Below are 57,671 nucleotides of genomic sequence, written 5' to 3'. Positions count from 1 at the left end.
CGACTTATTAGTAAGGCTTTGCGAGATTTAATACCGCTACGAACTTGTGAAATTCTGTACTTAGTACAATATTTCATAAATTCGTAGCGAATTCTCTTTGCGTTCCTCTGCGCTTCCCTTTGCGCCCCTTTGCGTTTAAATTTCAACCCTCAATTCACCACGATTTTATGCAAAGCTCTACTTAGTCAAGTCATGAGTCAATGCTTAAGTTCATGATGGACAGGAGATTTATCACTGTGATTAGACTAAATTTAATTTTTTATTTATTTTTTCTGGGAATTTTCGTAGCGATCGCCCAAATGCTCACAGATCAACCTTTTTTGGTGAATAGTTTGTATTTAGCCTTTAGGATGATACATAAAAAATGATCCTTAGAATACTTTTCTCTTAAACTAAAAACTATATATTTTGCACATCTAGCACAGTAGGAAATGCCAAGGGGGAGACCAGGTAAAAGGTAAAAGGTACAAGATAAAAAGTAAAAAGTAAAATTTAATTCTTCATTTTTGCTTTCTTTCTATCCTTGTGACGTAAGCATTAGCCTGCTCTCTCTTGGTGTTTTAATTCTTCTTTTCTCCGCCGTAGTAAGTTCACAACAGCTACGACGGAGTTTTGCTTTCTTTGTTTCTTAAGACAGCTTCGCCATATCTACCCCAACTTGAGATTGTGCTAACTCAATACCTATTCATTCTGCTTTCTTTTAAAGATTTTTTTTCTTAAATTCTTAGCCTTAGTCACCCCTTCCGATCCTGCTAAATAGACACCCAGAAAAAACTGCACCCAGCTAATAGCATATATTATTCCTCCCATTGCCAAAAACTTTTTTTTGCCTGTTATGGCAGCCAAGAAAGCACATAAAGATATACCTCCCCAAGCTAGCGGGGAACTGGTGACTAGAAGAATTAGACCTATCCATCCTTTTCGTTGTCTAAGCAATTCACTGAATCTCTTAGATTTTCTACCCATGATAGTTTAACCTTTAAAGGAGTCAGGAATCAGAATCCTTAATGGCTGACTTTTTACTTCTTTCAGTCAAATATTCTTGGAACTCTTGATGAAAAAATTGATACCCACCACCGGACTTTTGTAACAAGACAATCTGACTCGCATAGTCCAGAAATTGAGCATAATTCCAGGGAATTAACTTATTTTTGTAAAGGATAAGACGCAAAGCAAAGTGCTTAATACAGGTTTTACCACTAGAAGAACAAATTGCCAAAAACCATCCTGCAATTAATCCATAACCTATTCCATACTTGATCGCTGAAACCATCGGATGTTTTTGGACGAAAAGACCAACTAAGAAAAAAATTAGCCCAATAATTATCCCAGCAATTAATCCAACAAGTTGAGTATTTCTGAGCGAGTTCCAGATGCCTTGATTCGGATCTATTTGGCTGGAGAGTTCTCCAATGGCTAAATTAGCAGTAAATCCATATACTAACCAGATAATCGCTGCAACAAGTAACGTATAAATTAATACCAAAGCGATTAGATTGATTGAGTCTAAGTGACGGATAATATTTTTCTCAATACCGCTCTTATATAAATCAATTATTCCATGAACCTCAAGCCAAGCAGATGGTAGTGCAACTACTAAGCCAATCAGAAAACAAACTGACCAATTTTGTCTCAGATTTTTAATTATTGCTCCCCAACTCCACACCAGTTTGTTAGCAGGGTTAATTTCTTTTCCTTGATTTCTCCTAAAAAGATAATCCCACACATAAAATAATGGAACACAAAATCCACCCAGTAGTCCAGTACACAGAGTATATTTCCAATTATCGACTGGTTGTAGTGGAATATGAACAAATCCAATTAAAGAACTAAATAGTCCACTAATCAGTAAGACTCCAAAATAATAATCTTGTTTTTGAGTTCGAGAGTCTAACCAGTTCGGCTGCATATTTTCAATAAAAAATATACTGTCTTTATATTTTTCTGACTGCATTTTTTGTGCTAACCAAGTTAGATTAGTCAGCGTTTTTCTTTGCAGCATCTTCAGCCTCTCATCAGTATTATTTACCTTTTTGAGGATTGAATATTTTGAAGCTTTATCTAGATATTTAATATGGCTGTTTTTGATGCTGTAAATATAGCTAATATATTGCTCAAATAACTTTTTTTTCCATAGTTTAATGCTGATATTGTCTTCTTGAAGTAATCGATTAAAAATATCCTTATTATAAACTTTTACAATGATACTGAGCCATAAGGGTAATTTAACTAGCCCTTTTATTGTATTATCCTGAGAAATTATTTCTTTCAAGCCGTCCAATCTGTTGTCTTTATTTAACTTCTTTAAATAACTCTCAATCTTTTCTTCTGTTAGGGGTTTTAATTTAACTGCTTTATCAAAGTTTAAAAGTGAGTTATTAGAATATTTTTGGTCTTGCTGACATCGGCTACAAACAACGATTTGTCGCTTTATGTCAGTGAAATTGTTCAAAAAATCAATACAACGATCTCGATCTTGGCTTGGAACTAGATCTAACCCGTCTAACAGTATAACCAGCTTATTATCATCAACCAACAACTTGCCGTCTTCTTCAGGAACCTTATAATCCATATCTAATCGCTCTATTAGCCAATCTCTTATATCTTTGCCATTTGACCAAGAAGATAGGTAAAAGATGACAGGGATTTTTTCTTCAGGTTCGTCACTGGCACGCGTAATCAAAGTGTTAGTAAGTTCCATTAAAGTTATACTTTTCCCAGATCCTGCCTCTCCCAAAATCAGCAGACAATTGTTTTCGTCAAAGAGATCAATTACTTTAGTTTTTTGTAGTTCTTTACTTGATTCCTGCGATAGGTAATTGGATGCTTCTTGACTAATTGCTTCAGGTATTTCTTCTAAACATAATTGAATAATCTCCAACTCATCGGCGAGCTTTGGCTTGACCCACTGATTCTTGACTAACTTAAGCAAATTTTGACGCAATTCACTCTCTCCCTTAGAGAGAGCAGTGGAACTTCGAGAAGGTTGATTTATAACGTTTGTTTCAATCTCTTCAAGAAATAGCGACTTATTCGATTCGCCAAGGACAAGCTCACAAAATTCCTTATCAGTAGCTACAGATGAAATAGGTGTCGCCCACAATAACTTCTCACCAAAACTCTTGTTAGTTTCAACAACGACACCAACTAGAAAATCATCAACAAATAATGCAGTTCCGCTAATTCCTTGCCACTGATTGGGAGAATCTGGAATAGGAGAGGTAACTTGTAGCCGAAGTTGTCCTTCCTTTATACCAGCAATACGGCTCAAGCGTCCTTCAAGTGGTTCAGGATTCTGACGATTTTTAATTTCTTGAGCAAGAGGGAAACCAAATCCCTCGGCTGATAGTGTATTATTTAGTATCTTACCGAAGCAAATAACAGGCTCTTGAGAAGATAGGAATTTTGGCTTATCACTAAGTTTGAGGAGAGCAAGGTCATATTTTGGATCAGGGGCATCCCAACATAAACAGCACGCTTCCTCTATCCAGTCAATTCTTCCCTGAAGATAATCTCCAATGAAACGGATATGGTAACGAGTTCCAAGAATTCCAGGCTGACCAAGCGGAGCAATATTATGGTGAGCAGTCAGAATGATATTATCTCGAATTAGGTAGCCAGTCCCACCTGATTTCTGATGTGGGTTATGTAGTTCTGCAACTCGTCGGGAATCCATGCAATCAAATAGGTAAATTCGACACTATGAAGCAAATTTTCAGCCAGGAAGTTGCTCTTGTAACTTTGAAACTCGAATTGGTTGACCACTTGCATCAACAGCTCTCAATGTAAGCTTGAGCTTATGTTTGCTAGCGTCCTTCGCTTTGGCATCCACACCTCCTCCAAATATATACCAGTTTATTTTTCCAGAAGCACCTGATTCGTCTTCTGCACTTATTTCTAATTCAAGCTCTATCAATTGAGTATCAAATTGCAGATTTTTGTTTTTGCCTTTTTCCTGAGCGAGTCTAAGTTCTTCTCGGAGGTTCTCGATCGCATCACTCAGTTTGATTAAGCCCATGAAGTTCCTCACTTTGCGTTGTATTCCAACTTTATTCTATTAGGAGTTGACTTTATCCGAATGTCACTCAATATAATGTAATAATAATTGGTTCTCACTGTTCGTTAAAAATTTGAATAATAAGGGTTACTCATGTTTTATTTATTTTTATAAAATACAGTAAATATTTTTGATTTAGATTAAATTTTATAGCAACGCCTCAAGAAAATTCAGAATATTTTGAGTGATGATTTCATTATTCATTGGAGATACAATGTCGCCAACAATAATATGATTATAAGGATCTTGGCTTTCATTAATATATATAATTTCCTTCCTATATGTTTTTTGTTGGTTAGTTGTTCCCAATCGACTGAATATATTTTCTATTTTTTTAGTATTAACTACCTGATCTAATGGTGAAAAAATTATTAGGACTGGCTGTTTGATATTTTCAACTTTTGCTTCTCTAGCGATCTTTGCTGTTCCCATCATAGGCAAAAGAGCTTCAACAGGATAACTCGTTGTCCAGTATTTTCCCTGTTCTGGATTTAGAGGTTCCCAACTTCGATTAGAACCTATAAATACTTGTGCTAGAGTTTTGCCCCAAGGCCATAATAGAACATTACTAATGGGTTGTTTAGGACTAAAATTTGGAGATATGGACACTAATCCTACAACATCATCATTCATGTTTTGAACTTCAGATGCTAACCAGAAAGTAAGTGCTGACCCTGTAGAGGAACTTATAATTACTACTTTTTCTCCTATTTTTTTGCCTATTTCAACAGCTTCAACAGTATCATTGATCCAATCATTTACTGATGCTTCCGCTAATGCTTTACTGCCACGACCATGACCTGTTAATCGGGTCTCAAAAAGGTTGGCTTTTAAAGTTTTAGCAATATTTTCACATAAAGGATACATATCCTTTCTCGTTGATGAGAACGCGTGTATATAAACAATTGCTATTTTTGTTTTTTGCTTTTTTAAGGGATTTGCCCAAAGAATAACTTTTTCCGTTCCAGGAATAATGTCGTTAAATTTTTGCTCTGATTCTTTTAAAAAATTGTCTAGTTCTTTAGGTTCTTTAGGTAATTCAACTGATTTTATGGTTGTGTCAATCGGAACTCTAGCTCCAAGAGAAAATACCAGACCCATACAAGAGATTGAGAAAACTGTAATTATCGGCCACTTTTCCATAGGTTATTGATACACCTAATAATCCATTTATACAGTGGATAAGTCTTAAAAGGTAGCCCTTTTAAAGAAACATTTATACTATTAAATAAATAGGCGTTTTAACCAAATTTCTATTTCAACTAATCTTATTAAGCCTTGTTTATTGATTTAGTCAACACAGTTATTTATCTATCACTATTCCCAGGTAAAGTAAACTTATTTACAAAATCTTCAATATGTAACTTTCTGTAAAAGCTAATACATTTTAAAATATTGATAACCAAAAATTTATTATTTGTACAAATGTATTCTATTCACTTATTGAAAAGGACATATCTTGTTAAATTTCGTTTTTTATTCACAAGAATGCAATTCCTTCTTATGCAAGAAATAATTTTGTGATATAGGCTTATCCTGAAATATACATAAGTTAATTTTATGTAAAAGCTGAGGACATCTCTGCTCAACCAACAATCAAGTTCATGAAACCTTTATATTTCACATTCCGCACCCTCAACTGTCACACATCAACAAAAAGCCGAACAGTATGGTAAAAATAATAAATGACTTAAGTAAGTCGGCGTTAAAAAATCCACTTATGTAACGAAGTGTAAAAGCATCTGAGAGCTTATAAATTATTTCTTCCAGGGTTTTTATAAAACTCAACATACCTTGATTTTATCGTGCCGACTTACTTAATAAGTGAAGAGAAAGGAGAAAAAGTCAGTCCAAGTCATGTGGTCAAAGCCATGATTTTGAACGGATTAGGATTTGTATCTAAACCTTTATATATATCAATACAGTTCAGTTAAGCATTTCTTCCCTCTCTTTCTCTCTTCTCTCTGTGCCCTCTGCGCCTCTGCGGTTCGTTAAAGAAAAAGAGTTTTAGCCTTAAGTGAACCGTATTGTTATATATATCTGACTTTTCCCATTAAGTCTCTCTAGCAAGCTGCCAAACTTCACAGAGATCGTGCAATTTTAACCAGCCCCGCCACAGTACTTGGATACCAATAGGGGTTTTATATCGATGTTCTAAGTAACCCCCTAAACGAGTGATCGCTTCCACAGCCCAACTATAGCAGTCGCTAAAGCCGTTAGAGGGTGTTTGCGGGAAACGCGCCTTCAACAGCGTACTTTGTGATTTTATTGCTGTCCTAAACTCCCTGTCCGTTGCTATAACTGTTAATATCTTGGGTAATTTGGGTGATTTAGCTTTCAAAATGCGAACCTGAAGAGGATTGAGAATTTCAATAGCGTCGGCGTTTGGCTCACAAGTCGCAAAATTTTTTTCCACCAGTCCAACATTATTTGTCACCTTTAGCACCCAATTTCAATTACTGTACCCTATGTGCTGTGCTTTATTCAAAATCCTTTGTGAGCAAGCCTTTTGAGACTTAACGGGAAAAGTCAGCTTAATAGGAGCAGGAGTAAAGCCAGAGTATCTGAACGATGATAAACTGGGTAGAGTTGTTAATGATTTGTCAAGATATTTTTGAAAATATTTTAGATGAAGAATTCAGGTGGCTATTCTTGTGCCCCGGCTTTTTGCAAACTCAGCACCACATTCTTATAACCATTAAATTCTGCAATCATCAAAGCAGTATAACCACCCCGGTTTTTCAAATTCACATCTGCCCCAGCTTGGAGTAATAATTGCACAATTTCACCATCGCCTGCTGAGGCAGCCCACATCAATGATGTTGCCCTGGCTGAGTCTTGAAAATTCACATCTGCCCCCTTTGCCAGCAGCAAATGTATAATTTCTGTGTGCTTGCGTTCGGTTGCCTTGATCAAAGCAGTTTTGCCATCATCCCCCGGAGTGTTGGCATCAGCGCCATACTCTAGCAACACCTTCATTGTTTGGGTGTGTCCTTGTGATGCAGCCAACGTCAAAGGTACTTCACCAAGGTTTTTCCCATTAATATCTCCCCCAGAACACAGCAGTGCCTCGACAATTTGGCTGTGTCCCTGGAATGCTGCTACAAGCAGTGGCGTATCACCCAGGTGGTTCCTGATATGGACATTTGCACCTCTGTTAAGTAGTAATTGCACGACATCAATGTAGCCTTCCACAACGGCAAGGTGTAAGGCAGTTTCACCATCTTGATCTTGGAGATTAATCTCGGCACCTCGATCAAGTAAAGCTGCTGCGATCGCACTGTGTCCAGTTGCCACTGCTGCTGATAGGGCAGTTCCACCATCGGCGTTTTTCAAATTCACATCAGCCCCTGCTGCTAGCAGTGCTTCCACAACTTCTAGATATCTCAAGTCTGCCGCTAGCATTAAGAGTGTCTCACCCTCCTGATCTCGGATATTAACATCGAGACCAGTTTGGAGAATTGCTTGTAGAACTTCTATTTTTCCCTGCTTAACGGCGAGTTTCAAGGCAGTATCACGATCTTTATCTGCGATATTAACTTGGGCACCAGCAGCCAATAAGACTCGCACTACATCGATATGACCTTTGACTACTGCTGCCATTAAAGCTGTGCTGCCATCTTCATTAGTGGCATTGACATCAGCACCTTTGGATAGTAGAAGCTGCACAATGTCAAGCTGTTTGGCACTAGCAGCCAACATCAAAGCCGTCAAACCATAGAGTTTTCTGGGCAAGTTGATATTTGCCCCAGCATCCAGCAGCGATCGCACAATTTCGGTGTAGCCTAAATTAGCAGCAAACATTAACGCCGTGGTGCCTTGGCGATCGCACGCGTCCACCAAGGCACCAGCAGCCAGTAGCGCACACAGCCCCTTGATATCGCCACTTTTAGCAGCTTTTAGCAGCAAAGTATCGTTGTTTTCAGTCATGAATGAGATCCCACACAGGGGTTTTGTTCGTCTACCCTCAAAATTTAGTCTGAGATTGTTTATCCACTTTGGCAAGAGGGCGAAGGAAAATAGCAGGGGGAGATGGGAGAGTCTCTTTTAATTTGTGCAACATTAAGCACAGAAAATCGAGTTATGCTAATTTTTATGAAGATTTAATAATTAGGGGAGAACACCATGAGTCCGGAACTTTCTACGTCGGTAAAATATTGGCTGAACTTTTTTCACCCGGTGCTTATGTGGGTGCTATTAGTATTTTCAATTTATGCTGCCTATTTGGGACTACAAGTACAGCGTACCAGAAATGCTCAGGGGGAAGAAAAGAAAGAACTGATTAAAGGTAGATATAACCTCAGACACTACCAAATCGGGTCTATACTCCTAGCTTTGATGGTCACAGGTGCGATTGGAGGGATGGCCGTCACTTACATCAATAATGGTAAGTTGTTTGTACAACCTCACCTGTTAGCAGGACTAGGTATGACAAGTCTAATAGCATTTTCTGCTGCTTTGTCGCCTTATATGCAGAAAGGGGCAAATTGGGCGCGTGCTACTCACATTTTGATCAATTTCACGCTTTTGGGACTTTTTGCTTGGCAGGCTGTTACTGGGGTGCAAATTGTCCAAAGAATTCTCACTAAAGCATAGTCATTTGTCATTTGTCATTAGTCCTTTGTCATTGGTGGATGAGAAATGACAAAGGACTGTTGACTCAGCGCTTTTGCTTGGAATTCCCAGGAAACGGTATTTCTAAAGATTTATGAAAATTTTCCTGAACTTTACGAGTTAAGCGGCGGGAGACTTGACGGACGATTTGATTAAGTAAGCGATCGCCTGTAGATTGAATTATAGACTTAGGTAATCGCTGAATAAATCGGGGAAAGTGAAGATAAACTATCAAATCCAACTCCCATTCCACTCTTGTAACCTCGCCAATACTACTGCAAGCATCGTTTCCGATTAACTGTAGAGATGCGTGATAATCTACGTCATAACCAGGCGGTTGGTAGTCAGGAATGGGGATTGTACGGATGCGGTAAATACCCTCCTCTGGAGGCAACAATTCTAAACCAATCTTCGGTTCTACTTCATAACCAAAAGAACCAAAACGACCAATTATTAAAGCATAGCCATTTTCCCCAAGTGATTGTACCTTCATGGGTTCAGCGCAGCGTGAAAACCATGATGCGTGACCATTGAGATACTCAGCAACCTGATCTACTGGGGCAGCCATTTCCATACAATCTTGATAACGGCCGGAAAATTTGGTCAGCCTCGCTACATTTGTTTCTGTTAACGTGTCCTTGGCTTCTTCTTCGCTAGACGCTACAGGTAAAACTGCTTCTGTTATTTCCCAGGATTTATATTCGCCTTTTTTTGAAAGCATAAATGCATTACTGTATACATTGGCGTTCGTCTATATTAATGATTCCCCACGCGCCTGGGTGATTTCGCATTTAGATCCCATTTTGACCGAAACCTCATTAATCTACCATTACCTCCATAGAATTACTAAAATAAGGAACAGAACAAGCACACAATAGTTTCCCAGGATAGCATTTCTCATGAAAGCATTTGTAGCAGGGGCAACGGGTGAAACAGGTCGCCGGATTGTGCAAGAATTGATAGTGCGGAATATTCCCGTCATCGCTCTGGTGCGGGATATAGATAAAGCTAGGGGTATTCTGTCTCCTGAAGCTGAATTAGTAGTAGGCGACGTTTTACAACCAGAAAGTTTGACTGCTGCCTTGGGAGATAGCACAGTTGTGTTAGTTGCAACTGGGGCAAAACCTAGCTTTGACCCTACTGGCCCCTATAAAGTAGATTTTGAAGGAACTAAAAATTTAGTAGATGCTGCTAAGGCAAAGGGAATTGAGCATTTTGTCTTAGTTTCTTCTTTGTGTACCTCGCAATTATTCCATCCACTGAACTTGTTTTGGTTGATTTTGGTGTGGAAAAAGCAAGCTGAAGAGTATATCCAGAAAAGTGGTCTTACCTATACGATCGTGCGGCCTGGTGGGTTGAAGAATGAAGATAATCCCGACGCGATCGTCATGCAAAGTGCTGATACACTGTTTGACGGTAGTATACCCAGGCAAAAAGTGGCGCAAGTTGCTGTTGAGGCCCTGTTTGAAGCAGATGCACGCAATAAAATTGTCGAAATCGTTGCCAAACCTGAAGCAGCCTCAAAAAGCTTTAAGGAGCTATTTCAACAGTGCTGATCAGCTAAAAACACATCTAATTTGCATAACCAAATTGAATCAAACTCTTGTGGGGTGGACATCTTGTCATTGGTGTCAAGTTAAGAAAAATAGAAACTTGTCAAAGGCAAGAACTCATGATCTCTCTCGCAGCCAGATTGTGTTATCCATGCCAGCGAAAGTATTTTTGAGTATCTCAAACGAGAAATTGGCCTTTGAGGTTGCCAAGCTAAATATCGGAGTGACTTTTGGCAAACAAGGCATCTATCTGCAAGACTTTACGATTCTTCATCCAGGAAAACTCTCTTAGATATAGCTTACGTAACAGCAATCTGATAATGTTTATAATAAGTAGAATAATTGCTTGTTCTCTTTTTCTTGAACCCACTGATTTGGGGTCTTTTTTGGGAAAGGAAAATAAAAAATGTCTCATTTATTGTGGAAAACTCTGGCACTAAGTCCAGTAGTTTTGGGAGTGACGGTGTTAGTTTCCGCTAGAGCTATGGCTGCTGAAGTAGCAAGCTCTTTTGAAGATACAAAGGCAAAAGCTGCTCAGACAGAAGCACCAATAGCTTCTACTGCTTCAATATTGATCCAAACAGAGCAACCAAAAGTTAATCAGCAGTTAGTTGCTCAAAAAACTGATGGAAATCAGGTTTTAGAACAAGTTGATCGCTACAGCAGCGAAGGCAAGAACCAGAATTCACTGTCTCAAGTCACATCGGTTTCTCAGTTTTCTGATGTACAGCCGACTGACTGGGCATTCCAAGCTTTACAATCCCTAGTTGAACGCTACGGTTGTATCGCAGGATACCCCAATAGCACTTATCGTGGCAACCGGGCACTGACTCGTTATGAGTTTGCCGCAGGTTTGAATGCTTGTTTAGATCGGGTTAATGAACTGATTGCGACAGCAACTGCTGACTTGGTATCAAAACAGGATTTAGCGACTCTCCAGCGTTTGCAAGAGGAATTTTCGGCAGAACTAGCAACTCTGCGTGGTCGAGTAGATTCTCTAGAAGCACGGACTGCGGAACTAGAAGCAAATCAGTTTTCTACTACCACAAAATTGGTGGGTGAAGCTATTTTTGCCGTTACTGATGTGTTTGGCGGTAATACTGGCGATGCTAACAATACTGTCTTCCAAGATCGGGTACGTTTAGATTTGCAAACCAGCTTCACAGGTAAAGACGTTTTACACACCCGTCTTGCAGCCGGTAATGCTACAGCTTTTAGTCAAGTGGGGAATAATGGTGTTCCTATTACTGGTACTGCTGAAGGTAAACAGACATTTGAACTCGGCAGCACTGATAACAACCGTGTCAATATAGACTGGCTGGCGTATTACGTACCCATAGGCCCAGCCCAAGTTTATTTGGCGGCCACCGGAGGTATTCATAGCGATTATGTTGCCACTAACAACCCTTACTTTGAGGACTATGATGGCGGTAATGGTGCTTTGTCTACCTTTGCTTCTGAAAGTCCGATCTATCGCATTGGTGGTGGTGCAGGTCTAGCACTGACTTTACCCTTTAGTAGCGGTGGCAGCTTTTTCAAACCAAGTTCATTGACTGTAGGCTACTTAGCGTCAAATGCTAATAATCCTGGCCCAAATCAAGGTTTGTTAGAGGGGAACTATGCAGCTCTTGGACAGTTGAACTTTAGTGTTGGCGATCGCTTGGCGATCGCTGCTACCTACGTTCACGGTTATCATGGTGCTGGAAGTATCGGCTTATTTGATGCAGGCGGTGGTTTGACTGCTGGTGCTAGCCGCGTCGTAGGTACTGATCAAGCTAACAGGCTCACTAACAGCCTCAATGATCCAAATGATCTAAACGCATCTTCCAGTAATTCCTATGGGATATCGGCAGCCTTCAGACCGAGCGACAAACTGTCAGTTAGTGGCTTCATTTCTTACCACGATATCTCAGGATTTGGTGCTGGTGATGATTATGAAGCTTGGAGCTACGGTCTTGGGGTAGCCTTGCCTGACTTCGGCAAAAGAGGTAATGTATTGGGTATTTTTGCTGGTGCAGAACCCTATTCCTTTAACCGACCAGGTTTTGCTGGTAATGATATACCTTATCACTTTGAAGGCTTTTACAAGTATCGCGTGTCAGATAACATCTCAATCACCCCTGGTGTGATTTGGTTGACCTCTCCTGGTCAAAACAGCGATAACGATGATGCAATTATCGGTACGCTGAGAACAACTTTCACCTTCTAACAACACGAGCGCCCTTGACTCAGGGCTATTTCATTCTCATCTAGTCCGCCTCAGAATTAATTCTGAGTCTAATAGCGAAAGTCGTCTAAAGACGACTGAGAAAAGGTTATAGTCCGTTTTAACGGACTTTAGCTATAAGAGAGGAACTTCAGTTCCGGGTGGTTTATGTCTAGAATGAAATAGCCCTGGCCCTTGACTACGGGCGCTCGTGTCGCTCACCCCACAAGAAGTAGTTGAGTATTTTTTAAATTGCAAGTCCCTAACTAAGTACAATATTTCATAAATTTGTAGCGAATTCTCTTTGCGTTCCTTTGCGCTTCCCTTTGCGTCCCTTTGCGTTTAAATTTCAACCCTCAATTCGCCACGATTTTATGGAAAGCTGTACTAAGTTAACTTTTTAATATTTTGGTAGATATACAGCGAAGATATTGTATTCAAATCTACTACTTGATCAACATCTTCATCATCATTAGTATTTTGAAACAAGACTGTAAATGCACCAGCGCCTAACTTATCTTGAGGAAACATCCGATAACAAGGCATTGTAGTTAAAGGCGACTGATATTTAGATAAATTACTAATTTCTATTGCCTGAAAGTGGGGAAAGCGTTCCAAAAACCATTCACAAACTTGCTCATTTTCTTCAGGTGAATATGTGCAAGTCATATAAGCAAGATAGCCTCGTGGTGAAACAAGTTTAGCAGAGTTAGCTATGATGCGCTTTTGCCGATTTGCACTCTTATTAATAGCAGTTGGATGAAAACATCCAGGCGCTTTTTCACCTTTAGCAAGTAAAGATTGTCCAGTACAAGGAGCATCTACTATGACTAGATTGCTAGAGCAGGGAAACATTTGGGCAAATATACTCGAATCTCTATTAACCACTGCACTAGGGCTAATCTGGCAACGTTTCAAATTAGAAATTAGCATTCCTAGACGTTTGCCAATTACTTCATTACTGATGAGTAAGTCAGGTTGTAAACCTTTCCAAGCAAAGATACTTTTACCTCCAGGTGCAGCACACATATCAAAAACTAAACGCACTGATTGAGGAATAGCTAATAAAATAGTAGCTGCAAACACTGAAGAAAAATCTAAACAATAAAAATATCCTTTTTCATGCAAGGGATGCTGACCAGGTTTTTCTCCCAGAGATAAGCGGTCTATAAATTGTGGTTGCCAATAGGTTGGTGTTTCCACAGAGAAAGGCGAAATATCGGGCTTTTCTTGACACCAAATAATACTGGGTGAAAAAGCCTGAGGATTCATTAAAGCCTCAATAAATTTTTTTTGCTCATCTAGATTAGTAAACAAACGCCGCGAAACTTTAAGTAATAAATTAGAAGGTTTTTCCATGTAGATTACGAATTAGCTTGTATCAGAATCAAGATAAAACTGTTACACAAGAACAATGTAATTAAGGCTTTTGGCTTCATACTCAAAATATAATGACCGCCATTGGGATCGCAATGGCCAAGCTACCCCACTGCACCGGAGAAGGTCATGATCTTAGATAGTTTTCCACAAAAATTACGAAAAGAAGCACAACTATGGAGGGATGAAGGATTAATTAGTTCTTCGCTGTATGAGCAAATAGCGGAACGTTATCAATTTAAAAACCTGGAAGCTGCTGCACGCGATCGCAATAAAGCCATCGCGATCGCTGTCGGGAGCATACTTTTATGCTTAGGCATAATTACCTTTGTAGCAGGAAACTGGCAGGGAGGGTCACGAGAAGTCAAATTTATTCTGATGATGAGTTTGTTTTTCGCGATCGCGATCGCTGGATTTTACACCTGGAGACCACCTGAAGGAAAGAAACCAGAACGAAGTAAACGCTTACTGGGAGAAGGGTTGCTAATTTTAAGTGCCTTGATTTTCGGTGCAAATTTACTGCTGATGGCCCAGATGTTCAATATTGTTGGTTCAACTTCCCAACTGTTTCTCGCCTGGGGGTTGGGTGTTGTGGTGATGGCCTTCAGCTTGTCCTTAAATTCTTTAGGAATTCTGTCAATTATCCTCGTGGAAATCGGTTACTGGACTGGACTAGAAGACTTGTGGTACTCTTCAGGTGAGTTAACTTGGTCGCGTCTAGTGGTGCAGCATATGCCTTTGCTGGCATGGCTGGTGTTTGTACCCTTAGCCTACTTCTGTCGTTCGCGTTGGATTTTTGGTCTAGCAGCCTTTGTTTTTGCTAGCTCCTTACAAGCTAACCTTAATCCTCTACCACTGCTAAATTATGCTGATATAGCCCCTTGGGTGGCATCTTTTGCTTTTGTACTCCCACCTGCATTATTCTGGAGTTATGATGACTTGCTGTTCCCAACCATAAATTACAGGTTGTTTCAATCTCTGGCCCGTAATTTAGCGTTGGTAAGCTTCGGCGCTGTTTTTTATGTTCTGTCTTTTCGTTGGGTCTGGGAATCTCCAAATTATAATTATAATCAGCCAACGAATTTAACAAACTTATTCGAGTCTCTGCCAATCATCGATTTGGGGATTCTCAGTGGCTTGGCAGTATTGCAATGGTTGTTTCTGCTGCGCCAAAGAAATAACCCTCCCCGCCGCGAAGTTATTTTCAGAACTGCTGTCACTAGTACATTTCTTGTCTTTATTACCCTAGTACCTTTTTGGCATCAAACTATCAGCCGGATTGATGAACTTGGCATTTTTATTTTCAATGTACTTCTAGCAACATTAGCCTGGGGACTAATTCAAGAAGGATTGAAATTAAGCAACAGAAGTTCCTTTTGGGGCGGTATGCTGTTAATTACACTGCAAATTATCAGTCGCGTGCAAGAGTATGACACCGACTTACTTTTCAGGTCACTGGTCTTTGTCTTGTGCGGTTCTGCCTTAATTAGCGCCGGACTCTGGTTTGAACGCCGCTTACCTGGTGGCTCTAGCTCTACGAGTAAAAAGTAGGGCAAAAAATTAAAGAATTCAGGAGTCAGAATTCAGAAGTCAGAAGTCAGAAGTCAGAAGTCAGAAGTCAGAAGTCAGAAGTCAGGAAAGGTTCACTTAAATTTTAGATTTTTTCTTCAATCCGAAATTCCAAATCTAAAATTGAATGATTCCTAACTCCTAACTCCTAACTCCTAACTCCTAACTCCCAACTCCTAACTCCTAACTCCTAACTGAAAATCTCTGTCCATCAAAGTTTTTAAAGTTTCTCTGCGTCAGTCCTAATCTCGTTACTTTTTATCTCCTCAAGACCTCTGCTTTTTAGGACTACGCTCATGACTAATACCTCTTCTGAATCTAAAAATAAAGTTTTGTCTCCCGAAGCCGAATTTTCCAGCAAGGTGACTTTTCGGGATTACTTGATTGCTACTGAACAAAAATCGAATAAGCCCTTACCTTTTTGGCGGTTAATAGCTCCCCTGGCGCTGCAAACAGGACTAATTATGGCAGTTCCAGCCCAAGCGCTTTATACAGATGTGACAGGCAAGACGGTGATTTTGCAAACCGTACCTGTAGACCCTAGCAATGTCCTAGAAGGTAACACCTTAGCATTAGATTACAACATATCCCGTACCTCAACTTTAAGTAGGCTGTCTGGTTGGCAAACATTAGTTAGCAAAGGTCGTGGAAGTGGCAGAAGATTGCCTGAAGGAACCAATATCTACGTGACTTTACAAGAGCAACTATCCTCTGGTCGCGGTGTTCCTAGAGCTTGGAGACCGTTACGAGTAAGTAGCGATCGCCCCACAACTCTTAGAGCCAACCAAGTAGCCTTAAAAGGTGTTTATCAAGATGGCTCTGTTAATTACGGCTTAGAAACATATTACATCAGAGAAAACCAACGGCAGCAGATTACCAACGACTTACAAGCCCAACGCGCCCGCAGAGGACAAGTACCACCCATTGTGGTGAAGGCGAAAGTAGATCCACAGGGTAAAGCAGTACCAGTTAGTATGTGGGTGCGCGATCGCAACTATCGCTTTTAAGCTGCTAGGCAAATAAACATTCCATGTTTATACGCAAAGTTGATCTCCAAAATTCTGAGCGCCGCAAGTCCGCGCTCAGAATTTTCTGTTTGGAATTAGATCCCGCTAGAAAATTATCGAGCAATGTAATATACTTGTAGTAACAGCGTCGCGCAATCAATTACCTAGATTGTCACCCCATCTCCCTGAGTAGAAGGTGAGTCATGTTTACTCATGTATTTTTATATAATACATAATGGATAATCTTTCGGCGGGAAGGGAGTAATTGTGAATGTTATTAAGTGTGTGAAAACCCAGGATTTACAAGGCTAAAGTCAGTTTTAGTTGACCTCATAACCTTAGTTTGAAGTAACAAAATGGCAACGTTACATACTCCACACTTCCAATTAAATTCTATAATACCCACCTCATATACCCATAGCCTGGTCTTCATCGACACGGCAGTTGAAGACTATCAAAGTTTAGTCAACGGTGTTATCCCCCACACAGAAGTATTCGTTATTGACCCGACACACAACGGTGTTGAGCAAATTACGGAGATTTTGGCAACTCGCGCTAACCAAAACCTCAGCAGCATTCATCTTGTTTGTCATGGTGCCCCTGGTAGCTTGCAACTGGGTAACACTCACTTAGGACTCGATACCCTCGAATACCATAGCCAGCAACTCCAACAATGGCAGAAGATATTTTCGCCCTCACCCAAAAGTGATAACTCCTGCAACTTACTCATCTATGGTTGCAATGTAGCTTCTGGTGATGTGGGGGCAGAATTTCTTGCCAAACTGCACCAACTGACGGGAGCGAATATTGCTGCTTCTAGTCAGTTGATCGGCAGTGCAGCATTAGGCGGTAACTGGGAGTTGTCAGGTAGCACCACTGATATGGAAGTAAACCTTGCATTTACAGAAACGGCGCGGAAAGCTTACGCAGGAGTACTAGGAACATTTACGGTAAATAATACCGGGGATGCAGATGATGGCGATCGCAACAACGGCATCACTACACTGCGGGAAGCAATTAACTTAGCCAATGCTACTGCTGGAAATGATACTATTACCTTCGGCGGAGTGTTCACTAAGGGCGCCCCAGATACCATTACCCTCACCTCTGGGCAACTGAGAATTACTGACGATGTTACCATTTTGGGGACTGGGACATCTAATCTTACCGTGCGTGGGAAGAATGTCCCTACAATATTCGAGATATCAGGACTAGCGACAGATGTCACCATTGATGGCTTGGCGATCGCTAGGGGCGATATTAAGGTCAATACATATTCCATCCTCAGTCTCACTAACAGCAACGTGTCTGGCAATAGAAAGAAAAGGGGTATCTCTAACAACGGTATCCTCAGTCTTACTAACACCAGCGTCTTTGGCAATACTGGAGGCGGTATATATAACGGTAATGGTGGTATCCTCAGACTAACGGAAAGTAGTGTTTATGGCAATACAGGCGGAAGCGGCATTTTTAATGATTCTGATTCTATTTCTCTCGGCCTAATTAACAGCAGTGTTTCTGGCAATACGACCAACTTGAGTGGGGGTGGCATCTATAATAATGCACAGAATTTCAGACTAATTAATAGCACTGTCTCTGGCAATAGGGCAAAGTTGAGTGGAGGTGGCATTTTTAACGGAACGCCGGAATTTGGTGATTATGGCGGATCAGCTACTCTAATTAACAGCACCATCTCTGGCAATACGACAAACTTGAGTGGCGGTGGTATATACAATGACACAGGCAACTCTGATCGAGGGGGCAACTACGCAGACAATCAACTTACTCTAATCAGCACCACAATTAATAACAACACTGCTGACTCCGATGGTGATGGTAATGGCAATGGTGGGGGTCTTTTTAATAACTATAATGAGGTTGATAGTAATGTCAAAGTTAGTAACACTATCATCGCAGCCAACTTCGACAACTCCACCTCCGGTGATCTATACCCTGATGTGGTTGGTAGCCTGATTGACTCCGGCAATAACCTGATTGGCAATAATACTGACACCGCCAACTTTACCACCAGCAGCCTCGTCGGCACAAGTGCTAACCCCATTGACCCCAAACTCGGACTGCTGCAAAATAACGGTGGTGCAACCTTAACTCATGCCTTACTTCCAGGTAGTCCCGCCATTAACGCTGGCAAGAATTCCTTAGTTCCTACGGGTTTCACCACCGACCAACGCGGTGCTGGATTTAACCGGATATTTGACGGTGTTGTTGATATTGGTGCTTATGAAGTTCAACCCCCCCCAACTAAACCAGCTAATACTGACACAGTGGTGACTAATACCAACGATTCTGGGGCAGGGTCATTGCGACAAGCTATCCTCAATGCCAATGCTACTGTTGGAGCAGATACGATTACCTTTGCGGGTGTGTTCACCGATTCCACCCCAGATATCATCACCCTCACCTCTGGAAAATTGACGATTACCAATGATCTGAAGATTTTGGGGACTGGGGTATCTAAGCTCACCATTAGCGGTAATGTCTCAGGCGTGTTTGAGATATCGCGCACAGGCACAGATGCAACTATTGATGGCTTAAAGATTGCTAATAGTTATGGGCCCTTGGGCAGTATTTTGATTGATACCAATGCCAGCCTTAGCCTGACAAACAGCACTGTCTCTAATAATTACGGCGCTGTAGGCGGCATCTTCAACAGAGGTACTCTCAGCCTGACTAATACTACGATCTCTGGTAATATAGGCTCATTATTAGGCGGGGGTATCCTTAACAAAGGCAACCTTAGCCTAACTAATAGCACTGTCTCTAATAATGGTGTATACCTCGGTTACAACCCTGCCTACGGCGGGGGCATATTCAACACAGGCAACCTCAGTATAACGGGAAGCACCGTCTCTAATAATAGTGCGATCAGCGAGGTTGATCATCGCTACGGTACTAATTTTTACCCATCTTACGGTGGGGGCATCTATAACTCTGGCACCGTTAAGCTGACCAATAGCACTGTCTCTGGTAGTAGAGCGCAAAGCGGTGGCGGTATTTTTAACTCTGGCACGGTTAACCTGACCAATAGCACGATCTCTGGCAATACTGCGTATATTGACGGCGGTGGCATTTCTAACTCCGGAACTCTCACCCTCAGCAACAGCACCATTACCAATAACAGCGCCGAAGGCTATTCCAACAGTAGTGATTATCTTCAGGGTGGTGGTGTTTTTAACAACTTAAAGGGGACTGCCATAGTTGGCAACACTATCATTGCAGGTAACACTGTAAGCAGGTTCAACAATACGTACAACAATGATGAATCCCCTATCTTTACCTTTGATGTTTTTGGCAATTTCACTGATGCCGGCAACAACCTGATTGGCGACAACACAGGTAGCACTAGTTTTACTACCAGCACCCTCGTTGGCACTAGCGCCAATCCCATTGACCCCAAACTCAGTCCCCTACAAAATAACGGTGGTGGAACCTTTACTCATGCATTAATTGGGGATAGTCCTGCCATCAATGCAGGTAGTAATACTCTGATTCCAGCAGGGATCACCACTGACCAACGCGGCGCTGGATTTGACAGAATATCTCAGGGTAAAGTTGATATTGGTGCATTAGAGTTCAACGGGCTGAATGGAACCAATGGCGCTGATAATCTAGTGGGCAAAAACTATTCTGACATAATTAACGCTAAAGGCGGGAACGATACCATCACCGGGAATCAAGACAACGATATCCTCACTGGTGGCGGTGGCAACGATAAATTTGTTTACAATTTAGGTGACGGTGTTGATACTATTACTGATTTTGGTGGACTAGGCAAAGGCTCAAATCCCTCGGCAGCAATCATTGCCGAATTGGATACTCTGAAATTCCAAGGTACTGGATTGACAGCCCAAAATTTGTTACTCACCCAGAATGGTAACAATCTGGAAATCACTTTTGAAGGGGTAGCTGATAACAAAATTATTCTGCAAAACTTTTCCCTGCAAAACCTAGATAACCTCTCCACCATCGGCAATATCCTATTTGATGGGCAAAACACCATTAGTAAAAGCTTTGATGTCTTCGATGCCAACTCTACCCAAAGCACCATCTCTAACAAAAACATAGTTACCTTTCTCAATGACCTCAACAACAATGTCAATGGCTTTGACAGCTCGGCCGATGTTATTAATGGTCAGGCGGGTGCTGACGGCATCGACGGCAAAAGTGGCAACGATCTTTTAAGGGGTGGTGCAGGTAATGATACCTTGACTGGCGGTGCTGGTGATGACATCCTTGTTGGTGGTGCAGATTCCGATACCTTGACTGGCGGTAGTGGTCGTGACCAGTTTATCTACCAAACCTTGAGTTATTATGTGGATGATACCATCACTGACTTTAATCAGAACGAGGATAAGTTAGTCCTTACTGAGGCGTTTAAGAATCTCCGCTACACAGGCAGCAATCCCGTCGGTGATGGCTACCTACAGTTTGTGCAATCGGGTACTTCTACACAAGTTAATTACTCTAACTATGGTATTGGTTCTTACTTTTACACCTTGGTGACTTTGAATAATTTCACGGCGACAAATCTGGTAGTTGGTAGTAACGTCCTCGTCTAGCGCGAGGAGTTAAACTGAGCGCTAACGGTGAAGTCCAGCAGTCGCACAGAATTAAAATAATTCGTTGCCTGAAACCCTTGTAGAGACGTAGCAGTGCTACGTCTCTACATTCCTTTTCACTCCTATATCTATTTGACCGTACATCATTTACCACTCAATCAATACAAGTTTACGAACCTGAGAATTGTTCCCTTGAGTGCGACGTGATAAGATAGCAGTTAGCAAAAACTTCCAAGACTGAGGAGAAAGTATAGACGGATCTATCATTGAAAAAAAACTCTTGATATTTCCCTGCTTGAGCGCTACTAAAATCCAATGGAGTTTCAGGTAATTTTTTATATCTTCAAAGACGGGAATCTTTGAGCGGTGTTGTTCATCCACCAAGACGTAAATCTTCTCCTTCATCAAAATATTTGTCGCCAACCGCCGAGACAAAGAAAACTTTTGATTATACGCACCAGTCCAGATAGTCCGGTAAGCAAGACACTGATTTAAGAAAATAGCATCGCCAAACTGAGCAATCCGAATCCAGGAATCGATGTCATCGCAGTTAGCATCAAGTGTGGAGTCCCAACCACCAGTTTGGAGGAAAGCATCACGCCGACAAGCTACTTGTACAGGCGTGCCAAAGGGTACAAGCTCTAAAAGCATACCGTAGTGAATATCAGCTTTTGGGATATAAAAAGCTAAACCGGGGCCAACTTGGGGAGTGCGAGAGAGTTCAACTTCATTGCCATCGACCTGAGCCGCTACACAAGAGCAGATTACAGCATCAGGACGAAGTGCGATCGCCTTTGCCATCTCTTCTACACAGTTGGGCGCTAAATAGTCATCATCATCTAAAAACTTAATCCAGTCGCCGCTAGCTTTGGCAACTCCAGCATTTACCGTTGCTGCATGACCAAGGTTCACTTCGTTACGATGGTAAACAACCTTGTCCCCTAAGCTTTTGAGATAAGTTTGGGTGTCATCAGATGAACAATCGTCAGCAACAACCACCTCGCACTCGATTGTTTGGTTACGAGCCGAATCAATTGCTCTTTGCAGCAAATTCAAGCGATTATAGGTACTGATGACGACGCTAAATTTCATAAATTTCTCCCAGTGGTACAGCATTCTGCAATATAGCTTTGATCTCTAGGCTGTTGTATCAGTAAAATTATCAATCTCCAAATAGGTAGACTGAAATAGGATTATCGATTTATGATTGATGATTGTGAGTTTTTTTTAAGCAGACAAAAAGACTATGAACGCTCAAGAGATTATCCGCTCCATTGAAGCGGAACACATAAAATCGAATTTGCCCGACATTTATGTGGGCGACACCGTAAAAGTGGGAGTAAAAATCAAGGAAGGCGAAAAATACCGCGTACAACCCTACGAGGGAGTAGTGATTGCCATGCGCAATGGTGGTATCAACGAAACTATTACAGTCCGTAAGGTTTTCCAAGGTGTGGGCGTTGAGCGAGTATTTCTGTTGCATTCTCCCCGGATTGACAGCATCAAAGTATTACGTCGTGGTAAGGTACGCCGTGCTAAACTGTACTATCTCCGCGATCGCGTAGGTAAGGCAACCCGGATCAAGCAACGGTTTGACCGCCCTTTGTGATTCATCCTTCAATCATTTATACAAGATATGCCGAAAACCCTTGAGGAACAGCAACGTAGTTGCGTATTCCGTACTTCAGGCTGGGTGATGAAGGCTAATTGAGTCCTAAAGGACTCAACCATGTTAGGATGGTTTAATCAGTACAAGATTTAAAAACCTACCCCCGGACTGGGGGAAAGTCTACGCCTGAAAAACCTTGAGGAGATATCACTACGCCCTACCGGGCAAACGTGGTGAGCCTGGGAACCTGTTTATACAGGATATTAAGACTGTGAGGTCTTAAGAATCTCCTCATCCTAGTGGTCGGAGAGTGTCAAGGGAGAAATCTCTTTTCTTCAAGCGGCATCTGCCGCTGACTTGTTTCCCAGACAAAATTGAGGTATGATATAGATCGCATATTGCGTTAAACTGAAATTTAGTTCAGCGCAATCACTGAATCAAAAACAGCTTGTGCGCTCTTAGTTCAGTTGGTAGAACGCAGGTCTCCAAAACCTGATGTCGGGGGTTCAAGTCCTCCAGGGCGCGCTCAAGAGCAAAAAACAAAGCCCGAAATAATTACGCAGCTGCTAACATAGCAGTTAGCGCTAATATTTCGGGTAAATTTATTGAGTTTGCAGTTGTTTTGCTTCCAGTAAGTGAAATAGAGTCGAAACGGCAAATCTGGACGAACAAATTTTAGATTTGAAATTTTAGGTTTTGGATTGACAAAAAATCTAAAAATGGACAACCCAAAATCCAAAGTTGAATGCCTTTGCCTTAAAGCATGGGGTGAATCTAAAATCCTAAATCCAAAATTGAGTGACAAAGGGGGATAAACGGTCGTGGCCAAAAAAAGTGAAGCAGAATTGCCAGAAACCACAAATGGGTTTAGCTTTGGCAACTTCATCCAGGGAATTAAAGAAGAACTTGAAAAAGTAGTTTGGCCCAGTCGCCAACAAATAGTGAGCGAATCCGCTGCTGTGTTGTTAATGGTGGCGCTCTCCGCATCTTTGATATACTTGGTCGATGGATTGTTTGCTTGGGCAGCTAAACAGGTGTTCTGATGACTTTCGCAACAGACGAACCGCGCAACTCAATCTTGCAGTCGGAGGAAACAGCAGAAACAGCAGAAACAGCGTCAAAAGAAGCACGCTGGTATGCAGTGCAAGTAGCCTCAGGCTGTGAAAAGCGGGTAAAAACTAACTTAGAGCAACGCATTCAAACTTTTGATGTCGCTGACAAAATTGTGCAGGTAGAAATTCCGCAAACGCCATCGGTGAAAATCCGCAAAGATGGTAGTCGCCAGCATACAGAAGAAAAAGTTTTCCCTGGCTATGTGCTGGTGCGGATGATGATGGACGATGATACCTGGCAGGTGGTACGCAACACCTCTCATGTAATCAACTTTGTCGGTTCAGAACAAAAACGTGGTAGCAGTAAGGGTCGAGGTCATGTCAACCCCATACCACTAAGTTCTTCAGAAGTTGAACGTATATTCAAACAAACCAGCGAACAAGAAGCTGTTGTCAAAATTGACATGGCTACTGGTGATAAGATAATGGTGCTTTCTGGCCCATTTAAAGACTTTGAAGGTGAGGTGATTGAAGTCTCCCCAGAACGGAGTAAACTTAAAGCCTTGCTCTCGATTTTCGGCAGGGATACACCAGTAGAATTGGAATTTAATCAGGTAGAGAAACAGAGCTAAATACAAATGGCGAAGAAAGTAGTGGCGGTCATTAAACTGGCCTTGAATGCTGGAAAAGCCAACCCAGCACCGCCAGTTGGGCCCGCCTTGGGTCAACATGGTGTCAACATCATGATGTTTTGTAAAGAGTACAACGCCAAAACAGCAGACCAAGCTGGAATGGTGATACCTGTAGAAATTTCGGTTTTTGAAGACCGGAGTTTTACATTTGTACTCAAGACGCCACCCGCATCAGTGCTGATTCGGAAGGCGGCGAAAGTTGAAAAAGGCTCCAATGAACCCAACAAAAAGAAGGTTGGGTCAATTACTAAAGCACAATTGCAAGAAATAGCCCAAACGAAACTCCCCGACCTTAATGCCAACGACATCGACGCGGCAATGAAGATTGTGGCAGGAACAGCTAAAAATATGGGCATAACAGTCACAGACTAAAAAAGTTATGAGTTATGAGTTATGAGTTATGAGTTTTTAATTAGTAACTCGTCATTCCCCACTCCTAACTTCCTACTCCAAAATCTAAAATCCAAAATTGTATCGGGGGAGAGGCGAAGCTTCGGAATTACCCCAGGAGAATAAAATGCCAAAAATATCGCGTCGTTTGCAGGGACTGCAAGCAAAAGTAGAAGATAAGGACTATCATCCCCTAGAGGCTTTAGCCCTTCTCAAAGACACAGCAACAGCTAAATTTACCGAAGCGGCGGAAGCGCATATCCGGTTGGGAATTGACCCCAAGTATACAGACCAACAGTTGCGGACAACGGTAGCACTGCCCAAAGGTACAGGACAAATCGTCCGGGTGGCGGTGATAGCCAGAGGCGAAAAGGTAAACGAAGCCAGCAACGCTGGTGCTGATATAGTAGGTTCAGAAGAACTGATTGACGAAATCCAGAAAGGTAGAATGGATTTTGACAAGCTGATTGCCACACCAGATGTGATGCCACAAGTGGCAAAGCTGGGTAAGTTGCTTGGGCCGCGTGGTTTAATGCCATCGCCCAAGGGTGGAACTGTAACATTTGATTTAGGAAGTGCGATCGCAGAATTCAAAGCTGGTAAATTAGAATTCCGAGCTGACCGAACTGGTATTGTCCATGTTATGTTTGGTAAGGCAACCTTCTCGCCTGAAGATTTGTTAGTCAACCTGAAGGCATTGCAGGAGACGATTGACCGTAATCGTCCTTCGGGAGCTAAAGGTCGTTATTGGCGCACATTTTATGTGTCAGCCACAATGGGGCCATCGATTAAAATTGATATCAGCGCTCTACGAGATTTAAAACTGAGCGAAGCAAGTTAATAAGAGTTATGAGTTATAAGTTAGGAGTTAAGAATAAAACTTCTAACTCCTAACTACTCACTCCTAACTTTAAATTAAAAGAGTTATGAGTTATAAGTTAGGAGTTAAGAATAAAACTTCTAACTCCTAACTACTCACTCCTAACTTTAAATTAAATAGGCAAAGCCGGAGACAGCAGGTGCTAATAGCTCAAATACCCTGCCGAGGTTAAAACTCTAATTGTCAGAATTACCGCCTACAAAGGTGTGATAACTATGGCATCGGGAGTTTTAATACTCAACCCCGGCTAAATTAGCTGGGGTTTGTTGTTTGGGTTCAGGTTTAGAAAAAACGCACAAGTAGGGCACTTCACCGATTATTTTAAGGAGGTGAGATTGGAATGGGTAGAACACTAGAAAATAAAAAAGAGATAGTAGCTGACCTCAAAGAAACTTTGAGTGAGTCAACTCTGGCACTGGTAATTGACTATCAGGGGCTAACAGTTTCGGAAATCACAGACTTACGGCGGCGGCTGCGTCCCAGTGGCACTGTTTGTAAGGTGACAAAGAACACCCTAATGGGCATTGCCATTAAAGATGATGCAAAATGGGAGCCTTTGTCGGAATTGCTCAATGGTTCTTCCGCTTTTTTGCTGGTAAAAGAAGATTTTTCATCGGCAATTAAGGCGTACCAAGAATTCCAAAAAGTTACCAAGAAGACAGAACTTCGTGGTGGTGTACTGGAAGGTCGTCTACTTAAAGAACCGGATGTCAAGGTACTGGGAGATTTGCCATCTAAGGAACAACTCATCGCCCAAATTGCTGGAGCTATCAACGCCTTAGCTACCAAGATTGCTGTGGGTATCAACGAAGTTCCTGGTTCACTGGCTCGTGCTTTGCAGGCTGTGGCCGACCAAGAGCAAAGTGGTGGTAGCACCAAAACCTCTGCTGTCGAAGATAGCAGCAGCGAAAGCACTGCTGAAGCTGATAGCAGCACAGAAACTGCTGCTGAATAGACTTGGTGTTCATCAGTCAAAAGTCAAAAGCTAATGACTAATGACTAATGACAAATAAATAATCAAAATTACAGGAGTTATATCAATGTCTGCTGCAACCGATCAAATTTTAGAACAACTAAAAACCCTTTCTTTGCTGGAAGCTTCTGAGTTAGTCAAGCAAATTGAAGAAGCTTTTGGCGTAAGTGCTGCTGCACCCGTTGGTGGTATGATGATGATGGCTGGTGCGGCGGCGGCTCCGGCTGAAGAAGCCGTTGAGCAAACTGAGTTTGAAGTGATTCTCGAATCAGTTCCAGCTGATAAGAAGATTGCCGTGCTGAAGATTGTCCGGGAATTGACCGGTTTGGGTCTGAAAGAAGCTAAAGACTTGGTAGAAGCTGCGCCCAAGGCAGTTAAAGAAGGTATTGCTAAGGATGCTGCTGAAGATGCTAAGAAGCGCATCGAAGAAGCTGGTGGTAAGGTGATTATTAAGTAGTCACAATTACATTAGTACTTTTTTATTACAGCTATTTTCAGGTAAATAGACCACCCGGTACGGGCACAGCAATGCTCATACGTGTCAACTTAAGCCTTGGCGAATGGAATTCGCGGCTATACAGGCAAAGCGGACTAAGGTCAAATCAGGGTTTTGAAACCCACGGGGGTCGGTTTTGTTTGTGTAGACGCGGTTTATAACCCAATACAGTTCAGATAAGACTAAAACCCTTGTCCAGTGGACAGTGTAGAGACGTTGCAATGCAACGTCTCTACGGGCCTATGGTTCTCCAGAAAATCCTTAACCCAAGCGTATTGGTTTAGGTTTTTAATATTTGTAGGTTGGGTTGAGCTTTTGCGTTACCCAACAAACCCCGCTCTTCCGTTCGGTTTTGTTCCTCAAACGCCACGTGCTACCCTGCGGGAACGCTAAAAGCGAACAAGTCTCTTAACCGCAAGGGCGCAGTGGCTCCCCAACCTACACATTTTTTATTTTTTTGCCAAAACCTGCGCAGTATTAGCCTCTCACCTACCCTTTTAATTTTTAATTTTGCCTTGCGGTACTAGCCACCACTCTACAACGGCGAAAGTTCCTTACTCAACATTGGCTATTGCACTGTTTTTGACATCATAATTATTTTGGAGTTATAACAAAACCCACACTGATCATAGAACGCTGAGGCTGGACTATCCCGTGCTGTCAATAGATAAATCTTATTGACATTTTGACTCACTAAATTTTGGGAAAGTACATCCATAATTTTCGTGCCAATTCCGCTTCGTTGCCTAGTGGAATCAATACACATTTCCTTCAGGTAAAAGCTTTTACCTTGAAACCATATTTCAATATAACCAATAGCAAAACCGACAATTCTATCCTCTAAGATTGCAACAATACTATGTGAGTAAGGCATATTATAAAAATCTTTCAATCTGTTCAAAGCTGATTCAATCTCCCAGTTTTCATTCCAAGGAGGATTACGAAAAACTGAAACAAACAAGTCCGCGCATTCTTTCAGGTGTTGATGTTCAATAGGTTGTTGTCACAACTTTCCAAAGCTACCCTCTGAGATACCCTATTTTTGTAGTGTACCCTAAAGACAGCAACCGCCTGCCTGGTGGTTCTACAAATGCATACATGATTGTTGACATGAGTACAAATGGTATTTATTTAAACAACAACTCTCTCACTCCAGGTATGCAATATCGCCTCATGAACGCTGATTCAGTGAGATTCGGTCAAGATAACCTAGTCAACTTCACGGTATATGTCGTATAGCAAAAAGCTGATTTTGTATGAATATTCTCTGCGTACCTCTGCGCTCCTTTGCGTTTAAATTCTAAAATTCGTTTATTCACAAAGGACAAATGAGCAATCTATTTCGGGAATTCCTGCAAAAAGTAGGCAGTGGAAACCACACAGCCGAGAATTTAACTCGTATTGAAGCAGCCACCGCGACCAAAATGATGCTCCTAGCTGAAGCGACACCAGCCCAAATCGGAGCGTTTTTGATTGCTCATCGAATCAAGCGGCCCACGGGTGAAGAGTTAGCCGGAATGTTAGATGCATATCATGAACTGGGGCCAAAACTGCAACCAATAGCCTCTGAGCGACCAGCGATCGCTCTTGGCATCCCCTATGATGGCAGAAGCCGCACAGCACCAATTAGTCCCGTAACCGCTTTACTACTCGCCGCAGTGGGACAACCAGTGATCATGCACGGAGGCGATCGCCTACCAACAAAGTACGGCTTACCCCTGATAGATATTTGGCAAGGTTTAGGAGTCCATTGGACTAACCTACCACTAGCAAAAACCCAGCAGGTATTTGAGCAAACGGGAATCGGCTTTATTTATCTACCTCAGCATTTTCCCTTAACTAAAAGTATTTGGGAATACCGCGATCAACTCGGCAAACGTCCGCCCTTAGCGACAATGGAGCTAATTTGGTGTCCTTATGCTGGGGATGCTCATGTAATTGCTGGGTTTGTCCATCCGCCGACAGAAGGAATGTTTCAGATAGCTTTAGGGCTGCGAGGAGTCACAAAATTTACATTAGTGAAAGGATTGGAAGGTAGTTGTGACTTACCGCGCGATCGCACTGCAATCATCAGCTTATCTTCATCTGTAGCATCCCAAGAGGTAGAACGATTACACCTCGTACCGCGTGATTACGGCTTTACTACCAAGAACGTACCCCTTGGAACTACTGAAGAACTGGTGACGAATATTCAAGAGGTTTTGGCAGGTAAACCAAGTGAATTGATGCAAACAGCCTTGTGGAATGGCGGATTTTATCTATGGCGGAGTGGTATTTGTCCAGATATGTTAGAGGGTTTAGCTAAGGCAGAAGAATTATTAACCAATGGTGTGGTAAAAGCTAAACTCCAAGAACTCAGCCAGTTAGCGTGTTGATCCATAGGACTTACGCATTCTTCTCTACCAGACGCTTTTTGGTAATTTTTGCATAAGTCCTGATCTAAATAAACGAACCACAGAGTCGCAGAGAACACAGAGACAACAGAAATAGAGAGGTTTTTCGTCAGTTTTGGGATATTTTTTCTTTGAAGGTCTGTAATTCGTAATTAATTACGAATTATTTCGTCCCCGACTTCTCTAAAATAGATTTTTCTTGCAACCAATCCTGACCTACTTGGATACTGATATCTGAGCCAAGATTGCCAGTACTTTCCACGCGGACTTCGCCAAATCCCAAAGTGTTGCGAATTGATTCGGCACTGTCACCATCTCCTTGTTGGGCGACAATGTGAGTTACCTCTAGAGGTTCACCCCATGCTTTGGCCACATAGATGTTGCGATATCCAGATTTTTCCAAAGCTCTAATTAATGGTCGGAGGTTAGAGCGATCGCCACCTGTACTATCTTGAATTGCTACACGCAAAGAGCTTGGGTCAGTTGTAGTTGCAAGCTGTTCCTGTTCTGACTCCAAACCAAAGTGTTGGCTCATTAGTTTCGCAATACCATCTTTATTAGGCAACCAATAGCTAGCATCATACTCACTCTTCTCGCTAAAGCGACCTGGCAGCATTAACATTTGCATATTAGAGCGATTTGTCCGCACTCCAAAACCCATCAACGCCACTAACTCTTCAACAGTCAAGTTAGTATCAATGTGGTCTTTCACTACATCCAGAACTTTAGGCAATTGAGCAACAGTAGCTGGATTGAGTGTTTGATCCATCAAAGCACGCATAACCATTTGCTGGCGCTGAATTCGACCAATATCACCCAGTTCATCATGGCGAAACCGCAGCAATTGCAGTGTTTGATCGCCGTTGAGATGCTGCTTACCCGCCTTTAAATTGATGTACAAATGCTGAGAATCATCTTGGTATTTCATATCTTTGGGGACGTAAACTGTTACCCCACCTAAAGCATCAATCAGCTTACCAACTCCCAAAACATTAATTCGGACATAGCGATCAATTCCCGCCCCACCTAAGAGATTACTAACGGTTTTGGCAGTTAAAGCTGGCCCACCCTCCATATTGGCAGAATTAATTTTTTTCACTCCATACCCTTCTATTTGTGTGCGGGTATCTCTGGGAATGGAGAGCATATTTATTTTTTTCGTCTCTGGATCAAATTTGACCAAGAGCATCACATCGGAAAGACCATCAAAGGAGTTTACTTGAGGTAGGTATCTCAGATTTTTAGTTTCTTCAGGAGGGTTTTGGATATCTGGCGGAAGTACGCTCATCCCCATCACCAAGAGATTCACCGGGCGAGTTAATTCTGAAAATCGCAGCACACCTCCAGAAATGCGATCGCTATCAAAGACCGCCTCTTCTTGTGGACTTAACTGGGCTTGTTGCAAAGGCGTACTGGTCAAAGACACCGCCAAAAGCGCTCCCGCAGTTGCTGACACCATCGCAATACCGCTCATACCTACCCAAAACCACAGCCAACGTCCTGATTTCGAGTTCTGGGAAATTTTTGTATTGAGCTTTGAGGCTTTTCCCGACTGGTTTTCTTCCGCCGAACTTCTTTGAATGGTCACAGACTTCCTCACACTTACTCACTAATCAAATTCGGTAAATTTGCAGACTAAAAACATCCAAACAAATCAACCCATAATAGCTAACTCTTAATTATCAGTGCTAACATTTTTAATGTAGTGTCAACCACAACACTTATAGCAGCATTTTTTCTTCTTTTGGGCCAATCTAGAGATGTTTTACTGAAGTATGGCAATAATAAACTGGATTTGACTAGATATATAGATAAATAAACCGTAATTTTCTCCAAAATAAGTAAAAATACGGGGAAATTCTCCCCCGAAAAAACTAAGATAAATACTTACCAAGCACTCGTTCTGCTAAATTACTAAACCCTGGTAAACGCCCAGATTTGCCCTGCATTAGGCGCAAAATCAACCAGACACTCACTAAAAAGTAACCCGATGTGAGAAAGCTATTCAGGATAAATAGACGTAGTGGAAAAAAATCTGAAGTTGCTGCTCCGGTAGCGAATAAAAGATATCCCAACAGCCAAGTAAGTGCCAAAGTAATAGACAGACGACTAACAGCAAGTTGTTCCCGACTACCCTGGCCCCCATAGAGAGTCCACAAGGACGGAAAAAAACCGATAATCGGAACTAAATATAAAAGCAACTGTGTTTTGGGCATTGGGCATTGAACATCGGGCATTAGAAAAACACTTTCTTTATCCCCTTGTTCTCCCCCATCTCCCTCATCTCCCTCATCTCCCCCATCTCCCTCATCTCCCCACTCCCCACTCCCCACTCCCCACTCCCCATTCTCAATCGATTCCAAATTCTCCATAGGGGCTAGTCTAACTCCTGAACTAGAAGGATGAATAAGACTCATATAGTTAGAGATAATAAACTGTAAAGAAAGATTTAACTTAGTTCTATTCCGCAATCAGCTCAAAATGCAGACACGCAAGCTACTCGACTGGTGGCAAACATTCACTCCAATAGTGCGAATCGGGGCGATCGCTCTATTCGTGCCGTTGCTAGTTCTAAATGGTTGGGCACTTTCGGTATTTTTTAATTATTTCCATTCTCTCATAGTCATTTTAGTCGGAGCCTCAGTGCTAGCATTTCTGCTCAACTACCCCGTGAGTTGGATGGAGCATCATGGTGCTAAACGCGAGCAAGTCGCTATCTTAGTATTTCTCTTAGCTTTATCGATTTTATTGGCGTTGGGTGTTACACTTTTTCCCCTGGCCCTTACCCAAGCTCAACAACTGGTGGCTCGTTTGCCGGAGTTAATCGACTCTGGACGCTCTCAGTTAATGATATTAAACGAAAAAGCTGAGATTTTTGGCTTACCGATTAACCTCGATGCTCTGGTAGTGCAAATCAACGATCGCGTTAAAGGACAATTGCAAGCGATCGCTGGACAAGTTTTAAATCTGGCTGTACTCACAGTCACTAGTCTGCTAGATATTTTGTTGACGATGGTTTTGACTTTCTATCTTTTACAGCATGGGGGTGAACTCTGGGAAAGTTTAGTGGAATGGCTACCTGATAAATTTCGCGATCCTTTCTCCAAAACAGTCCGCCTCAGCTTCCAAAATTTCTTTATCACCCAGTTGATTTTATCTACCTGTATGGCCTCAGCCCTGATTCCTACCTTTTTGTGGCTGAAAGTACCATTTGGGCTGCTATTCGGCTTAACTATTGGCCTCATGGCTCTCGTCCCCTTTGGCGGTTCTGTGGGCATCACCCTAACTACACTATTGGTAGCGTTGCAGGATTTCTCAATGGGTGTGAGAGTCTTGATCGCAGCAGTAATTGTCCAGCAAATTCTCGAAAACTTAATTGCACCGCGAATTTTAGGCAGCTTTACGGGTTTAAATCCAGTTTGGATTTTAATTTCGGTGTTGACGGGGGCAAGAATTGGCGGGCTGTTAGGTGTAATTGTGGCAGTACCTACTGCTGTTGTGATTAAGACGGCTTTAAGCGCCTTGCGTCCAGGGAGCCTAAGCAGCGAGACAAACGACAGCACAACTGAGGAGACAACTGCACCCGTTGCAGTAAACGAGTCCCCAAAATCTGATGCCAACAACACATTGAGTATTTCAGAAGCAACATTACCCTAGTACCGCTTTGCGTAATTCGTAATGTCATTTGTCATTTGTAAGGGTTTTAAGCTTATTTACGTTTCGTAACATATTTGAGCTTTTTCGCACCAACGTACTTACTAGAGTTCAAAATTCAAAATCAAAAAATTTGGAGTTTTTTACTGTGGGTCAATGATGGAACCCATAAACAAAACGTTTCCCGTCTGATTATCCCTAATAGCAAAGAAGAAAGGACGGTCAACAATCATTCGGAATGGTTCTGGTTCCTGTCTCAAAGATGTTGTTACTATTCCCACTGAAGTAGCCGCAGCCGCTTCAGTGCCTTCTTCGTTCACTTCGACAAAAGTTTTATGCTTAACTTCGCTAATGGCAAAATTTTTACCCATGCGTGAAAAATTGGCTTTGTTGCTGAAAGCCTCCTCCATCCCTAAAGTTTTTAAGGCGTCGTTGAGTGTAATGTCATACTCTGTTTTAAAGCGGGGTAAACGAATAAACCCTTTTTGTTTGTTGAACTGAGTCATCCATTTTTCCCAGTTCTTAATACTCAAATTTTGATAGAAGGCATTGAGGTTAGAGTTCTGTTTGGGCAGGAATATATAAAAACTGAATTTACCATCTTTGCCGTAAGGTAAACTAACTGCCTGAAATTGGTTACTTTCATAGTATCTATAGTCACCATTTTGTGACATCATCGGGTGCTGTTTTTGCCTGCCAGATGTGATGTAAAAGGGGTATGGAGCGGTTTGATTTTTGTCAAATTCGTTACTCCATTTTCCCTTAAAATATATGGCATTAATCAGAAACAACACTTGATTTGGTTCAATTTTTTCAACTATTTTATTGATTTTGCCGCTAGTATTTTCTTTGACCCAGTTATTGATAATACTAGGTGCGGCGGCATCTTGAAAGTTTAAGTTGCTAACCTTGGCTTTATAGAAATACTGTATTCTCTGGAGGAAGTCTGGCTCAAAGCTAACATCTCGATTTGCCCAAAGTGAGTTAGCAATATTCAGTTGCACTTTCCGATCAGAATTATCTAAAAGCTGCTTTAATGTCGCCGCGTAAGAAGAGTTGATTTCTGGTAGATTTATCCCCTGTAATTCTAGGGTTTTTGCCATTGCTTGTTGAGTCGAGCCGCTAGCGCCGTTGTAGGTCATAGCTAGAGCGATCGCCACACTCGAAGGTGAGATAAAAATATTATTCTCACCCCGATCATTTTTCAGAACTTCTGAAAAGAGTTTGAAGCCAAACTTATTGCTAGACTCAACGATTTTTGCATCAATCTTGAGTGTTTTTTTTTGCAATGGAGTTTCTGGCTGAGGTAAACTAGATTGGGCAAGGGCGCTTTTATTACTATCGACTTGAGAACACCCTAATACACTGAATAGAACAACACTTGCAGCTGCCAGAGCATAACGTCTGCCTAGACTCACACCATAACGTCTTTGCAGGAAATTTTCTTTCGCATCACTCAATTTATGTCGATTCATTATACCACCTCACTTGGCAAAGATTCCCGATCTGTGCTTAGGGTTGACCCAGATACTGTGTCAATGATTAACTATTGCATTTGCTCCAATAGAAAAATGGACTGTTACAGTTTTTGTAACAGCAAATTAGTCGCTCAGAGGAATTAAACACAACTTGTGAGACTTGCTAATTCCTAATTAAGGGGGCAATACAGAAGATTTCTGGAAAATTTTGGTTTTTAAGAATTTTCTGATTTATGTATGAGGGTATTGTAGACTACGTAATCACAAAATAACCACTTCTGTTGGATTTTTATAGATAAAATATCGCGATCGCTCGTACCCCTGCGGGAAGCCGCTACGCCTCTATCTATGTATGGAATACACTCTGTTTTGGAAGAGAGGCTTTGAATCCTACTGGCCCAGGAGTTACGCAAAATCATGAAAAAACGAACCGCAAACGCGAGTGCGTCTCCCCCTGGGAGAAGGACGCAAAGGACGAAATATGCGTTACCCAGAACCCTTGTAGAGACGTAGCAGTGCTACGTCTCTACATTATTTTTGACTCCTATGTCTAATATAGAAGTTTTCTGGAGATACACATCTGTGCTACCCTCTTTCAATTGATAGGTACACTCCACCAAGCTAAACTATAAGGCTGAGTCGCTTCATTGAGTTTTTGACGAAACTGGACGCGAATTTTGTAATTGCCACTGGCAGCAACAGGGCAGAAAATATGTTCTACACTGTCGATTTGGCTGATTGAGGAGCAAACAGCGCTAGCATCTGAACTTTGAGCATCAGCTTTTACCAAGTAGAGGTCGAGATTATTTAAGCCGCGATCGCGAAAATTTTCGCCCACGTCATATTGCTGGTTTTTATTTTTATCGTTGAGTTCCACCAATCGATTCCAACTCAGGGTGAGAGCAACAAAACTTCCCTGCTTTAACGGTTTTGCTAAAATATAGTCAACAGATGCTCCAACATCAACTGTGCCATAATCCCAACCAATAGCCGGTACCGCAGCTGATGGCTGCCATTGACCAGCAATAAATTGCTGATAAGAGCGAAATGCGTTCAAATGTCCCGCTCCCATTTGAGCATCCAAGGGAATCTTTGGATCTTTATAAGCATCAGAATCTAACCAGTTTTGATTTTGTTTATCAATTAGCGTCCGGGTCATTCCCAACCGTAAGCCATCGCCGCTATCTAGGATTTTGTCTGCTGAATTCAGCAATACAGCTTTCATTACTTGATGACGCCGAGCATCGATACTCCAGTGGGGTTGTTTTGTTCGCATTTGTCGGTCAGCAAGTTCTTGCAACACAGCAACAGTAGCTGTAACTTGAGGCGCTGCAAAACTCGTACCTGTAACCTTGTTCAATTTGCCATCTGGATTGAGCAAAGTAATGTTATTCCCAGGAGCAACTAAACTGATAGCGCGACGCCCATCCAGATCAAATTCCCTTCCAGCTAGTCTTCCACTCACACCTTGGTTAACACCCGCCAGATTAGCCACGTCTACTTTGTTAAAAACTCCCCCTCGGCGGGATGAAAAAGCGACGTTAACTCCGTTAAAATTATCTGTAGGAATGGGAATACCGCCCTTACCCTGGTTGCCTGCGATCGCATACAAAACATCATGAACGCGACTAGACCAGTCAACACATAAAGTTAGTAAAGCGTTGCCGTCTAAAATAGCCTCCGGTCTAGGATCGCGGCTCAATGGTTCACCAAAGCTAAAGTTAATGGCACGGACATCGCCACCATTTTGTAGTGCTATGTGTTGTGCCGATAAGCACTCTTCTGGCTGACCCATGTTTTTAGTGGAACCCACCGCCGATGAATACAGTCGCGCTCCGGGAGCAACCCCTGGCAAAGCTTTATCTTGACTCACCATTACACCAGCCACATTGTAGGCGTGAGGGTCAACACCGCTATTAGACTTAGCTGGGCCATTCCGTAAGAACACTGCTGCCAAAGATATGGCACGATTTTTAGACACCGCCTTATCCCACCCAAACATTCCCGGTCGGCCAATTTCCACCTGACCAATAGCAATCTTACGACCGATTAAATTATAAGGAGGTTGGTGTAGCTTCAGAGCATCAATGCCGTTAGTTCCCAGTCCAGATTCTAAAGCTGAAGCAATTACCGGCGCACTTAGACAAGAAGCACTTAATCCCCAAATTATCCAAGTTAGTTTTTTAGTCATTTGTCATTTGTCATTTGTCATTCAATTTTAGATTTGGAATTTGGGATTTGGGATTGAAGCAAAAATCTCAAATCTGTGTTTGGGCAAAATCTAAAATCCAAAAATTATGAGTCTTGCTCAATGTTTTGTTACAATACTTACAGACGAGGACGCTTAAAAACCCACTAGCCATGACCCAAAACCTATCTCAAAAGCCCATTGTCATTTCTCCATCTATCCTATCAGCCGATTTTAGTCGTCTAGGTGACGAAATTCGCGCCGTGGACGCAGCTGGAGCGGATTGGATTCATGTTGATGTCATGGACGGTCGTTTTGTACCTAATATTACGATAGGCCCTCTGATTGTGGAGGCGATTCGTCCAGTTACAACCAAGCCACTGGATGTCCACTTGATGATTGTGGAGCCAGAAAAGTATGTAGAAGGATTTGCGAAGGCGGGTGCAGATATTATCTCCGTACACTGCGAACATAATGCTTCCCCACACCTGCACCGCACCTTGGGACAAATTAAAGAGCTTGGTAAGAAAGCTGGTGTTGTACTTAATCCTGGTAGCCCTCTAGAGCTAATTGAACACGTTCTAGACTTGTGCGATTTAGTACTAATCATGAGCGTCAACCCTGGTTTTGGTGGTCAAAGCTTTATCCCCGGTGTATTACCAAAAATCCGCAAGTTGCGTCAAATGTGTGATGAACGCGGTCTTGACCCTTGGATTGAGGTGGATGGGGGACTGAAGGCAAATAATACCTGGCAAGTTTTGGAAGCTGGAGCTAATGCGATCGTCGCCGGTTCAGCTGTATTTAATGCTAAGGATTATGGTGAGGCTATTACAGCAATTCGCAACAGCAAGCGCCCTACCCCAGAATTAGCCAAGGTTTAATTTTTGGATTAAATATTCTCTATAAAAACAAGGTGGGCAAATTGCCCACCTTGTTTTTATTTACACATAAAAAAACTGGAAGCTGTTTAAGTTTTGAACTTCCAGTGGTTGCTATATAAATCGAAAGTTTAGCAACTAGAAATAATCCAGGTTGGGAGGACTAGGATTACAATAGTCGCAAGAGAAGCGTATGAGCTATTAGTTCTACCAGCCACGACAACGATTTCACCGTAACTTTTCTATTTCTGTTCCTGGGATTGATGTTAAGCGTTTGCAATATTTAACTAAAGCAACACCAACCACAAAACAGGAAGTTTTATAAGCATTACTCGCACCGTCTGCAGTCGGTGAAAGCTGTGTAAAATTTGGATTGGGGGAATCCACCTCCCCAAATTATCTTTCCTCAGCTCAGACTTCCTCAAAAATAGAACCACCAATTAGAAACGGTTAAATTATCTGTCTTGGTGTAGATGTTATTTCCTCCATGAAATGTCGATTACTTTTGTAATCAGTTTGATTGATTTCATAGTCAGAACTAATGATTGATTTTATGTTTTAAGATTAACTTGCTTGCCAATCACCTCTATTTTAGTTGAAGTTGTAGTTGTTATTATTTTACCAATCTCGTAAGTATATCTTTGCCATTTTGGCAGATTTTTGTAAAAAATTATCCAATCAATGACTGCTATAGAAAACCTGCCATGCTATAAATTTTAAATTAGCATAGCAGGCTCTCAGACACTCAATGGAGTTTAGGGCGGAATCTATTGATTCAAAATACTTTTTAATTGAATCCACAGGATTTGAAGGAAACGTCTTGAGCTTTTTCTGGTTTTAATGGTGATTTGCTTGATTGATGTTCGTTAATTTGCTGTGTCAATCTCTGGTCTAAACTACCACTACGGATTTCTGTTTTTTGCTTTCCGACTACTTCCAGATAAGCTAGGTCTTGAATTTTGCTCAAGCAGCTTGATGACACATTACTATCAGACCTAGAATCATTAGTATGTTTCAGCATTTTTAGATTTTCACTTTGCTGTTGTTTTGTCCTGTTCGCTTGGGAGTTTTCTTTCAGTAATCTATTGTAGGTGCGGTATGGAATGTAATGAAGAGGATTATAACCAGCAAATCGTAGCATTAAAACACAGGCCCAGGAATACTTTCCAGCAAGAATAGCTTCAACTACTTTGTCAAATTGTTGAGCCTTGACTGTCTTATCTAAGTTATTACTAATGCCGGCAATGTCTTGATTCATCATAGTGTTTAGTTATCTGGGATGAAGTAAACTAGTTTAGTTTCTGCGATTGTTGATGTTTCAATTGAGGTGTTTTTGTGTTCTTATAGTATTTCCTAGTCTGTTGAGGTACTGAGGTAAGAGCAATTCATGAATTCCTCCGACAACGGTCTTTGGGACTTTCAAGAAATAAATTATCCAAATAAACGAACCACAGAGGCGCAGAGAACACGGAGAGAGAAGAAATAGAGATAATTTTTGCGTCTGTTGTGGGATGTTTTTTTATTTGGAAGTCCCTTAGCTCACTCAACTGGCAATCCCCATAAACTTTCTCAACTCATAATTCAATAAAGTTTCTTTGTTCACACGCCTGTATTTCTTCTTACTGGCTAATTAAGCATTCTCCGGCAAATTTCTAGATTTTTCAGATTCATATATAAAATTTTTTATCTTTTAGCGTTAACAATGCCATTGGTACTTATACTATTTTTTGTCGTTAATCTCATTTACTGAGTTAGCAGATTTATCAGTAAAACTTACGGAATATATTTCGATATTTGCTTGCGTAATGTGCAAGTTTTACTTTTGTCCCCCTTTGCTATTTTATGAGGGGTAAGACCCCTCACCCAATCTCAATTTAAAACCTTTATTATTGTCGAGGCACTAAAAAATATTACCATTAACTATGATGTAAAACAACTTATAAAAATAGAGAATAAAAAACGTTCACAGCCATAGTATTGAAGATATTTTTTGAATATGTTCAATTATAAAATGATAGTTGTTAGCCTTGTATTTCTTGATTTGCAAGAGCTACGGCTTTAGCGTCTTTAAATAACATCACTGTAAACTGATCATCAATATTTAATGTTTATCAGCTATTAATCGTAGATAGCACAGTTTTTAAATCAAATTACTGGTTGGCAATAACATTATAGGTAGTTTTAATGTTCATCAAGTTAATGAAGTAAAACAACCCATGAAGGAATGATTTTAATAAAATATATCTAGCAGGTTAAATTTAGACAAAATTCTCAAAATCAGTAATATAGATAAAGCGAATTAACACCAAATATTACTAAGTTGATTCAGCAGTAATTTCTCTCTCTATTAATATCTAGCAGATTGATAAATTTGAGATTAAAAATACAGTGGCAGTTAGGCTAAATCGTAGTAAAAATCACCAATTGCCATGAGTTAGTGATGAGCGTTTTTCTCAACAACAATACCTCGGTGTAGAACAAGCTAGCTTCAAACTCTAGATGCGAAAGCTACGCCTTGCCTATGGCTGGATCAGAAATTAATATGCGATCGCCTTTAACTCTCCAGACAACTACATAATAATGAATTTATCTCTTAACATTACTGAAATTTTCCTTCGTTTCCGGAAACACTCGCAAAATAAAATCACATCATGTCCACATAATTAGTTATGCTAACCACAGTCATTGCACTCCACCCCCGACCTCTCCCCGATGTTCGCTCCTCTTCTCCCAGATCTGGGAGAAGGGGTTGGGGGATGAGGGCAATTTCCAGTCATCTCTATTAGTAACTGGCCAAATAAAATTGATGATTGATCATCTAGAGACTGATCCAGAGCTATTAATTCTACTGCTAGCTGTGTAAAGCCTCTTCTGATATCTGATTGTTTTGCTTCAATCACCAATAGAGAGTTAGATTTATGTAAGTAATAATCCAAAGTACCTTTGAGCTTTTCATCCACATAAAGTGGATACTCACTATATAGTTGAGCTTTTGTCTGATCGCAGATTTCAGCAAGGATAGGAGCAATCATAAATTCTCTGATTGATATCTCAGCCGTTGGGTTAAAAAGCTTTATATTGCGCTGTAAGTCCTGTTTGTAAAAATTCTAAATAGCTAATATCAGCAAAATATCTTGGGAATTGTAGCTCTGTGCGATCGTAGCCATACTCAAACTCAGCGACTATATCTATTGTTGGGTTAGCTAACAAAAAATATTCACTAAAAGTATAACTTTGCTCAGGGGTTATAATTTTATATTTGCTCATGATTTTTATCGTGAATGCTCTACATTAAAGATATTACGAATTACGAATTACGTTAGCGTAGCGGGGCGTAGCCCATTACGAATTGGTATTATTATCTCAACAATTTGCTAAACTCCAACTTTGGGGATAGCAAATAAAAACAATTTGCTCAGGGAATTTGGAGGGGGTCGTAGAGTGGCTGATGATGAACGCATAGTCAATGGGCAACAGATACATCCAAAAGACTTTTCATGGAGATTATGGCCTGTTGTGCCACTTTACCCATATGGCAAACGGCGAACAATCCGTAAAGAAGTGCTTAAGGACACAATCTGGAATTTTGACCAGGTTCAGGGCATTTTCTACGTTGTTGTACCAATTCGCATGACTGTGGTTAAGCTCGAAGCTGGGGGTCTTCTCGTTTATGCACCTGTTGCACCAACCCCAGAGTGCATCCGGCTTGTGAATGAGCTGGTAGCAGAACATGGCAATGTTTTGTACATCATCCTACCAACTATCTCTGGTATAGAACACAAAGTCTTCGTCGGCCCCTTCGCCAGATGCTTTGAGACTGCACAGGTGTTTGTGGCTCCCCATCAGTGGAGTTTTCCACTAAATCTCCCCCTTAGCTGGCTTGGTTTACCCCTAAAACGAACTCAAGTACTCCCGGAAGATAGTAGCAAAACCCCCTTTGCTGATGAGTTTGATTATGCGATGCTAGGCCCCATCGACCTTGGCCCTGGTCGGTTTGCGGAAGTTGCTTTTTTTCACAAGCGATCGCATACTCTTTTAGTAACAGATTCTGTGCTTTCTATCCCAGAAGATCCACCTGCGATCGTTCTATTAGATTCATATCCTTTGCTATTCCATGCCAAAGATCATGCTTATGATATTGTTGCAGACATTCAGGTAAGTCGCCGTCAGGGTTGGCAGCGCATCTCGTTGTTTGCTTTGTACTTTCAACCCAATGCACTAGATATACGTCAATGGAGTCAGGTGTTGCAAGATGCCCTGAAAGCACCAGAACGCTCAAAGAAAGCTTATTTTGGATTGTATCCCTTTAAATGGCATCGAGATTGGCAGCGATCGTTTGATGCTTTGCGGGGGAATGGACGTTTATTTGTCGCACCAATTTTACAGACGCTGATTCTCAACCGCGCACCGAAAGAAACTATTGACTGGGCTGATCAAGTTGCTAGTTGGGACTTTGAGTGGATTATTCCTTGCCACTTTGATTCACCAATTAAAGCCCAAGGGCATCAATTTCGCCAAGCTTTCTCTTTTTTGGAAAAGCAGCCTGCTGTCAGTGGGGGTTTGTTCAGCAGTAGTAGCTATCCTTTACCAGAAGAGGATTTTAAAGCACTTAGAGCAATTGATGCAGGTTTAAATAAGTTTGGCATTGTGCCATCAGCAAAGGAAAAAGTGTAGGAGAAACAATATAGCGCAATAAGTAAGTCGGCAAGAATAAACCAAACTATATTACGAAACGCAAATACACCTTAAACCCGTTATAAATCAATACGCTTGGGTTAAGGATAATTGTAGGTTGGGTTGAACTTTAGCGTTACCCAACAAACCCCGCTCTTCGGTTGGGTTTCGTTCCTCAACCCAACCTACGCAATACAAGGTTTTTGACGCTAACCCAAGCGTATTGCGTTATAAATGACCAATGACAAATGACAAATGACCAATGACCAATGACAAATGACAGCCTTAGCCAGTTAGCTTTATTTGCGTCGCTCTACTTACAGTTACGAATTATTTTTTAAACCGTTCTTGGGCGGCTTGAAATGCTTCTTGCATCACCAACTGAATTTTTTGGGGATCGGGTTTCTTACCTCCCATTAAATCACCAAAGTAAACGCAGGCTGCTTCCCCTAGTGCCCAGGTATAGGCGGCTGCCCAAGAGGCTGCGATCGCACTACCCAAACCTGGTATAAATTTAATTAACTCCCGTGCAATGGCCTGTGCTAAAAAACCACCGGCGATCGCACTCACAACGCCTCCCGCCTGAGATGGAGTAACTGTCTGTCCATATAATTTACCCAACAAACCCACCATTGATACTTGCAAGGCAGTGAGTACGGGCATTGTCGCAAATGGCAGAGGTACAGCAGCCAGAGTGGCAGACATAATTGCAAATGGCAAAATATAACGGCGTGCAGCATCTCGGTAAAGGTTACCAAGTTGCTTCCCAGGTTCTTCTTGATCTAATAGCTGATAAATCGCCTGGGCTTCTGCTTGTGGGAGTAGTTCTGCTAAGGAATCTCGCAGTGCTTCTAAGCCATAAAATACCGGATTATAGCCATCTTCTTCTAGGGTAAAATCAATGAGTACAGAGCCATCGCTTATTCCTGCGAAGGCTTGCTGCATTGCGGCAAATGCGCGGTTGACTTCCTGATAATCTGGTGGATAGGCAGGATGATCGGTGGTATCGGCAGGATAAACTTCATGCAAGCAGGTAACTACCAACAGACAGGGAATGTCTGGATACTGCTGGCGCAGCTGTTGAGCAATTTGTCGTAGCGTGTCAGTTGCAAAATCATTGATTTTGACGGTGATAAGGAGGATTGTAGCGGATCGAGTCTCCTTGTTTAAATCACCAACTAATTCCTGAATGATTAATTGAGTATCTTGTTTAACATCACCAAGTCCGACACTATCCGTAAAAACCAGTAACGGCAGGTCATTGGAAGGATAGGCATAGCGCTGGGTGTGTTGCGTGTGCGGACGAAATCCCTGACCGACAATTTCGGCAGAAACTCCCGTCAATCCCCGGACAATGGAACTTTTTCCGGCTTGGGGTTTACCAATTAGCAGCGCTTCTGTGGTTGGCAATTCGGCTCGGATTTTCTCTAAAATCTCTGCAACCTGAGTTTCGCTCACACTAAACCATTCAACAACTGTTTGTGCCACTTGTTCTACGGGTAAGAGTTGCGTTAGACCTGTTGCTGCTTTGTTCCAGACACCAGCAATGTGGTTTCTCCAGGAATTATCGACCGATTTGGTAGTCGCTCCATCGGTCGGTTCACTCAATTGGTGAGAATCATCTTGCTCAGTCATTTCCATGAAAACGGTAGATAGAATTCAAAGTAGATCCTGTCTATATTTATCGTACTGGCAAACTTGGTTCAGTTTAGCTCAATTTACTCATCCTAAAGTTCAGTTTCTTCACCCGATGGTTTATCTTTAACACGCTCTTTCCAGTATCCTGGTTCGCGGCTACAGTGCATCACCGCCAAAATTAAAACGTAATCTTCCTCAATGGTGTATAAAATTCCATAGGGAAATTTGCGCGTTAGACATCGACGAATGTCTTCCTCAACAACAGCCCAGCGAGTCGGTGAGTGGATGATTTGGAAAATTACATCCTCAACTGCATTAATAAATGCTTGTGCTAATTCAACTCGACGCTCTGCATGAATTAATGCAAGACTTGGTGGCGATAATTACTAGCTTTGCAGCACGATTATATGGTCAGCGCCGGGCAAAACGCAAAACCGAAAAAATTGTGGAAGCATTAAATTCTCCAACAGATTAATTACGTTTTGTAGTCAAACATATCTGACTGGCTCTGTAGTGATAAACTAATTTTAATGCCAAAGTTGATCAATATGCGTCAAGTTGAAAAGCACGTAATCAAGGATGGACATGAGTGGTTTGATTATTGCGTTCGTATTACTACGGTTTCCCGACAGCTTTATAACACTGCTCAATTCACACAACGTCAAGGTTTTTTCTATGGGTGGGGAACACAAACATTAATCTGCTTAGACGCTTTATTTAAACAAAACGAGAACTACAAAGCGATGCCAGCCAAGGTAGCCCAACTCGTATTAAAGCAAAATGCAGATGCGTGGATTGCTTATTACAAAGCATTGGCAGCCTATAAGCTTGATTCAACTAAGTTCACAGGTATTCCAAAGCCACCTAATTATCTTGAAGATAAAAACTTAGTTAAGTTCAATAATCAAGCGATTGGTAAAAGAGAATTTAGTAAAGGTTCAGTTGTTCCATCAATGTCACCAATCAGGATTCCGGTAAAGCCTGGACTAAAGTTTGAGGACTTGTGTGAAGTACGAATTATCCCAAAAACTGGATGCTTTGTTGTTGAAGTAGTCTATGAAATTCTCGAATCGTCACAATTCTTTTGTAGCTTGAATCCTCATCTCAATGCAGCAATTGATATTGGTTTAGACAATCTAGCGACCATTGTTTTTAACGACCCAACAATACAACCAATTATTGTAAATGGTAAACCATTGAAATCAGCAAACCAATTTTACAATAAGCAGGTTGCCAAGTTTCGAGGAATTCTTGCCAAGGGTAAAGGCAAATCAAAGCGAATTGCAAACATCGTTCGTAATCGCAATCAATTTGTAGATTCATATTTACATCAAGCCACAAAAAGGATTGTGGATGAGTTCAAGTCTTTTGGCGTAACCCACGTATCTATAGGGAAAAATGAACAATGGAAAACCCGGATTAATTTAGGTAAGCGCACAAACCAAAACTTTACTCAAATACCACACGCCAAATTTATCGAGATGCTGACTCTGAAATTAGAAAGAGTCGGTATCACCGTCAAGGTTGCAGAAGAAAGCTACACCAGCAAGAGTTCTGCCATTGATTGGGACATCATCCCAACTTATCAACCTAACAAGAAGATAAAACATATATTCTCAGGAAGACGTGTCAAACGTGCGTGGTATGTCAGTCAAGACGGTTTGAAGATTCATGCCGACGTGAACGCATCTTTCAACATCGGCAGAAAAAGTAATCCTGAAGGTTTCGACTCTATCAAGTCTATTCTAAGGGATAGGGGATGTTTGGTAGTACATCCAAGGCGGATAACTCCACTATTTAAGCGTGTCCATGCTGAAAGTAGGGTTGCTTAAACCTAAATTGCAAACGTCTGACTATATTTGACTATGTGATTTGGAACTATTTCATTACTCCAAAAGTTGTCTTATCCTAGCTAAGGCTTCCTCTCCAGGAATGGGTTTAATTGCACCACTACGAACTTCATCTCTACGCTTCTTGGCTTCATTTGTCCACAGTGTTTGAAGTGTTTCGTCTACATCAAATTCAAGACTTTCAACCAGCTTTTCTGCCAACAATGCTCTCGCTGCACTGGGCAAAGCTAAGGCTTCTTTCATGACTTGCTCTACAGATACCATAATTCCTGAAAGCATAGGGACTATCCAGAGTCTAGCAGGAAAGCAGTAGACATGGCACAACACTAAGTAAGTTGGCGCGAAAAAATCAAAGTATGTTACGAAACGTAAATAGCCTTAAAATGTTTACTAGTGACCAATACTTCGACTTCGCTCAGTACAAGTGACAAAGGACAAATGACAGCCTTAGCCAGTTAGCTTTAATTGCGCCGACCTACTTAAAGTGATGCACAGCCGTCGGAGGCTTACCTGTATCATGTTGGTTGAATCAAATCAGCGATCGCCTTGACCAATGCATCTGGATCTACTGGTTTGGAGATATGCATTTGAAATCCTGCTGCTAGTGCTTGCTGCTGATTTATTTCCCCTGCATAGGCTGTCAGAGCGATCGCTCTGACGCGTCCTCCTTGTTGGGGCGATCGCGCCCTGACTTCACGCATCAGCATATAACCGTCTGTCTTTGGCATTCCAATATCGCTAATTAAAACATCTGGTATGGACTCAGACAGCGCTTGTAATGCTTCCTCTGCTGATGCTACGGCGGTTACTTTCACACCGTAATCTTGCAAAATAAAGGTAACTAAGTCGCGGATATCTAGTTCATCGTCCACCACCAAAATTTGAGTGTTTGGAGGGAGTGGGGAATCAGGCGCACAAGCTGAACACTCATTCTCCTCACGCCGAACCTGTTCACTTCTGACCAAAAGCGGTAGTTCAACAGTGAAGGTTGCACCCAATCCTTCTCCAGGACTTTCGGCTTGAACATCTCCCCCATGCATCTCTACAACCTTACGCACGATCGCTAATCCTAAACCTAATCCACCAAATGTGCGTGTAGTTGTGCCATCAGCTTGGCGAAAGTAATCGAACACGTAAGGCAAAAAGTCTGGTGGAATTCCTTTACCTGTATCGCTGACCTGAATTTGAGCCAATTTACCAGCTTCCATGAGGCGAATTTCTACCCGTCCTCCTATTGGTGTAAATTTTACTGCATTGGAGAGCAAATTCCACACAACTTGTTGAAGCCGATTTGGGTCGCCCATCACTTGTCCCAAATTGGGATCAAATATGGTCTGAATTTGAATTGACTTGGCTTGTGCTGCTAGTTGTACTGTCTCTAGTGCTGCTTCAACTACCATTACTAAGCTGACTGGACAGATATTCAAGTTTAATTTTCCCTGGAGGATGCGAGACACATCCAACAAATCTTCAATTAGCTGGGTTTGTAATTGGGCGTTGCGTTCAATGGTTTCCAAGGCGCGGCTAGTGGTTTTTTGATCAAAATTACGAGTCCGCAAGATTTTCGACCATCCCAGGATGGAGTTGAGTGGGGTTCGCAGTTCATGGGAGAGAACCGCCAGAAACTCATCTTTGATTTTGTTGGCGATTTCTGCTTGTTGGCGTGCTGTTCGTTCGCATTTGAGGAGGCGATCGCATTCTTTTTCAGCTGATTTGCGATCGGTAATATCTAGTAAAAAAGCAACACCATTATCCTGGGAGTCATTCAGCAAGGCTATCCCCAAAACAATTGGTACTCGCTTCCCGTTGCGGTGGAGGTACTCTTTCTCATAAATTTTGGAAACTCCAGTAGTTTGCACTTCCAAAAGGGCGCGATCGTCTAAATGCTTATACTCCACAGGAGTAAGTTCTCTCCAATTAATTCTACCTAAAGTGGCAAACTCATCACGAGTGTAGCCAGCTAGTTGAAGAAAGGCATCATTAGCATCAATAATGAAGCCATCCATAGTCCAAAAAGCGACACCGATTAAGTTCGATTCAAACAAACGCCGAAATCGCGCTTCACTTTCACGTAAAGTCTTTTCTGCCCGTTTGTGTTCGGTAATATCGCGACAAACAGTAATTACACCTTCAATAGTTTGGTTGGAATTACGTAATGGTGTGAGGATGTATTCATAATAATGCAATCCATCGGCGGTAAGATATTTACACTCATCCTTAATTGGCTGCCCAGTTTTCATTACAGCTTGTCGTTGATTGTCTACCTGTTCTACAAGGTCTGTGGGGAAATCCAGTTCTTGCAAAGTTTTTCCGATAATATTCTGGGGCTTTAAACCTAGTACAGTAGCTCCATCACGACTTACATACTGATAGCGACCTTTCTGATTAAAGATATAAATGTGATCGACTGATGCAGTCAGGATGGCATTTAAAACATTTGCCTGTTCTTGGACTTGGCTCGTTAGTTCGCGAGTACTTTCTTCTGCCTGCTTGCACAAAGTAGTTTCCATACAAACTCCGATCATTCGCACTGCTTGTCCCTGAGCATCATAGATAAATTTTCCCTTGGCAGAAATCCAATGTACACTTTGATCTGAGCGAATTATGCGAAATTCATCGTTGTAGTCAGTCTTTTGTCCTAGAGCCTGGGCGATAAGTTGCATTACAGATTGCTTATCTTCAGGATGAACGCACTTCTGAAACGCCTCATAAGGCCCGTCAAAACTACCTGGAACCACACCAAAAAGTAGTTCATAATTTTCAGACCAGATGACTTTATTGGTAGCAATATTCCAATCCCATAAGCCCATCTGGGAAACATCTAGAGCTAGCCTGAGTCTTTCTTCACTCTCCCTCAGCGAGAGTTCTACCTGCTGCCTTTGTGCAATTTCTTGTTGAAGTTGGCGTAAAATTACTGCCACATCGATGGGCAAATTCAAGGCTGTGGATGTCCCCTCTTCAAGATGACATTCCGTATCATCCTCAACAACTTGAGTCTGGGGATTTTGTCCTGCTATTGCAAGTTTTATTTCTAATTCTGTTAATTGCTCCTCAAGAGCTGCTTGCTTTTGTTGATAACATATTTCTGATTGCTCTAACTCAGCTACACGCTGCCGGAGAACTTCTAATTCATCAGTGAGTTGAAAGTTAACTTTATCAACATTTTGCATTTTGCACACCGCTCACAACTCAACAATATCCATTTGAAGAGTAGGCATCCGTTATTTTTATAATTATCGATTTTTCGGCTAACAAATGCAATCCATCAAAAGGCACATAAACAATTCAAAATTCACAATTTAAACTATTACCATAGCAATCATCCTGACTATTAACTGAATATTTGATTAAGCAAAGACAATTTAGACATTTCAGCCAAAAGGCATATATAAGACAATACAGTTCAGTTAAGGCTAAAAACTAAATCTGGTGTAGGTTGGGTTGAGGAACGAAACCCAACATTATCGAGACTTTGTTGGGTAACGCTTACGCTCAACCCAACCTACTATTCTCTTAACCCAAGCGTATTGATATAGGACTTACGCAAAAACCCTCTCAAACTCTCATTCCTCCGTGAACTCTGCGTTCTCTGTGGTTCGTTTTCCGTTCCCTTTGCGTAAGTCCTATGATATATAAGACTTTTCTCGTTAAGTCTTAAAAGGCTTACTCACAAAGGATTTGGATCAAGTACAGCAGATAGGGTACAGTAATTAAAATTGGGTGCTAAAGGTAACAAATTATGTTGGACTGGTGGGAAAAAAAATTTTGCGACTTGCGAGGAACGGCGATCGCCGATTGAATGAGCGTGCAATGTCGATTGGTTTTGCTTTAAGTCAAGGATTTGGCAAAGGACTGTCAGAAATGTTTAATGGGGAAAGGATACTCAAAAGGGCTTATGAGTTTTTGCCAACTCAAAAGTGGAATTTTCCAAGCTAATCGAACCACACTGTCAAATGACGGCGGAAGAGGATATCTTGAACATCGACATAAAACTCCTATTGGTATCCAAGTACTGTGGCGAGGTTGGTTAAAACTGAACTGTATTGCTATTTATCTCTTAAATCGGATGAAACCTGCACCAATCAATAATCCTACAACCTGCCCCCAGAAGACAACGCCCGATTGATTTACGCCAAGGGGGGGAATATTTAAACTGCCAATACCATAAAATAATTGTTGCCCAAACCACCAAAATATATAGAAAAAAGCTGGGATTTGCATGGGAATATACAAAATTATTAGCGGCAAAATTGTGTAAATTTTAGCTTTAGGAAACTTGATAACATATGCTCCTAAAATAGCTGCGATCGCACCATTTGCCCCAATTAATGGTATTGTCAAACTCGGTTCAACCAGAATTTGTGCTAACCCGGTTATCACACCAGCAGCCAGATAAAAAGCGAGATAGCGTCCGTGTCCTAGAATATTCTCTACAGTCTTGCCAAAAACCCACAAAAATAGTAAGTTTCCCAATATTTGACTAAAACTGCCGTGCAGAAATATCCCAAAAAATAGTGTAAATATGCGCCAGATTACAATTATCCAAGCAGCAGAGTTGTTGAAGAAGAGAGCATCGGTAATTGCCGCACTAATCTGCGCTGGAATCACACCCCAGGTATTGACAAAATAGCCCAATCCACCACCAAATTCTAGTTGAAGCTCCCAGAAAAAGACAGCTAGGTTAATAGCAATCAGCCAGTAATTAATAATCGGCTTACTTCGACAACGAATATTATCACTAATAGGAATCATATTGAATAGGGCATTGGGCACTTGTACCGAGCGATCGCGTAGCGTATCGTAGAGAAGTCGTTGGCGCAGCCTCTCCAAGAGTTGTATTGGGCATCCCTTCTGGTGCGTCCCGCTCTTAAGGGCAGAGCAAGTGAGCATTGGGCATTGGAGTATTAGTTATTCTTTCTCCCTCATCCCCCTCATCCCCCTCATCCCCCTCATCTCCCCACTCCTTAACCTGTGGCAAGATTGAAATCAGATCGCATCGCACTTAACTAGGCAAACGAGATGCTGGGAAACACACTTGTAGGAAGATACCAAATTATTAGTAACTTGGGAGGTGGGGGTTTTGGTGAAACCTTTGTGGCTTGTGATACTCAATTACCCGGTTCACCTCCATGTGTCGTTAAAAAACTTAAACCCCAGGCAAGTGATCCAGTAACTTTGGAGACAGCTAGGCGTTTATTTGATACAGAAGCACAAGTTCTATATAAATTAGGAACTCACGATCGCATTCCCCAACTTTTAGCTTATTTTGAGGATAATGCCGAATTTTATCTCGTACAGGAATTGATCGAAGGTCATGACCTGAGTGAAGAATTAACACCAGGCAAAACCCTCAGTCAAGACCAAGTAATTTCACTTTTACAAGAACTTTTGACCATCTTAGAATTTGTCCATCAACAGAATGTAATTCACCGTGACGTTAATCCCCGCAATATCCTCAGACGCCAAGATGATGGCAAATTAATTTTAATTGATTTCGGTGCAGTTAAACAAATTGCTACTCAAGTCATTAATCCTGAAAGTCAAACTATAGCTACCGTTGCTATAGGTACGCCTGGATATATTCCTGGAGAGCAAGCTCATGGTACACCAAAATTAAGCAGTGATATCTATGCTGCGGGAATAATTGCTATTCAAGCTCTCACTGGATTATCACCAGAGGAAATTGTCAAAGATGCTGATACTAATGAAATTATCTGGCAGAATCAAGCCACGGTAACGCGAGAATTCGCTCAATTTTTAGATAAAATGGTGTGCTACGACTTTCGGCAACGCTATTCTTCGGCAAAGGTAGCATTACAAGCGCTCAAAGAGTTAACACAACCACCTGCCCAAACAATAGCATTAACTCCTATTTATCCACCAAAAAATATACATAACCCTCAAGTAAAAAAAGGTATACTGGGTAAAATTTTACTAGCGATATTTTTAATTGGTGTTAGCGGTGTAGCATCAATATTTATTTGGAATCACATTAATTCCAATAACGCCATAGAATTATCCAAACAAGGAAATACCCTTTTTGATTTGCAACGTTATCAAGATGCGCTAGCAGTATATGAAAAAGCCGTTGATGTTAGACCCGATTATGCTCAAGGCTGGAATGGTCAAGGCAAAACATTATACAAATTAAAAAAATACAAAAAATCTTTAGCTGCCTATGACAAAGCAATTCAAATTCAGCCAGGTTATTTTGAAGCTTGGAGCGGACGAGGCTTGGTATTGGCAAGTTTACAGCGATATCAAGAAGCGATCGCCTCTTTTGACAAAGCCTTACAATTAAATAATGAAAACTCAGAAGTCTGGAATGCTAAGGGTGAAGCTTTCAGTAATTTAAACCAATATGACCAAGCAATTAAATCTTATGAAAAAGCGATTGAATTCAAACCAGATAATTACAAATCTTGGTACAAAAAAGGATTAGCTTTACAGAATTCTAACCAATATGAAAAAGCGATCGCAGCCTACGAAAAAGCTGTTGAATTCAAACCAGACTACGAGCAAGCTTGGTATAATTGGGGGAATGCACTAGTCAATTTGCAACGCTACCAAGATGCATTTACAGCTTATGACCAAGCCGTAAAATCCCAGCCAAATTATTATCAAGCTTGGTTATCAAGAGGTAATGTACTGCTCAATCTGAAACGTTATCCCGAAGCAATTGAATCTTTTAATCAAGTAATTAAATTAAATCCCAGAAACCATCAAGCATGGTACAATTTGGGTTGGTCGCTGCATCAAAATCAACGCTATGAAGAAGCAATAAAATCTTATAATAAAGCAGCATCCATTAAGCAAAATGACTATCAAGTATGGTATAATCTCGGCAATTCCCAATATATATTGCAAAAATACGAAGAAGCGATCGCGTCTTATAATAAGGCAGTTCGTTATAAACCAGACCATTCCGAAAGCTGGTATAGCAGAGGCAATGCCCTATTAAATTTGAAACGCTATCAGGATGCGATCGCTTCTTACGATCAAGCAATAAAATACAAGCCTAATTACCAACAAGCAATAGATGCTCGCAACCAAGCCCAAATTCAACTGCAAGGTGAGAAACCAAGACCTGTAATCGTGCCAATTATCCCAATTCCTAATTCCACAAATCCACCGCAGACAACACTTTAAGCCAATAGGGTTCAGTTAAGGATAATCGTAGGTTGGGTTGAGGAACGAAACCCAACATTTTCGGTAGTTTGTTAGAGGTAGTTTGAAGAGAGGCTTTGAATCTTACTCCCCAACGCTAGTAGGGAAGGGGCTGGGGGTTAGGTCTCTATTGCACCCAAGTGAGAAGCGCTATATAACCCAATACGGTTCACAAAAGGGCTGAAACTGTTTTTTTTTACGAACCACAAAGGCGCAGAGAACACAGAGAGAAGAGAGAAAGAGAAGGAGGAAATGCTTAACCCAAGTGTGTTGCTATATAACCTGTTTTCAGTCGTCTAAAGACGACTTTCGCTATTAGACTCAGAATGAATTCTGAGGCGGGCTAGATGAGAATGAAATAGCCCTCTGCCTTCAACCCAACCTAATTACGAATTACTAAAACTACCGAATATTCACTTCTTGCAGGTAATTTACTTCCTGAAGATATTCAACCCTAGTAGCTGACTTTTTAGGAACAAATGAATTTGTTCTTTTTGCAGAAGCTACCTTTTGATGTTTACTCAGCACGCGTTGTTTTTGAGTATACTCATTCAATTTGACTTGAGCTTGAGCATAAACTAAAGTATCGTTGGGAATATTTCTCAAAAATTTGACGGCTCGATTAAAATTACCAACAGATGCTTGTTTATAGGCTTTCTGTAAAAAATAAGCTGCTCTGATCTGCCGCTTTCGATTGTACTCAGCCAACTTGTCTTGAACTAAAGCACCAACATGACTTTCTTTAGGAATTTGACGCAGATATTGTAATGCAGCAGAAAAATCTCTAATCTCGGCACTTGCGTAAGCTTTTGCTAATAAATCTTGCGTCTGTGCTTCAATGTTGACAGATGCTTGCGGAACTAATTTATCTGTTTTACGTTGCCAATATAAAATATTTGGAATTTTAGCAGCAGCATCAATAACATCTGACCATCTGCTTTCATTCAAAGCTGTTTCAGCTATTTGGTATTGCTGTGCAGCTACTTGCCATTGCTCTTGCCATTCTTCGATTGTCGCTTGTGCTTCTGGATAAACACTGCTGTGGGAAGGGATTGATTTAACGAGTGCGATCGCCTCTTGTAAGTCCCCTCCTTGATATTCTTTTGTCGCTTGATATAAAGTATCTGTTTCTGAGTATGCAGGTGAATTATTAACTAAAGAGTAGACACCAAATCCCATCACTAAAGAATTAGCCACCAGTCCTACTTTCATTCCTGTTAATAACGGAGATGATTTTTCGGATGTCGGATTTGGAAAATAATTATCTTCAACCGTCGCTTCTAAGGAAAATTCAGAATCTTCTTCTAATATTTGTGATGGCTGAGTTTCCCATACCATTTGTTTAAGTACCCGCAGCACCTCACCCGCAGACTGAAAGCGGTCTTGGTAATTGTAGCGGATCATTTGGCTGAGAACAGCAGCGAGATAATCGTTAACTGGCGTGTTTGGAGAACGCCAAAAAATTTCATTAGTATAAGGATCAGCTTTTAATTGTAGTGGCTCTAATCCAGTTAAAGCCTGGATGGCAATCATACCCAAAGCATAAATATCACTGTTGGGCTGTGTTTCACCAATAAATTGCTCTGGCGGTATGTACCCCAATGAAGTGACAGGAATTCTATAAATAGGCAATTGCACACCTATGCCAAAATCGATCGACTCGATTGAGCCAAAGTCAATCAAAACTAATTTGCGTAGGGCTTCGCCCTTGCCGTAGGCATCGCTACTACGTCTAATTAAGTTTTCCGGTTTGATATCGCAATGGATCACTCCTTGAGAATGAACAAATTCTAGAATACCTAAGACATCTATCAGAAATTCTACAACTTTCCTTTCAGTCCACAGACACCCCGACCCTTGATCAATCGGTAATTCCGCCGCCACCGGATGTCCTTCAATACACTCTTGCACTAAATAAAATTGCTCGTTTTCTTCAAAGCAGGCGATGAATTCAGGAATTTGGTCATGACTTCCTAGAAGCTTGAGAGTTTGAGTTTCACTCAGAAACAGTAACCTCAGCATCTCCAAGTAGCCGGATTCGCAACTGCTAACCTTGATCTGCTTAACAACGCATTTGCGATTCTGTGGATCATCTACGTCTACAGCAATGTATGTTTGTCCAAACACCCCTGCATCCAGGCTTTGGATAATTTGATAACGCCCTTGTAGTAATTTACCGATTATGTGGTAGGTCATGACCTGGTTACTCAGTAAGTCCTTTTATTTAGTTTTTCTGACATTTCCTCCTGTTTCCGGAATCATTGAAGAATACATTTCCCGAATTTAACTACTTAAATCCAAACTGGATTCATTGCAGTAGTTTTACTTAAAAAAATCGGATAATTTTTTGTAAAAATTTATTAATCGTATCAAGTATTAATATTACGATTTCTTTATATAAAGAATAAAAAATTTGAACCTGAAAAGCTATTTTGTCTAGATGTAATTTGAAAGCCAAAAATTAAGAAATAATAAAGTTTATGTAAATTTTCTCTGAAGCTTATGTGTTATTACTTATGATTGTGTTCATTGCATTATAATACTGCTCAACAGCAGCATTGTTTTATTAATTCGTAGGGAATTCTCTGCGCCCCTTTGCGTTTACCTTTGCGAACCTACCCTGCGGGAAGGCGAACGCGAGTGCGTCTCCAAGAGTTGCGCCTATGCGTTTAAATTTCAACCCTCAATTGGCCACGATTTTATGCAAAGCTATACTTAGTTACTCTTAATTTTGGAGCAACTGCGTCCTTTGCAAAACAGTGATTGCATAGGAGAAGTTTTTGCGAATTTCACCTAAATAGGTTCGATTTTAGAGGGATGTCTCATGAAAAACTGTTACAAATTGGCAATTACGGCTGCTATTGTTGGATTCGGATTAGGAACGCTGAACGTAGCGCAAGCAGCAACTGTCAGTTTGAGTAGTTCAAATCAAGGTTGGTGGGCTGCTGAAGACGGACTTAATGGGCCTAATACTAACGATAATACTAACTATCTAACTGGAAATATACGCGGAACAGATTTGCGTAACTTTTTTACATTCGATCTTGGTGCTATCACAAAAGTTTCCTCAGCAATCCTGCAACTTCAAAGATTTGAGGGTTCAGAAAATGGAACAAAAACCCTAGATTTTTTTGATGTTTCAACACCTGCTGATGTACTAAGTCAGAAAGTTAATAGCCCCAATAACATTATATATAGTGATTTGGGAAGTGGTAAAAATTATGGAACTTTTGAAGTTAGTAGTTCTGGCAGATCAGACGAAATTCTGAGTTTTGCTCTCAACTCTCAGGCAATTACAGATATTAACACCAGAAGCGGGCAATTTTTCTCAATTGGAGGTGCGCTTCTGGGTGATCTTCAAGAAGATTATCTCTTCGCCAGTAGTGATGATGGTAGGTTGGCTAAACTTCTGATTGATAATACCAATTCTCAAACCACAAGCAAAGTCGAGAGTGCTGATTTCAACCAGACTGATACCGTTTCAGCCACTGTTCCAGAACCTCATACCATTGGCGGGATAGCGGTTGCTGGTGTTGCAGGTTGGTGGTTAAAGCGTAAATACAAAGCGTCCCCATCGAGTTTACCCTAGGCGACAGAGAACCAGTAGCCAGTTAAGTTTTTCCCACTTTCCAATGTTTGTTGTTAAACTTGTACTGAGTATTTTTTAACTCTTAATTAAAAAGCAATTACTTAATTGCTGTCAGATACAAAAATCTCTGAGAATACAGTGATAATTCAATTGCTAATTTTTCGCCTACCCCCTTTACCTAAGTAGGTCGGCGCAATTAAAGCTAACTGGCTAAGGCTGTCATTTGTCATTTGTCCTTCGTCATTTACAAGGGTTTAAGCCTATTTACGTTTCGTAACATATTTAGGTTTTTTCGCGCCAACTTACTTACATTGTCTTGATAGTATCTTTAGATTATCGCTTAATTGTAAATGTGAGATAATACACTATATCGTTGTTGATCATATAATGCTCAGTATTACAGAGGAAAAGTCATCAAATTTACCCGCCTAACACTTTTGAGTCAAAAATAATACGGTAAAATAACTGAATATTGCTCAACAACTTTTAAAATCAAAAGCAGGATTTTTTAATGATCAGCTTAAGTAGTTCGGAAAACAGTACAGTTAGCAGCATAGCAGCCACTAAGAGGCTGGCAAGGGCGATGATGGTTTCTGGTGGAGAGTTTTCACTGTTATTAGCGTGTTGCAACTCTCTTCAAAAGCAAGAACAAGTGCTGAATTTGTTAACAGAATTTTCATCAGCAGATATCCATGAAATTTTGCTCTCACCTGCGGCTGACAAACTGTACACAGCTATTACAACTGAAATTGGTGTTACTCAACCCGAAGCTTTGATGGTAAGGGGTTTAGAATCTGTAGTGGAAATTAACCAACTAATCATCAGTACCAACATCATGCGAGATGAGTTTCGCAAACAGTTTCGGTTTCCCTTGGTGTTGTGGGTCAATGATGAAATTCTGTGCAAGCTAGTCTGGCTAGCCCCCGATTTCAAAGACTGGGCAGCCAGTACTATTAGATTTGATGTACCTAACAATCAGTTAAGTAGAGCGACGCAAATAAAGCTAACTGGCTAAAGCTGTCATTTGTCATTTGTCCTTCGTCATTTATAAGGGTTTAAGGTGTATTTACGTTTCGTAATATAGCTTGGTTTATTCTTGCCGACTTA

At 41.3% G+C, this 57,671-nt stretch carries 47 protein-coding genes, 1 tRNA gene, 2 pseudogenes and 1 other annotated feature; of the genes and pseudogenes, 27 read left to right on the top strand and 23 right to left on the bottom strand.

Features of this window, described 5'->3' with window-relative positions; translation table 11 throughout:
- Positions 1-681 precede the first annotated feature (681 nt).
- The 4 genes from LC605_RS05535 to LC605_RS05520 all read right to left on the bottom strand — a co-directional run bounded on the left by LC605_RS05535 (position 682) and on the right by LC605_RS05520 (position 5,200).
- A complete protein-coding gene (locus tag LC605_RS05535) occupies positions 682-966 on the bottom strand; it encodes a hypothetical protein (protein WP_229546560.1) in 285 nt (94 codons plus the stop codon).
- Positions 967-988: 22 nt separating this feature from the next.
- Positions 989-3,676, bottom strand: a complete 2,688-nt coding sequence (locus tag LC605_RS05530) for an NACHT domain-containing NTPase (RefSeq protein ID WP_229546559.1) — start codon at positions 3,674-3,676, stop codon at positions 989-991.
- Positions 3,677-3,715: 39 nt separating this feature from the next.
- Positions 3,716-4,018 (bottom strand): trypco2 family protein, encoded by a 303-nt coding sequence (locus LC605_RS05525; RefSeq protein WP_229546558.1) that lies wholly within the window; start codon positions 4,016-4,018, stop codon positions 3,716-3,718.
- Positions 4,019-4,204: 186 nt separating this feature from the next.
- A complete protein-coding gene (locus tag LC605_RS05520) occupies positions 4,205-5,200 on the bottom strand; it encodes a carboxylesterase (protein WP_229546557.1) in 996 nt (331 codons plus the stop codon).
- Positions 5,201-5,877: 677 nt separating this feature from the next.
- Between LC605_RS05520 and LC605_RS05515 the strand changes: the two are divergent.
- Positions 5,878-5,973, top strand: a pseudogene (locus LC605_RS05515) (DUF4277 domain-containing protein); the annotation flags it as partial.
- 137 nt (positions 5,974-6,110) lie between these two features.
- On the opposite strand, the pseudogene LC605_RS05510 reads toward LC605_RS05515, so the two are convergent.
- Together LC605_RS05510 and LC605_RS05505 are read right to left on the bottom strand one after the other, a co-directional pair.
- A pseudogene (locus LC605_RS05510) lies at positions 6,111-6,416 on the bottom strand (hypothetical protein); the annotation flags it as partial.
- 287 nt (positions 6,417-6,703) lie between these two features.
- A complete protein-coding gene (locus LC605_RS05505; RefSeq protein ID WP_229546556.1) occupies positions 6,704-7,987 on the bottom strand; it encodes an ankyrin repeat domain-containing protein in 1,284 nt (427 codons plus the stop codon).
- 195 nt (positions 7,988-8,182) lie between these two features.
- On the opposite strand from LC605_RS05505, the gene LC605_RS05500 reads away from it, so the two are divergent.
- Entirely contained in the window at positions 8,183-8,653 is a 471-nt protein-coding gene (locus tag LC605_RS05500; protein ID WP_229546555.1) for a DUF4079 domain-containing protein, read from the top strand.
- Positions 8,654-8,717: 64 nt separating this feature from the next.
- On the opposite strand, the gene LC605_RS05495 is transcribed toward LC605_RS05500, so the two are convergent.
- Complete coding sequence (locus LC605_RS05495; RefSeq protein ID WP_229546554.1) at positions 8,718-9,392, bottom strand: DUF1997 domain-containing protein; 675 nt, start codon at positions 9,390-9,392, stop codon at positions 8,718-8,720.
- Between the two features lie 178 nt (positions 9,393-9,570).
- Here LC605_RS05495 and LC605_RS05490 point away from each other — a divergent pair, with 178 nt between their 5' ends.
- The 3 genes from LC605_RS05490 to LC605_RS05485 all read left to right on the top strand — a co-directional run bounded on the left by LC605_RS05490 (position 9,571) and on the right by LC605_RS05485 (position 12,433).
- Positions 9,571-10,227: an NAD(P)H-binding protein gene (locus LC605_RS05490; protein ID WP_229546553.1), complete on the top strand. Its 657-nt coding sequence runs from the start codon at positions 9,571-9,573 to the stop codon at positions 10,225-10,227.
- Between the two features lie 166 nt (positions 10,228-10,393).
- On the top strand, positions 10,394-10,516 hold the full coding sequence (locus LC605_RS32810; RefSeq protein WP_267868423.1) for a hypothetical protein: 123 nt from the start codon (positions 10,394-10,396) through the stop codon (positions 10,514-10,516).
- 114 nt (positions 10,517-10,630) lie between these two features.
- Complete coding sequence (locus tag LC605_RS05485; protein ID WP_229546552.1) at positions 10,631-12,433, top strand: iron uptake porin; 1,803 nt, start codon at positions 10,631-10,633, stop codon at positions 12,431-12,433.
- A 384-nt stretch (positions 12,434-12,817) separates the two neighbouring features.
- On the opposite strand, the gene LC605_RS05480 is transcribed toward LC605_RS05485, so the two are convergent.
- The gene (locus tag LC605_RS05480) at positions 12,818-13,789 is read right to left on the bottom strand and encodes an RsmB/NOP family class I SAM-dependent RNA methyltransferase (RefSeq protein WP_229546551.1); all 972 of its coding nucleotides are present in this window, start codon (positions 13,787-13,789) and stop codon (positions 12,818-12,820) included.
- A 147-nt stretch (positions 13,790-13,936) separates the two neighbouring features.
- Between LC605_RS05480 and LC605_RS05475 the strand changes: the two genes are divergently transcribed.
- The 3 genes from LC605_RS05475 to LC605_RS05465 all read left to right on the top strand — a co-directional run bounded on the left by LC605_RS05475 (position 13,937) and on the right by LC605_RS05465 (position 20,963).
- A complete protein-coding gene (locus tag LC605_RS05475; protein ID WP_229546550.1) occupies positions 13,937-15,358 on the top strand; it encodes a DUF2157 domain-containing protein in 1,422 nt (473 codons plus the stop codon).
- A gap of 314 nt (positions 15,359-15,672) precedes the next feature.
- Positions 15,673-16,383, top strand: coding sequence for a GDYXXLXY domain-containing protein (locus LC605_RS05470; RefSeq protein ID WP_229546549.1), 711 nt, complete (start codon positions 15,673-15,675; stop codon positions 16,381-16,383).
- 356 nt (positions 16,384-16,739) lie between these two features.
- Positions 16,740-20,963 carry a DUF4347 domain-containing protein gene (locus LC605_RS05465; protein ID WP_229546548.1) on the top strand — a complete coding sequence of 1,408 codons (4,224 nt, stop codon included), beginning with the start codon at positions 16,740-16,742 and terminating at the stop codon, positions 20,961-20,963.
- Between the two features lie 147 nt (positions 20,964-21,110).
- On the opposite strand, the gene LC605_RS05460 is transcribed toward LC605_RS05465, so the two are convergent.
- Entirely contained in the window at positions 21,111-22,055 is a 945-nt protein-coding gene (locus tag LC605_RS05460) for a glycosyltransferase family 2 protein (protein WP_229546547.1), read from the bottom strand.
- A gap of 154 nt (positions 22,056-22,209) precedes the next feature.
- Between LC605_RS05460 and rplS the strand changes: the two genes are divergently transcribed.
- From rplS to rplL, 8 genes are all read left to right on the top strand, one after another.
- The gene (rplS, locus tag LC605_RS05455; protein ID WP_229546546.1) at positions 22,210-22,572 is read left to right on the top strand and encodes a 50S ribosomal protein L19; all 363 of its coding nucleotides are present in this window, start codon (positions 22,210-22,212) and stop codon (positions 22,570-22,572) included.
- A 452-nt stretch (positions 22,573-23,024) separates the two neighbouring features.
- Positions 23,025-23,097, top strand: a tRNA-Trp gene (locus LC605_RS05450).
- Between the two features lie 296 nt (positions 23,098-23,393).
- Entirely contained in the window at positions 23,394-23,615 is a 222-nt protein-coding gene (gene secE / locus LC605_RS05445; protein WP_229546545.1) for a preprotein translocase subunit SecE, read from the top strand.
- Positions 23,615-24,256, top strand: coding sequence for a transcription termination/antitermination protein NusG (gene nusG, locus LC605_RS05440; RefSeq protein WP_229546544.1), 642 nt, complete (start codon positions 23,615-23,617; stop codon positions 24,254-24,256). The genes secE and nusG overlap by 1 nt, the downstream gene beginning before the upstream one ends.
- A 6-nt stretch (positions 24,257-24,262) precedes the next feature.
- Entirely contained in the window at positions 24,263-24,688 is a 426-nt protein-coding gene (gene rplK / locus LC605_RS05435; RefSeq protein ID WP_069071558.1) for a 50S ribosomal protein L11, read from the top strand.
- 145 nt (positions 24,689-24,833) lie between these two features.
- Positions 24,834-25,547: a 50S ribosomal protein L1 gene (rplA, locus tag LC605_RS05430; RefSeq protein ID WP_229546543.1), complete on the top strand. Its 714-nt coding sequence runs from the start codon at positions 24,834-24,836 to the stop codon at positions 25,545-25,547.
- A gap of 147 nt (positions 25,548-25,694) precedes the next feature.
- Positions 25,695-25,863, top strand: a sequence feature (ribosomal protein L10 leader region).
- A 63-nt stretch (positions 25,864-25,926) separates the two neighbouring features.
- Entirely contained in the window at positions 25,927-26,541 is a 615-nt protein-coding gene (gene rplJ / locus LC605_RS05425; RefSeq protein WP_229546542.1) for a 50S ribosomal protein L10, read from the top strand.
- An 85-nt stretch (positions 26,542-26,626) separates the two neighbouring features.
- Positions 26,627-27,016, top strand: coding sequence for a 50S ribosomal protein L7/L12 (rplL, locus tag LC605_RS05420; RefSeq protein WP_229546541.1), 390 nt, complete (start codon positions 26,627-26,629; stop codon positions 27,014-27,016).
- 607 nt (positions 27,017-27,623) lie between these two features.
- Here rplL and LC605_RS05415 read toward each other — a convergent pair.
- Positions 27,624-28,016, bottom strand: a complete 393-nt coding sequence (locus LC605_RS05415) for a GNAT family N-acetyltransferase (protein ID WP_267868422.1) — start codon at positions 28,014-28,016, stop codon at positions 27,624-27,626.
- A 137-nt stretch (positions 28,017-28,153) separates the two neighbouring features.
- Here LC605_RS05415 and LC605_RS05410 point away from each other — a divergent pair, with 137 nt between their 5' ends.
- Together LC605_RS05410 and LC605_RS05405 are read left to right on the top strand one after the other, a co-directional pair.
- Positions 28,154-28,294 carry an FHA domain-containing protein gene (locus tag LC605_RS05410; protein ID WP_267868421.1) on the top strand — a complete coding sequence of 47 codons (141 nt, stop codon included), beginning with the start codon at positions 28,154-28,156 and terminating at the stop codon, positions 28,292-28,294.
- An 89-nt stretch (positions 28,295-28,383) separates the two neighbouring features.
- Positions 28,384-29,430, top strand: coding sequence for an anthranilate phosphoribosyltransferase family protein (locus LC605_RS05405; RefSeq protein WP_229546540.1), 1,047 nt, complete (start codon positions 28,384-28,386; stop codon positions 29,428-29,430).
- Positions 29,431-29,611: 181 nt separating this feature from the next.
- Here the strand turns inward: LC605_RS05405 and LC605_RS05400 are convergent, their stop codons facing one another.
- Both LC605_RS05400 and LC605_RS05395 read right to left on the bottom strand, forming a co-directional pair.
- Positions 29,612-31,036 carry an LCP family protein gene (locus tag LC605_RS05400; protein WP_229546539.1) on the bottom strand — a complete coding sequence of 475 codons (1,425 nt, stop codon included), beginning with the start codon at positions 31,034-31,036 and terminating at the stop codon, positions 29,612-29,614.
- A 286-nt stretch (positions 31,037-31,322) separates the two neighbouring features.
- Positions 31,323-31,685: a hypothetical protein gene (locus tag LC605_RS05395; RefSeq protein ID WP_229546571.1), complete on the bottom strand. Its 363-nt coding sequence runs from the start codon at positions 31,683-31,685 to the stop codon at positions 31,323-31,325.
- 244 nt (positions 31,686-31,929) lie between these two features.
- On the opposite strand from LC605_RS05395, the gene LC605_RS05390 reads away from it, so the two are divergent.
- Positions 31,930-33,105, top strand: coding sequence for an AI-2E family transporter (locus tag LC605_RS05390; protein WP_229546538.1), 1,176 nt, complete (start codon positions 31,930-31,932; stop codon positions 33,103-33,105).
- A 140-nt stretch (positions 33,106-33,245) separates the two neighbouring features.
- On the opposite strand, the gene LC605_RS05385 is transcribed toward LC605_RS05390, so the two are convergent.
- Positions 33,246-34,577, bottom strand: a complete 1,332-nt coding sequence (locus LC605_RS05385) for a serpin family protein (protein WP_229546537.1) — start codon at positions 34,575-34,577, stop codon at positions 33,246-33,248.
- A gap of 598 nt (positions 34,578-35,175) precedes the next feature.
- Positions 35,176-36,771: a S8 family serine peptidase gene (locus LC605_RS05380; RefSeq protein WP_229546536.1), complete on the bottom strand. Its 1,596-nt coding sequence runs from the start codon at positions 36,769-36,771 to the stop codon at positions 35,176-35,178.
- Between the two features lie 170 nt (positions 36,772-36,941).
- On the opposite strand from LC605_RS05380, the gene rpe reads away from it, so the two are divergent.
- On the top strand, positions 36,942-37,649 hold the full coding sequence (gene rpe / locus LC605_RS05375) for a ribulose-phosphate 3-epimerase (RefSeq protein ID WP_229546535.1): 708 nt from the start codon (positions 36,942-36,944) through the stop codon (positions 37,647-37,649).
- A 784-nt stretch (positions 37,650-38,433) separates the two neighbouring features.
- Here rpe and LC605_RS05370 read toward each other — a convergent pair.
- From LC605_RS05370 to LC605_RS05360, 3 genes are all read right to left on the bottom strand, one after another.
- The gene (locus LC605_RS05370; RefSeq protein WP_229546570.1) at positions 38,434-38,904 is read right to left on the bottom strand and encodes a HetP family heterocyst commitment protein; all 471 of its coding nucleotides are present in this window, start codon (positions 38,902-38,904) and stop codon (positions 38,434-38,436) included.
- Between the two features lie 1,414 nt (positions 38,905-40,318).
- Entirely contained in the window at positions 40,319-40,678 is a 360-nt protein-coding gene (locus LC605_RS05365; RefSeq protein WP_229546534.1) for a hypothetical protein, read from the bottom strand.
- 31 nt (positions 40,679-40,709) lie between these two features.
- Entirely contained in the window at positions 40,710-40,913 is a 204-nt protein-coding gene (locus tag LC605_RS05360) for a hypothetical protein (protein WP_229546533.1), read from the bottom strand.
- A 174-nt stretch (positions 40,914-41,087) separates the two neighbouring features.
- On the opposite strand from LC605_RS05360, the gene LC605_RS05355 reads away from it, so the two are divergent.
- The gene (locus LC605_RS05355) at positions 41,088-42,320 is read left to right on the top strand and encodes a DUF4336 domain-containing protein (protein WP_229546532.1); all 1,233 of its coding nucleotides are present in this window, start codon (positions 41,088-41,090) and stop codon (positions 42,318-42,320) included.
- A gap of 330 nt (positions 42,321-42,650) precedes the next feature.
- Here LC605_RS05355 and LC605_RS05350 read toward each other — a convergent pair whose 3' ends face one another.
- Together LC605_RS05350 and LC605_RS05345 are read right to left on the bottom strand one after the other, a co-directional pair.
- Positions 42,651-43,955 (bottom strand): GTPase family protein, encoded by a 1,305-nt coding sequence (locus tag LC605_RS05350; RefSeq protein ID WP_229546531.1) that lies wholly within the window; start codon positions 43,953-43,955, stop codon positions 42,651-42,653.
- Positions 43,956-44,047: 92 nt separating this feature from the next.
- Positions 44,048-44,245, bottom strand: coding sequence for a hypothetical protein (locus LC605_RS05345; protein WP_229546569.1), 198 nt, complete (start codon positions 44,243-44,245; stop codon positions 44,048-44,050).
- Between the two features lie 35 nt (positions 44,246-44,280).
- On the opposite strand from LC605_RS05345, the gene LC605_RS05340 reads away from it, so the two are divergent.
- Both LC605_RS05340 and LC605_RS05335 read left to right on the top strand, forming a co-directional pair.
- Positions 44,281-44,433 (top strand): hypothetical protein, encoded by a 153-nt coding sequence (locus tag LC605_RS05340; RefSeq protein WP_229546574.1) that lies wholly within the window; start codon positions 44,281-44,283, stop codon positions 44,431-44,433.
- Between the two features lie 73 nt (positions 44,434-44,506).
- Positions 44,507-45,790: a transposase gene (locus LC605_RS05335; RefSeq protein ID WP_229546530.1), complete on the top strand. Its 1,284-nt coding sequence runs from the start codon at positions 44,507-44,509 to the stop codon at positions 45,788-45,790.
- Positions 45,791-45,844: 54 nt separating this feature from the next.
- Here the strand turns inward: LC605_RS05335 and LC605_RS05330 are convergent, their stop codons facing one another.
- Together LC605_RS05330 and LC605_RS05325 are read right to left on the bottom strand one after the other, a co-directional pair.
- Positions 45,845-46,072: an addiction module protein gene (locus tag LC605_RS05330; RefSeq protein WP_229546568.1), complete on the bottom strand. Its 228-nt coding sequence runs from the start codon at positions 46,070-46,072 to the stop codon at positions 45,845-45,847.
- Positions 46,073-46,323: 251 nt separating this feature from the next.
- The gene (locus LC605_RS05325; protein WP_229546529.1) at positions 46,324-48,978 is read right to left on the bottom strand and encodes a PAS domain S-box protein; all 2,655 of its coding nucleotides are present in this window, start codon (positions 48,976-48,978) and stop codon (positions 46,324-46,326) included.
- 550 nt (positions 48,979-49,528) lie between these two features.
- On the opposite strand from LC605_RS05325, the gene LC605_RS05320 reads away from it, so the two are divergent.
- Entirely contained in the window at positions 49,529-49,744 is a 216-nt protein-coding gene (locus LC605_RS05320; RefSeq protein WP_229546528.1) for a hypothetical protein, read from the top strand.
- A gap of 114 nt (positions 49,745-49,858) precedes the next feature.
- Here LC605_RS05320 and LC605_RS05315 read toward each other — a convergent pair whose 3' ends face one another.
- A complete protein-coding gene (locus LC605_RS05315) occupies positions 49,859-50,560 on the bottom strand; it encodes a rhomboid family intramembrane serine protease (RefSeq protein ID WP_229546567.1) in 702 nt (233 codons plus the stop codon).
- Between the two features lie 267 nt (positions 50,561-50,827).
- On the opposite strand from LC605_RS05315, the gene LC605_RS05310 reads away from it, so the two are divergent.
- Complete coding sequence (locus LC605_RS05310) at positions 50,828-52,957, top strand: serine/threonine-protein kinase (protein WP_229546527.1); 2,130 nt, start codon at positions 50,828-50,830, stop codon at positions 52,955-52,957.
- Between the two features lie 420 nt (positions 52,958-53,377).
- On the opposite strand, the gene LC605_RS05305 is transcribed toward LC605_RS05310, so the two are convergent.
- Positions 53,378-55,171, bottom strand: coding sequence for a serine/threonine-protein kinase (locus tag LC605_RS05305; protein ID WP_229546526.1), 1,794 nt, complete (start codon positions 55,169-55,171; stop codon positions 53,378-53,380).
- Between the two features lie 628 nt (positions 55,172-55,799).
- Between LC605_RS05305 and LC605_RS05300 the strand changes: the two genes are divergently transcribed.
- The gene (locus tag LC605_RS05300) at positions 55,800-56,564 is read left to right on the top strand and encodes a PEP-CTERM sorting domain-containing protein (RefSeq protein ID WP_229546525.1); all 765 of its coding nucleotides are present in this window, start codon (positions 55,800-55,802) and stop codon (positions 56,562-56,564) included.
- 511 nt (positions 56,565-57,075) lie between these two features.
- Entirely contained in the window at positions 57,076-57,579 is a 504-nt protein-coding gene (locus LC605_RS05295) for a hypothetical protein (RefSeq protein ID WP_229546524.1), read from the top strand.
- Positions 57,580-57,671 lie beyond the last annotated feature (92 nt).

Source organism: Nostoc sp. CHAB 5836 (assembly GCF_020829445.1).
In the GTDB taxonomy this organism is placed as follows: domain Bacteria; phylum Cyanobacteriota; class Cyanobacteriia; order Cyanobacteriales; family Nostocaceae; genus Nostoc.
The sequence above is the reverse complement of the archived record's forward strand: the minus strand, read 5'-3'. Positions and strand labels throughout refer to the sequence as shown.

Excerpts from the sequence above, each read along its gene's own strand:
- LC605_RS05380 (WP_229546536.1), bottom strand. The coding sequence starts at position 36,771 with ATGACTAAAAAACTAACTTGGATAATTTGGGGATTAAGTGCTTCTTGT.
- LC605_RS05500 (WP_229546555.1), top strand. The coding sequence starts at position 8,183 with ATGAGTCCGGAACTTTCTACGTCGGTAAAATATTGGCTGAACTTTTTT.
- LC605_RS05505 (WP_229546556.1), bottom strand. The coding sequence starts at position 7,987 with ATGACTGAAAACAACGATACTTTGCTGCTAAAAGCTGCTAAAAGTGGC.
- LC605_RS05310 (WP_229546527.1), top strand. The coding sequence starts at position 50,828 with ATGCTGGGAAACACACTTGTAGGAAGATACCAAATTATTAGTAACTTG.
- LC605_RS05305 (WP_229546526.1), bottom strand. The coding sequence starts at position 55,171 with ATGACCTACCACATAATCGGTAAATTACTACAAGGGCGTTATCAAATT.
- LC605_RS05315 (WP_229546567.1), bottom strand. The coding sequence starts at position 50,560 with ATGATTCCTATTAGTGATAATATTCGTTGTCGAAGTAAGCCGATTATT.
- LC605_RS05530 (WP_229546559.1), bottom strand. The coding sequence starts at position 3,676 with ATGGATTCCCGACGAGTTGCAGAACTACATAACCCACATCAGAAATCA.
- LC605_RS05470 (WP_229546549.1), top strand. The coding sequence starts at position 15,673 with ATGACTAATACCTCTTCTGAATCTAAAAATAAAGTTTTGTCTCCCGAA.
- LC605_RS05330 (WP_229546568.1), bottom strand. The coding sequence starts at position 46,072 with ATGGTATCTGTAGAGCAAGTCATGAAAGAAGCCTTAGCTTTGCCCAGT.
- LC605_RS05385 (WP_229546537.1), bottom strand. The coding sequence starts at position 34,577 with ATGAATCGACATAAATTGAGTGATGCGAAAGAAAATTTCCTGCAAAGA.
- LC605_RS05490 (WP_229546553.1), top strand. The coding sequence starts at position 9,571 with ATGAAAGCATTTGTAGCAGGGGCAACGGGTGAAACAGGTCGCCGGATT.
- LC605_RS05365 (WP_229546534.1), bottom strand. The coding sequence starts at position 40,678 with ATGATTGCTCCTATCCTTGCTGAAATCTGCGATCAGACAAAAGCTCAA.
- rplK (WP_069071558.1), top strand. The coding sequence starts at position 24,263 with ATGGCGAAGAAAGTAGTGGCGGTCATTAAACTGGCCTTGAATGCTGGA.
- nusG (WP_229546544.1), top strand. The coding sequence starts at position 23,615 with ATGACTTTCGCAACAGACGAACCGCGCAACTCAATCTTGCAGTCGGAG.
- LC605_RS05325 (WP_229546529.1), bottom strand. The coding sequence starts at position 48,978 with ATGCAAAATGTTGATAAAGTTAACTTTCAACTCACTGATGAATTAGAA.
- rplA (WP_229546543.1), top strand. The coding sequence starts at position 24,834 with ATGCCAAAAATATCGCGTCGTTTGCAGGGACTGCAAGCAAAAGTAGAA.
- LC605_RS05370 (WP_229546570.1), bottom strand. The coding sequence starts at position 38,904 with ATGAATCAAGACATTGCCGGCATTAGTAATAACTTAGATAAGACAGTC.
- LC605_RS05480 (WP_229546551.1), bottom strand. The coding sequence starts at position 13,789 with ATGGAAAAACCTTCTAATTTATTACTTAAAGTTTCGCGGCGTTTGTTT.
- LC605_RS05465 (WP_229546548.1), top strand. The coding sequence starts at position 16,740 with ATGGCAACGTTACATACTCCACACTTCCAATTAAATTCTATAATACCC.
- LC605_RS05475 (WP_229546550.1), top strand. The coding sequence starts at position 13,937 with ATGATCTTAGATAGTTTTCCACAAAAATTACGAAAAGAAGCACAACTA.
- LC605_RS05360 (WP_229546533.1), bottom strand. The coding sequence starts at position 40,913 with ATGAGCAAATATAAAATTATAACCCCTGAGCAAAGTTATACTTTTAGT.
- rplL (WP_229546541.1), top strand. The coding sequence starts at position 26,627 with ATGTCTGCTGCAACCGATCAAATTTTAGAACAACTAAAAACCCTTTCT.
- LC605_RS05520 (WP_229546557.1), bottom strand. The coding sequence starts at position 5,200 with ATGGAAAAGTGGCCGATAATTACAGTTTTCTCAATCTCTTGTATGGGT.
- LC605_RS05350 (WP_229546531.1), bottom strand. The coding sequence starts at position 43,955 with ATGACTGAGCAAGATGATTCTCACCAATTGAGTGAACCGACCGATGGA.
- LC605_RS05405 (WP_229546540.1), top strand. The coding sequence starts at position 28,384 with ATGAGCAATCTATTTCGGGAATTCCTGCAAAAAGTAGGCAGTGGAAAC.
- LC605_RS05535 (WP_229546560.1), bottom strand. The coding sequence starts at position 966 with ATGGGTAGAAAATCTAAGAGATTCAGTGAATTGCTTAGACAACGAAAA.
- rpe (WP_229546535.1), top strand. The coding sequence starts at position 36,942 with ATGACCCAAAACCTATCTCAAAAGCCCATTGTCATTTCTCCATCTATC.
- LC605_RS05340 (WP_229546574.1), top strand. The coding sequence starts at position 44,281 with ATGCTTGTGCTAATTCAACTCGACGCTCTGCATGAATTAATGCAAGAC.
- LC605_RS05495 (WP_229546554.1), bottom strand. The coding sequence starts at position 9,392 with ATGCTTTCAAAAAAAGGCGAATATAAATCCTGGGAAATAACAGAAGCA.
- LC605_RS05525 (WP_229546558.1), bottom strand. The coding sequence starts at position 4,018 with ATGGGCTTAATCAAACTGAGTGATGCGATCGAGAACCTCCGAGAAGAA.
- LC605_RS05300 (WP_229546525.1), top strand. The coding sequence starts at position 55,800 with ATGAAAAACTGTTACAAATTGGCAATTACGGCTGCTATTGTTGGATTC.
- LC605_RS05460 (WP_229546547.1), bottom strand. The coding sequence starts at position 22,055 with ATGAAATTTAGCGTCGTCATCAGTACCTATAATCGCTTGAATTTGCTG.
- rplS (WP_229546546.1), top strand. The coding sequence starts at position 22,210 with ATGAACGCTCAAGAGATTATCCGCTCCATTGAAGCGGAACACATAAAA.
- LC605_RS05390 (WP_229546538.1), top strand. The coding sequence starts at position 31,930 with ATGCAGACACGCAAGCTACTCGACTGGTGGCAAACATTCACTCCAATA.
- LC605_RS05295 (WP_229546524.1), top strand. The coding sequence starts at position 57,076 with ATGATCAGCTTAAGTAGTTCGGAAAACAGTACAGTTAGCAGCATAGCA.
- LC605_RS05410 (WP_267868421.1), top strand. The coding sequence starts at position 28,154 with ATGATTGTTGACATGAGTACAAATGGTATTTATTTAAACAACAACTCT.
- LC605_RS05485 (WP_229546552.1), top strand. The coding sequence starts at position 10,631 with ATGTCTCATTTATTGTGGAAAACTCTGGCACTAAGTCCAGTAGTTTTG.
- LC605_RS05395 (WP_229546571.1), bottom strand. The coding sequence starts at position 31,685 with ATGCCCGATGTTCAATGCCCAATGCCCAAAACACAGTTGCTTTTATAT.
- rplJ (WP_229546542.1), top strand. The coding sequence starts at position 25,927 with ATGGGTAGAACACTAGAAAATAAAAAAGAGATAGTAGCTGACCTCAAA.
- LC605_RS05335 (WP_229546530.1), top strand. The coding sequence starts at position 44,507 with ATGCGTCAAGTTGAAAAGCACGTAATCAAGGATGGACATGAGTGGTTT.